A 56,653-nucleotide genomic window follows, 5' to 3' on the forward strand; every position below is an offset into this window, starting at 1 on the left:
GTGTTCTGGCAGGGCGACCGCCTCACCGTGCTCATCGACGACACCGTCGCCGCCAGCCTTACCCTCGACCGCACCATCCGCTACCAGCGGACCACCAACCTGTCTCCGATGCGCTGAGACAGACCTGCGCCAGATGTGCTGAGACACCACAAAGTGCTGGAGCACTTCTTCCTGCTCACCTGTACGCGTGCACCACGGCCGACATGTCCTCGCTGCCGTGGCCGGCGTCGGAGGCCACGCCGAGACGGTCGCGCACGGCGGTCGCGAGCGTGGCGTCCACGCCGGCCTCGCGCAGGGCCTCGTGGATGAGGTCGGTGTCCTTGATGACGCCGTCGAGCTCGAACGAGGGCGTGTAGTCGCCGTCGATCATCGCCTTGCCCTTGAGCTGCACGTACGGCGCGTCGAGCGCCCCGCCACCGACGGCGTCGAGGAACTGCTGCGGGTCGAGGCCCAGTCCGCGGGCCAGCGCGATCGACTGCGCCACGCCGTTGACCACCACGCCGATCCAGGCGTTGACGGCGAGCTTCAACCGGCTGGAGTCGCCGATCGTCTCGCCGACCCACTGCGTGCGTGATCCGATGGCGTCGAACACCGGCTGCACCTTCTCGCGCAGCGACGACGGCCCCGACGCGAGCACCACGAGCTGACCGTTCTCGGCGGGCGCCTTGGTGCCGAGCACCGGGACGTCGAGGTAGTCGACGCCCGCGTCGCGGGCCAGGGCGGCGAGGCGGTCGGTGCCCTCGATGCCCACCGTGCTGGTCTGCACCCACACCGCGCCGTCGCGCATCCGGCCGAGCACCGGCTCCATGGTCTGCGCCACCGCGTCGGTGTCGAAGAGCATGGTGATGACGACGTCCGCGTCCGCGACGGCCTCGGCGGCGGTGTCGGCGACGCGTGCGCCGGCGTCGGCGAGGGGCTTCGCCTTCTCGGTGCTGCGGTTCCAGACCGTGACGTCGTGGCCCTCGCGGAGCAGGCTGCGCGCCATCCCCGCGCCCATGATCCCGGTGCCGAGGACTGCTGTGGAGGTCATGTCGCGGCCTACCCCCGCGCCTCGCGGCCCATGCCGAAGAACTCCGCGTTGGGCTTGAGCGCGGTGAGGTGGGCGAGGCGGTTGGACATGGCGAACAGGGCGGTGATCGCCCCGACGTCCCAGATCTCCTCGTCGGTCAGGCCGGCGTCGCGGGCGGCGTCGAGGTCGTCCTCGGACAGCGACGCCGAGTCCAGCGCGAGGGCGAGCGCGAGGTCGACGACGGCGCGCCGGCGCGGATCGAGCTCCGCGCCGTAGGGGTTGATCCCGACGTGGTCGGCGAGCTCGGGCTCCTTGCTGCGGATGCGCAGGATCGCGCCGTGGGCGACGACGCAGTAGGTGCAGTGGTTGGCGCCGGAGGTCGCGACGATGACGAGCTCGCGCTCGGCCTTCGACAGCGGTGACTCCCGCTCCATGAGCGCGTCGTGGTAGTCGAGGAACGCGCGCAGCTCGGCGGGCCGGTGGCCGAGCGCGCGGAAGATGTTGGGCACGAACCCCGAGCGCTCGGCGATCGCGCCGACGCGCTCACGCAGGTCGTCGGGGAGGTCGTCGAGCTCGACGACGGGGAAGCGGCTCACGGGGTCGGTCGTCACCCGCCGCACGCTAGGACCGGGCGGTCGACGCGGCCAGGGGTGGTGGCCCGAGGAGCGAGGGACGCCCCCGGCGCATCGGACGCAGGGAGGGACGCCCTCGCTCCCCCACGCGCGCTCAGCCCGGCGGGCGGAAGGTGATGCCGCAGCGCTGCTGCGTGACCTCCTGGATGCGCGCGACCGCGGGCCCCGCCTCGCGCTGCAGGCGCTCGAGCTCGGCGCGGTCGATGCGCGTGGGGTCGCCGCCGGTCCCGGCCAGCGAGGCCAGCGCCTGGTCGGTGAGGGCCTGGACGGTGCGCCACTCCGCGGCGATCTCGGGCGGGGCGGTGGCGACGAGGTCCGCGACCTGGCGCCGGGCGGCGTCCGACGACGGCGCCACCCCACCGGCGCCCGCGCCCGGGGCCGCCTGCTCGGTCTGCACGCGCGTGACGGCGTCGCAGTAGGGCTGCACCGCCGGATCGGGCGTGGCCGGCGCGGCGGAGGACGGGGCGACGGCCGCACCCGGCGCGCCCGGGGCCGGGGATCCGCCGCAGGCCGCGACGCCCAGCGCGAGCCCGAGCCCCGCCACCGTGCCGACCACCACGCGGCCCACCCGGGAAACCACTGCCGCCACCGAGCCACCTCTCCTCACGCTGCCCGCCCGCATGCTGGCAGGCGCGCGCGCCCGCCCCCGGACCGGGTGGTGAGCACACCCCGACGGGACGGGCGTGGTGCGGGGCACTCCCGGCCCACGGGGCGCACGTGTCACAGTGAGACCGTGGAGGTCGCCGACGAACACCGCGCGCTCGTGCGCCAGTGGTGTGCCCGCCGCGTGCCCGAGGACCAGCGCGAGCAGATGCGCATCTCCTACACCGAGCGCGCCGGACGCATCACGATCTCGGCCCGTCGCGCGCCGGTGTTCCCCGAGCTCGGCACCGGCTGGACCACCGAGCCCCTCGCTCAGCTGCGCCTGCTGCCCGACGAGGAGCGCTGGATCCTGCTCTGGCCCGACTCCAGCGGACGCTGGCACCGCTACCCCGACGAGTCGAAGGCGAGCTCGCCGGCCCCGCTGCTCGACATCGTCGACGCCGACCCGACGGGCATCTTCTGGGGATGAGCCCCGCCCGATGAGCCCCGCCTCCGCGGACGAGGTCGCCGCGCGCGTGCGCACGCACGACCACGACGACCGCCGTGCCGTCGACCGGCCCGACCTGCGGGCCGCGGCCGTCGCCGTCGTCGTCCTCGACGACCCGGACCGCGGACCCGGCGTGCTGCTCACGCGCCGCACCTCGCGGCTGCGCGACCACCCCGGCCAGTTCGCCCTGCCCGGCGGCTCGGTCGACCCGGGCGAGGACGTCGTCACCGCCGCGCGCCGCGAGCTCGACGAGGAGATCGGCCTGCGCCTCGACCCCGGCACCGTGCTCGGCCTGCTCGACGACTACCCGACGCGCTCGGGCTTCGTGATCACGCCGGTGGTGATGGCCGCCGCCGGGGCCGTCGCCGACCTGCGGCCCTCGCCCGACGAGGTCAGCGAGCTCTTCCACATCACCCTCGATGAGCTCGACGTGGAGCCGCGCTACCTCGCGATCGACGAGTCGCCGCGGCCGGTCGTGCAGATGCCGCTGGTGGGCCACTTCATCCACGCCCCGACGGCCGCGGTGCTCCTGCAGTTCCGCGAGGTGGCGCTCCACGGACGCACCACGCGCGTCGACGGGCTGGAACAGCCGGTGTTCGCCTGGCGTTGAGTGTCGCGCATGTGAGGGATCGTTAAAGAGCGGTGACACAGGCGACGGTTTGGTGCGCGTCCGCGCGTCCGATGGTTGTCTGGAATGTGCTCTACGGCCCGACCGTGGTCCAGTCGAGAACACTGAGGATGTGGGACGCACCGTGTGCGGAATCGTCGCGGCGTACGGAACGATCGATCCTGACAAGTGCGAGCGGATGCTCGCCCGCATCCACCACCGGGGGCCGGACGACACCGGCCGGGTGCAGCTGGAGAACGCGTGGCTCGGTCACCAGCGTCTCTCGATCATGGACGTCACGGGCGGCAAGCAGCCCATCGCCGACGACACCGACTCGGCCTTCGTGGTCGGCAACGGCGAGATCTACAACCACGAGGACATCCGCGACGTCCTCTCCGAGGTCCGCTTCGCGACCGACTCCGACACCGAGTCGGCGTTCCGCCTGGTCCTGCGCGACGGCTCGGCGGCCCTGCACGAGGTGCGCGGCATGTTCGCCCTCGCGATGGCCCACACCGACGGCCGCGGCGCCGTCGCCCGCGACCCGATCGGCATCAAGCCGCTGTACTGGGCGCGCCTCGACGGCGTGACGATCTTCGCCAGCGAGCTGCGGGCGTTCGACCCCGAGGACCAGCCCTTCGTCGAGGCCTTCCCGCCCGGGCACGTCTGGACGCCGGGCGTCGCCGGTGACGTCGCCGAGGGCGCGATGGTCCGCTTCGCCGACGCGGTGCCGGTCGAGGTCCGCCCCGCGCGCCTCGCGCCGGACAAGCAGTGGACCGAGGAGGACCTCGGCCACATCCGCGACGTGCTCTCGGACTCGATCCGCCGCCACATGATGAGCGACGTCCCCGTGGGCGTCTTCCTCTCCGGCGGGCTCGACTCCGCCATCGTCGCCGCCGTGGCGGTCAAGGTCGCCGAGGAGAAGGGCGAGCGGCTCCCGACCTTCGCGGTCGGCACCGAGGGCTCCGCCGACCTGCTCGCCGCCCGCGCGGTCGCCGAGTACCTCGGCACCGACCACCACGAGATCGTGCCGACGGCCGACGACCTCGAGTCCGCGCTCGACGAGGCCGTCACGGTGATCGAGCACTTCGACCCGGCGCTGGTGCGCTCGGCGGTGCCGAACCTGCTGCTCGCCCGCGAGGCGGTCAAGCACGTCAAGGTCGTGCTCACCGGCGAGGGCGCCGACGAGCTGTTCGCCGGCTACGAGTACGTCCACAGCGAGGAGTTCTCGACGCCGGACACGCTGCAGGCCGAGCTCGTGCGCTCGATCGAGATGCTCCACGAGCTGAACCTGCAGCGCTGCGACCGCGCGACGATGAACTACGGGCTCGAGGCGCGGGTGCCGTTCCTCGACGCCACCGTCATGCGCGAGATGCTGGCGCTGCCCGCCGAGTGGAAGCTCAAGATCCACGACCGCGTCGAGAAGCAGCTGCTGCGCGAGGCGTTCGACGGGATGGTGCCCTACGACATCGTCTGGCGCGGCAAGGAGCAGTTCGGCGACGGCTCCGGCGCCAAGGACGTGCTCTCCGCGCTCGTCGAGAAGGAGAAGGCCAAGGAGGGCGCGCAGGACGCGGAGCCCCCGACGGTCGAGCACGGCTGGGCGCTGCGCAGCGACGAGGAGATCGCGTACTACAGGACCTGGCACCGGTCGTTCGCCGGCGTGCGCCCGGACCGCACCCTGGGGGCGTTCGCCACGGCGTAGTCGTGCCGCTCGGTGATGCCCGCTCCGCGCGTCGCGGGGCGGGCATCACCGCCCGTCCGGTGGTTGAGTCCCGGACCACCGGGGGTATCCGCCGTCCATGAGCGATGTCCCCGGTATCGAGCTGAACAACGGCGCGACCATTCCCCAGCTGGGGTTCGGTGTGTTCCAGATCGACCCGTCGGACACGGCGGACACCGTGCAGCAGGCGTTCGACGCCGGCTACCGGCACATCGACACCGCCCAGATGTACGGCAACGAGGCCGAGGTCGGCGAGGCGATCGCGAAGTCGGGTCTGCCGCGCGACGAGCTGTGGATCACGACGAAGTGCAACAACTCGAACCACGGCTACGACGACGCGCAGCGCGCCCTCGACGAGAGCCTGCAGAAGCTGGGCCTCGACCGCGTGGACCTGTACCTCATCCACTGGCCGCTGCCCGGCAAGGACCTCTACGTCGAGACGTGGAAGGGCTTCGAGAAGGCGCACGCCGACGGCAAGGCGCGCACCATCGGCGTCTCGAACTTCCAGCCGCACCACCTCGACCGGCTCCTCGAGGAGACCGACACGGTGCCGGCGATCAACCAGATCGAGCTGCACCCGCACATGCAGCAGGCCGCGCTGCGCTCGTACCACGAGCGCCACGGCATCCGCACCGAGGCGTGGAGCCCGATCGGCCAGGGCAGGGGCTTGCTCGACGCCCCGGAGCTCGGCGAGATCGCCCAGGCGCACGGCAAGAGCCCGGCGCAGGTGGTGCTCCGCTGGCACATCCAGATCGGCAACATCATCTTCCCGAAGTCCGTCACGCCGGAGCGCATCCGGGAGAACATGGCGATCTTCGACTTCGAGCTGACGCACGAGGACATGCAGAAGATCGAGGGGATGGAGAAGGCCGAGCGCCTCGGCCCCGACCCCGACAAGTTCGACCGCTAGAGACGTGTCCCCGGTCGCCACCACCGTGGCCGGGATGCCCCGCGGCCCGGTCATCGGCGGAAGCCCCCGCCCGCCGATGCCCGGGCCGCGCCAATGTGCACGGACCCGTGCCAGCCTGGCGTCCACGCTGGCGTCAGACGCCAGGAAAGCCACCGGCTCGCAGCGGCGCGCGAAGGAGGGACCCATGGGCTTCGCCGACGAGCAGCGCGCGGCGACCGCGCGCACGTGGGACGCGGCCGTCGGCCACCGCTTCGTCGACGAGCTGTGGGCGGGCCGCGTCGACGACGCCGTCCTCGCGCGCTATCTCGCCCAGGACGCCCTGTTCCTCGACCGCTTCGTCGCGCTGCTCGGCGCGGCCGTCGCCTCGGCGGACCGCACGCCGCCGCGCCTGGCGATCGCCCGCCAGCTCGGCCTGGTCGCCGGCGACGAGGACGACTACTTCGGCCGCGCGCTGACCCGCCTCGGCGTGACGGCACCCGTCGACCCGCTGCCGCCGACGCAGGGGTTCCTCGAGCTCATGGACGACGCGCGCCGCTCCGGGTCGTACGCCGAGGTCCTCACCGTGCTCCTCGTCGCCGAGTGGCTCTACCTCGACTGGGCCTCACGCCCCGAGCCGTCGCCCCGCGACTGGCTGCACGCCGAGTGGATCGACCTGCACCGAGGCTCCGCGTTCCGGGCCTGGGTCGAGCTGTTGCGCGCCGAGACCGACCGCGTCGCCGCCGGCGCCGACGACGCCACCCGCGACCGCATGGCCGCGATGTTCAGCCGCGCCGTCGACCTCGAGCTCGCGTTCTTCGACGCGGCGTACCAGGACCAGGACCAGGACCAGGACCAGGACCAGGACCAGGACTAGGCCGCCGCGGGAAACCGCTTGCGCAGGCGTCGCCGCTGGGCGTCGAGGTGCGGGCGCGCCCGGCGCTGCCCGCCGCGCTCGGCGATCGCCGCCGCCAGGGACTCCAGCACCCGCTCGAGCCGCGCGGCGTCAGGCGACCACCCGCGCCGCTCGCACTCCTCGAGCCACTCCACCGCGCCGCGGTGCCCGCGCTCGCCGTTGCACCGGCCGCACGCGGCGACCTCGTTCTCCAGCCACGACGGGCCGCCCTTGACCTTGGGCACGACGTGGTCGGTCGTCGCCCCGACGGCCCCGGTCAGCGGGCGCGCGCACCACAGGCACGTGTCGCCGTCACGCTCCCGCGCGGCGACGAGCCGCTCGCGTCGCCCCGGCTGCCGCATCCCCTCCATGGTGCCACCGGATGCGGCGCCGAGTGGGGCATGTGCCGGGAGGGTGGGTGCCGACGGCGGAGTGTCGCGTCGCCGTTCCGGGCCTAGCGTCGGGCGTGATGACCACCAACGGCACCGTCCCCCGCCCGTCGTCCGTGAGCGGCCCGATCCTGAACGAGGCCGCGCGCCGCATGCTGCCCGTGATCGCCGGCCGGCTGCTGGCCGCGGTCGTCGACCGTGCCGTGGAGAAGGTCGACGACCTCGCCGACCGGCTCGGCGAGCGCAGCGGCACCTCCCCGCAGCGCGACGAGCCGTCCGGGTCGTCGGGCTCCTCGGCGTCGTCGGCGTCGTCCGGGCGTGCCGGCGCGGCCGGCGCGTTCCTCCTCGAGCAGGCCCGCCTCTTCCTCGCCTTCGTGGTGCGGATCGCCATGCAGGCGCTCGAGGCGCTGCGCCGGGCCACCGAGCAGCTGCGCGCCCGCCGCGCGCCGGAGGGCATCGACGAGGCCCCGTCGCCGGAGGAGGTCCTCGAGGACACCGACGAGGACACCGACGAGGACGACCTCGACGACGATGACGACCTCGACGACGAGTACGACGAGTACGACGAAGACGAGGACGAGGACGTCGAGGCGCGCGCCACGGCCGACGCCTGACCCGGCGGCCATCGGGCATCGTGGAGGGTGAGCCGTCCACGATCGATCCAGGAGTCGCCCGGTGGCCGACACGCCCTCCGACACGCCCGAGGACGCGCAGCGCAGCGGAGCCGGACCCGTCCCGTGGTGGCGCGAGGCCGTCATCTACCAGGTCTACATCCGCAGCTTCGCCGACGCCGACGGCGACGGGATCGGGGACATCGCCGGGATCCGCGAGAGGCTGCCCTACCTCGCCGACCTCGGGGTGGACGCGCTGTGGATCAACCCCTGGTACGCGTCGCCCCAGGCCGACGCGGGCTACGACGTCGCCGACTACCGGGCCATCGAGCCGGCCTACGGCACGGTCAGCGACGCCGAGAAGCTGATCGTCGACGCCCACGAACACGGGCTGCGGCTGATCCCGGACATCGTCCCCAACCACACCTCCGACCAGCACGCGTGGTTCCGGGCCGCGCTGGCCGACGAGCCGGGCGCGCGTGACCGCTACGTCTTCCGGGCCGGACGCGGTCCCGACGGCGCCGAGCCGCCCACCAACTGGCGGTCGCACTTCGGCGGGTCCGCGTGGACGCGCGTCGAGGACGGTTCCTGGTACCTGCACCTGTTCGACTCCGGCCAGCCGGACCTGAACTGGGCCAACCCGGAGGTCGCCGCGGAGTTCGAGTCCGTCCTGCGGTTCTGGTTCGACCGCGGCGTCGACGGTTTCCGCATCGACGTGGCGCACGGGCTGGTCAAGGACCCCGACCTGCCCGACCTCACCGACGCCGCCGACCAGCTCGGGCGCACCTACCCGCCCGGCGGGCACCCGTACGTCGACCGCGACGGCGTGCTCGAGATCTACGAGTCGTGGCGGCGCGTGGCCGACGAGTACCCCGGCGACCGCATGTTCGTCGCCGAGGCCTGGACGCCCGCCCCGGAGCGCCTGGCCCGCTACGTGGCCCCGGGCCGCCTGCACACGGCGTTCAACTTCGACTACCTCGTCGCGCCCTGGGACCCCACGGCGCTGCGCGAGACGATCGACACCACCACCGGCCGGCTGCGCGAGGTCGGCGCCTCGGCGACCTGGGTGCTGTCGAACCACGACGTCGTCCGCCACCCCAGCCGTTACGGCCGCCCCACCCTCGAGGCCGAGGAGGTCCCGACGTCCACGGTGGCCCGCGAGGACGACGGCACGGACGTCGCGCTGGGCACGCGCCGCGCCCGGGCCGCGCTGCTGCTCGAGGCCGCGCTGCCGGGCGGGATGTACGTCTACCAGGGCGAGGAGCTGGGGCTGCCCGAGGTCGAGGACATCCCCGAGGACGCCCTGCAGGATCCGACCTGGCGGCGCTCGGGCAACACCGTGCGCGGACGGGACGGCTGCCGCGTGCCGCTGCCGTGGTCGGCGACCGACGGCGCGTCGACCGGCTTCAGCCCCGACGGGGCCGCGCCGCCCTGGCTGCCCCAGCCCGCCGGTTGGGACGCCTACGCGGCCGACCGGCAGCAGGGCGACCCGGACTCGGTGCTCGAGCTCTACCGGACCGTGCTCCGTCTCCGGCACGCGGACCCGGCGCTCGGCGACGGGGAGATGGCGTGGGTGTCGGCACCCGGTGACGTGGTGCTGCACCTGCGCCGCGAGCCGGGCGTCGCGTGCGTCGTCAACCTGGGCAGCGAGGCCGTGGACCTGCCGCCGCACGACGAGGTCCTGCTCACCAGCGTGCCGCTCGAGGACGGGCGGCTGGGTGCGGACGCGGCGGTGTGGCTGCGGGTGTCCTGACCCTCACCACTCCGGGGGCACGTCCGGGACGGCCGGGTCCGCCTCGACGACGGGGATGTCCGAGGCCGTGTCGACGACGACCGAGCGCGCGGCGGAGTCGGCCGGCGCGCGCTCGGCCAGCGCCTCGAGCGCGCGGTCGGTGCCGACGTCGGCGCCGGCCTGCTCGGAGAGCAGCCAGCGGACCTCGAGCAGGTCGCAGTAGGCCTGCACGGCCGTGCCCACGTGGCGGACCGCGGCGTGGGCGCGGCGCATCCCCGGCGTCAGGACGTCGTGGAGCCAGCTCGCGATGGCCTGGTCCTCGGTGATCCGGCGCTCCGGGTGCTCGCGGGCGATGGCGCGCTGGTGGGCGCGCAGGTCGCCGAGCAGGATGCGCGCCTGGCCCTCACCCACCTGCAGGCCCGTGAGCTCCTGCAGGTAGCGGGCGTGGTGGGTGCGCTCGCCGACGGCCACGCGCAGCCGCACGAGCCCGCCCTCGGCGTCCTCGGCGGGCGCCAGGCTCACCTCGTCGACGACGTAGCCGAGGTCGTTGAGCTCGCGCACGGTGCCCTCGACGCGGTAGCGGTCGCCGAACGCGAACTGCGCCTGGCCGTGCAGCACGTCCCACAGCGCCTCGTAGCGCGCCGGGAGCCCCATGGCCTCCTCGATCAGCTGCGGCTCGATCTCGGGCGGGCGGCCCAGGCTCGCGGCCAGGTCGGTCATCCCCGCCGCGACGTTCTCGACGAGGATCTCCAGGTCCATCGCGCGCTGCCCGTCGGACAGCGAGGGGTGGACCTCGCTGGTCTCGGCGTCGACGAGCCACGCCTGGAACAGCTGCCCGTCGCGCGAGAACAGGGTGTTGGCGAGCGAGCAGTCGCCCCAGTAGACGCCGTGGCGGTGCAGCTCGACCAGCAGGCCGACCATGGCGTCGAAGAGCCGCGAGCGCTGTGCGGGGCGGTTCGGCGGCAGGCGCGCGATGAGCCGGCGGTACTGCCAGGAGCCGGTCAGGTAGCGCGTGAGCAGGATCGAGCAGTCGTGGTCGGGCTGGGTGACGAGCCCGGCGGGGCGCACGGCCGGCAGCCCGACGGCCTCGAGGTGGCGCAGGACGTCGAACTCGCGGCGCGCGGTCCGCGGCGGCAGCTCCTTGAGCGCCCACAGCGTCCCGTCGACCTCGACGAACCGCACGAGGTGGCGGCTCGGCCCGACCGGCAGCTCGCGCAGGGGCACGGTGTCGGCGTCCCACGTCGCGAGGGGCCGCTCCCACGGCAGGGCGATGAGGCCGGGTGTGGGGGCGCGCAGGCGCAGGTCGGGTGCGGTCATCGGGGGGCTCCCGGGGGCGAGGTCGTCCCGCGCAGCACGAGACGGGTGGGCAGGAGCTCGGCCGGCGGCAGCCCGTCCGCGAGCTCCCCGCGCAGGGCCGCCACGACCAGCTCGCCGGCGCGGCGGCCCTGGGCGCGGACGGGCTGGGCGACGGTGGTGAGGTCGGTGAGCGCGGCCAGGGGGTGGTCGTCGACGCCGATCACCGACAGGTCCTCGGGCACCCGCAGCCCCGCGCGGCGCAGCGTGCGGATCGCGCCGAGGGCGGTCTCGTCGTCGTGGGCGAACACGGCCGTCGGCGGGGAGCGCAGCCCCAGCAGGCGCGCCATGCCGTCGGCTCCGCCCTCGCCGCCCCAGGGCACGGTGACGACGAGCTCGTCGTCGGGCGCGATCCCGGCGTCGCCGAGGGCGGCGCGCCAGGCGGAGGTCCGCCCGTCGGGTTCCGGGGCGAGGCATCCGACGTCCTTGCCCGACGGTCCGGCTCCGCTGCGCTGCGTGTCCCCCACGGCGATCATGCCGATGCGCCGGTGCCCGAGGTGGACGAGGTGGTCCATCGCCTGCCGGCCGGCGACGTGGTCGTCGATGCCCACCGACGGGTACGACGCGACGCGACCGCCCGCGGCCACGACGTCGACGCCCAGCGACGCCAGACGGGCGTGCTCGAGCTCGTCGACGGCGAACGCGAGCACCACCACGGCGTCCACCTTGCGCCGCGCCGGCAGCCGCGCGAAGAACGCGGCGCGCTCCTCGGGGCCGCCGACGCGGAAGATCACGAGGTCGAGGTCGGCCGCCCGCAGCGCCGCCTCGAGGCCCTCGAGCAGCTCCCCGAAGAACCAGCGCGACGGGTGCGGCACGAGCACCGCGACGCGCCCGGTCGGCCCGCCGGCGAGGCGCGTGGCCTCCGGCGAGGCCACGTAGTCGAGCGCCTCGGCGGCCTCGCGGACCCGGGCGCGGGTGGCCGCGGCGACGTGCGGGTGGTCGCCGAGGGCGCGGGACGCGGTGGCCGTCGAGACGCCGGCGCGGCGGGCGACGTCGTCGAGGGTGACGCGCGGGGGGCCGGGCACGGGCGTGGGCGGCCTCGTCCCCCGCGTGTCCCCGGTCACAGCCGTGCAGCATGGCACCGACCCGCAAGCGCTTCCAGAGTCGTTCGGACGATCAGGGCCGTGGGAGGCAGGCAACTGCCCCAGATGTCCCACAGCGACCTCGCGGTCGCTCTCGGTGCTTGACTTGTGAGACCCGCATCACCACGCTCCCACCGCAAGCGGTTCCAACACGTGTGGGTGCCGGGAGGGGAGACCGATGCGCCACCAACGACGGCGGCTCACGGCCGTGGCCGTCGCGGTCGCGGTGATCGCGGCGCTGGCCGCGGCGTGCAGCTCGGCGCCGCCGGGTCCGCCGGTGCTCACGTGGTACATCAACCCCGACGACGGTGGCCAGGCCGAGATCGCCGCGCGGTGCACCGCGGCCTCCGGCGGGCGCTACAGCATCGTGACGTCGACCCTGCCCCGTCAGGCCTCCGAGCAGCGGCAGCAGCTCGTGCGCCGCCTCGCGGCCAACGACTCGTCGATCGACATCATGAGCATCGACCCGCCCTACGTGCCCGAGTTCGCGCAGGCCGGCTTCCTCGCGCCGATGCCGCCCGCCGTCGAGGCCGCGGCCCGCGAGGACCGCGTCCCGAGCTCGATCGAGGCGTCGACCTGGCAGGGCCGTCTCGTCGTCGTGCCGTTCTGGGCCAACACCCAGCTGCTCTGGTACCGCAAGTCCGCGGTCGCGCAGATGGGCATCGACATGAACGCGCCGGTGACCTGGGACCAGATCATCCAGGCCGCCTCCCGCGCCCGCACCCAGATCGCCGCGCAGGGCGTGCGGGGCGAGTCGCTGACGGTGTGGGTCAACGCCCTCATCGAGTCCAGCGGCGGCTCGATCATCACCAACGTCGGCGAGGAGAACCCGGAGCTCGTCCAGCTCGGCCTGAACGCCCCGCCCGGCCTCGAGGCGGCCCGCGTGCTGCAGACCTACGGCGACGCCGGCGTCGCGCCGCCCGGGTTCCCGACCGCCGACGAGGACACGAACGCCGAGTCGTTCCAGTCGGGCTCGGCCGCGTTCATGGTCAACTACCCGTTCATCTGGGGGAAGGCCAAGTCCGCCGTCGAGGAGGGCACGCTGCCGCAGTCGGTGCCCGACGACTACGGCTGGACGATCTACCCGCGCACCTCGCCCGACCGGCCGAGCGCGCCGCCGCTGGGTGGCATCAACCTCGGCGTGGGCGCCTTCAGCAACCACCCGGACCTCGCCTACGACGCCACCACCTGCATCACGAGCCCGGAGAACTCCGCGTACTACTTCGTCTCCAACGGCAACCCGTCGTCGCGGATCTCGGTGTTCAGCGACCCGGAGGTCGTCGCGGAGTTCCCGATGGCGCCGACCATCCGCGACTCCCTGACCCAGGCCGCACCCCGTCCGCAGACCGCGTACTACGCCGAGGTCTCCGGCGGTATCCAGCGGACCTTCCACCCGCCGGACGCGGTCGTGCCCGGCCCGACCAACGAGGCCGCCACGGCCCTCATCACCGCGGTGCTGAGGAAGGAGGCGCTGCTCTGATGAGCACCACCCTGGATCGGCCCACCAGCGCGGTGGACCCCACCCGCGACGGCGCGCTCAACGAGAAGACGAAGGCCGAACGGCGGCTGGGGTGGTACCTCGCCGGCCCCGCGTTCGTCGTGATGCTGCTGGTCACGGCCTACCCGATCGTCCAGGCCGTCTTCGACTCGCTGTTCGACTACCGCCTCACCGACCCCGAGAACTCCTCGTTCGTCGGGCTCGGCAACTACGGCGTCATCCTCACCGACCCGGTGTGGTGGACCTCGTTCGGTGTCACCGCCTTCATCACCGTCGTGACGGTGGCGGTCGAGCTGGTCCTCGGGTTCGGGCTGGCCCTGGTCATGCTCAACGCGCTGCGTGGGCTGCGCCCGGTCCTGCGCACGGTCATCCTCATCCCCTACGCGGTGATCACCGTGGTCTCCGCGTTCGCGTGGCAGTTCGCGTTCAGCGTCGACTCCGGCTTCGTGAACTCCTGGTTCTCCTGGATCCCGGGCGTCACGGCGGAGACCGACTGGTTGGGCACGCAGGGCCTGTCGCTGTTCGTCATCTGCCTCGCCGAGATCTGGAAGACCACGCCGTTCATCTCGCTGCTGCTGCTCGCGGGCCTCGCGCAGGTCCCCGACGTGCTGCAGGAGGCGGCCAAGGTCGACGGCGCCACGTGGTTCCAGCGCCTGCGGCGGGTGACGCTGCCGAACATGAAGGCGGCGATCATGGTCGCCGTCCTGTTCCGCACCCTCGACGCGTTCCGGGTGTTCGACTCGGTGTTCGTCATGACCGCCGGCGCGAACAGCACCGAGACGGTCTCGTTCCTGGCCTACCGGCAGACGATCGAGCGGGTCGAGATCGGGCTCGGGTCGGCGGTGTCGGTGCTGCTGTTCCTGTCGGTGGTGCTGATCAGCGCCCTGTTCATCAAGGGCTTCAAGGTCGACCTGTCCCAGGCGCGAGGGGAGTAGCCGTGTCCACCCGCGAGAAGGTCGGCTGGGGTATCGGCGGCCTGATCATCATCGTCTACTGCCTCTTCCCGGTGGCGTGGATCATCTCGCTGTCGTTCAAGTCGTCGGACGACATCTCCAACGGGCAGTTCCTGCCCACCGCGTTCTCCGGCGAGAACTACGAGCAGATCCTCGTCGGCGACGCGGCGGGGCTGTTCCTGCCGGCGCTGGTGAACTCGTTCGGCATCTGCCTCATCGCGACGTTCATCTCGTGCCTGCTCTCGATGTTCGCCGCCTACGCGATCGCGCGCCTCGACTTCCCCGGCAAGAAGCTGATCCTGTCCACGGCGCTCGCGGTCGCGATCTTCCCCGTGATCTCGATCGTCACGCCGCTGTTCAACCTCTGGCGCCAGATCGGGCTCTACAACACCTGGCCCGGCCTGATCATCCCGTACCTGTCGCTGACGCTCCCGATCTCGATCTGGACCCTGTCGGCGTTCTTCCGCGAGATCCCGTGGGAGATGGAGCAGGCCGCGCAGGTCGACGGGGCGACGCCGTGGCAGGCGTTCCGCAAGGTGATCGTGCCGCTGGCCGCGCCCGGCGTGTTCACCACGGCGATCATCGCGTTCTTCCTCGCCTGGAACGACTTCGTCTACGGCATCTCGCTGACGTCGACCGAGGCGGCCCGTCCGGTGCCCGCGGCCCTCGGTCTGTTCTCGGGCGCCTCGCAGTTCGAGTCACCGAACGGGCCGATCGCGGCCGCCGCGGTCATCGTGACGATCCCGGTCGTGCTCCTCGTCCTGCTCTTCCAACGGCGCATCGTCGCCGGTCTCACCAACGGCGCCGTGAAGGGATAACCATGGCCTCGATCGAGATGAGCCACATCGTCAAGCAGTACGGCGACGGCTACCCCGCCGTGAACGACGTGAGCCTCGACATCGCCGACGGCGAGTTCATGATCCTCGTCGGACCGTCGGGCTGCGGGAAGTCGACGCTGCTGCGGATGATCGTCGGGCTCGAGGACATCACCTCGGGCGACATGGTCATCGCGGGCGACCGGGTCAACGACAAGGCGCCGCGCGACCGCAACCTGTCGATGGTCTTCCAGAACTACGCGCTCTACCCGCACCTGAGCGTCTTCGAGAACATCGCGTTCCCGCTGCGGCTGGCGAAGGTGTCCGACGACGAGGTCCGCCGGCGCGTCGAGGAGGCCGCCGACATCCTCGAGCTGCGCGAGCACCTGCAGCGCAAGCCCGCCAACCTCTCCGGCGGTCAGCGCCAGCGCGTCGCCATGGGCCGGGCCATCGTGCGCGCCGCGGACGCGTTCCTCTTCGACGAGCCGCTGTCCAACCTCGACGCCAAGCTGCGCGGCCAGATGCGCACCGAGATCGCGCGCCTGCAGCGCCGGCTCGGCATCACCACGGTCTACGTCACGCACGACCAGACCGAGGCGATGACGCTCGGCGACCGCGTCTGCGTGCTGCGCAAGGGCGTCATCCAGCAGGTCGCGTCGCCACGGGAGCTCTACGAGCAGCCGGTCAACCTGTTCGTCGCCGGGTTCATCGGCTCGCCGCCCATGAACTTCCTGCCGGCCACGGTCGACGGCACCGCCCTCTCGACGCCGTTCGGCACGATCGAGCTGGGCCAGGAGCGCGCCGAGAAGATCCAGGGCCGGGACCTGCTGCTCGTCGGCATCCGGCCTGAGTACTTCGAGGACGCCAGCCTCGTCGACGAGGCCAAGAAGCCGTACGGGTCGACGTTCACCGCGCGGGTCGACGTCACCGAGTGGCTCGGCGACGCGCAGTACGCCTACATCCCGTACGAGGCGCCGACCGAGGTCGCCGAGCAGCTCAAGGAGCTCTCCCGCGAGCTGGACTCCGACCAGCTGCGGACCCAGGCGGTGGTGTCGATCGACTCCACCAGCCGCATCCGCGAGGGCCGCGAGGCGGAGTTCTGGCTCGACGCCCGCAAGATCCACGTCTTCGACCCCAAGACCGGCGAGAACCTCACCCGCGACGCCGAGGCCGGGCGCAAGCTGACCGAGATGGCGGCCGAGGACCGCGTCGAGCAGGTGGAGCGGGCGAAGGTCTGAGCGGGCGGCTCAGAGCCGGTGCCAGGCCTGGGCCAGCTGGGAGGCGATCGGCGCGACGACGCGCCGGTCGTTCCAGTAGTAGGGGTGGGCCAGGGGCGTCCAGCCCAACCACCACGGCCCGACGCCGACGCGGCGGTCCTCGGTGATCGCCGCGGCCCAGGCGTCGCTCAGGGGGCGCAGCGGTGAGGCGATGACGTCGTCGGGGTCGTAGACGTTGACCCACTCGCCGCGCTGGCGGGGCAGGCGCTCGGCGAAGTCGGGGTGCGGCACGGTCAGGGGCCGGCCGAAGCCCGGGTGGCGCTGGGCCCACAGGGCCAGGGGGCTGCCGAGCGTGTAGTACCAGCCGAAGGTCTCGCCGCGCTCGATCGGTGTGTCGTCGAGGACGTCCGCAGCCGCGCCGGCGAGCTTGGTGCGCTGCAGGTCGTAGAGGAAGTCGCTGGAGACGACGCTGCCGAGACTGTGTCCGAGCACCGCGAGCGGCGCGTCCGCGCCCGCCTCCTGCGCGAGCTCGTGCAGGGTGCGGGCGAGGATGGCCTGGACGTCCTCGTAGTGCCCGGTGCCGTCGGTGCCGGAGTGATAGGCCACGGCGTCGCCGAGGTAGTGGACGATCAGCCAGCGCAGCGTCGGGAAGTGGGCGTCGCCGAGGCCCGGGAGCCAGCGCAGGCCCGCGGTCGACGCCGCGGCCAGCAGCGCGAGCGTCGACCCCTGGCTCGCCCGGGCGGCCAGGGCGTCGAGGACCTGCAGCAGCCACTGCGCGTTGCGCCCGCCGATGCGGGTGCTGAGCTGTTCCTGGCCCTGCTCGAAGACCGGCGCCCAGAACGCGGGCTTCATCACCAGCGCCTCGGCGGCGGGCACGCCGGCGATGCGCTCGAACTCCTCGCCGATCAGCGCCATGGCGCGGTCGGCGTACTGCTCGCCGGCGCTCTCGACGCCGTGGACGAGCATGACGGCCAGGCGTTGGTTCACTTCTGGCTCACTTCGTGCTCGATCCCGACCCGGCCGTCTCGGTCAGCTCCGCGTAGGGCGTGCGCAGCCCGTCACGGACGAGCCGGACCAGGGCGTGGCGCTGGCGGATGAACAGCACGATCGCCGCGCCGACGTACACGGCGGACAGGATCAGCAGCTCGAGCTCCTGCAGCGGCGCCGGCAGTGTCGCGGCCAGCACGAACTGGGCGACGAAGAGCCCGAGCAGGCTCAGCGCGCCGTAGACCGTGATCGAGAGCGTGATGAGCAGCGCCACCGCGAACAGCGACTGCGCGGCGGTGATGAGCAGCTCCTCGCGCTGCACCGTGTCGACCGGCAGGCCGTTGAGCGACCCCGCCGACAGCGCGAACACGATCGGCAGCGTGCCGACGAGCAACGACCACTGGTTGACCTTGGACGACACCAGCGTTGCCAGCGCGTCGGTGGTCTTGAGCCGCCAGGCGTAGAGGCCGGCGACGAGCAGCTCGGGCGCCTCCGAGGCCAGCGGGGCGAGCCACTGGACGAGGAAGAACTGGCTGATGCCGAGCTCCGTGCCGGTCTGGACGAGGGAGTCGGCGAACGGCTCGGCGCACAGGATGATGATCACGGCCGCGACCACGAAGAACGCGATGTAGCCGGTCCGGCGCTTGCCGGCGTCCATCCGCCCGACCCACGCCGACGGCCCGATGAGGTCGGGGTCCTCGGCCGGCGCCTTGGCCACGCGAATGCTGTAGAGCACGAAGATGCCGACGAGGACGACGGTGTCGACCAGCGTGATGCTGACGCGCAGCGGCAGGGTCAGCGAGTAGACGGTGGCGAGCAGCAGGAAGACCAGCGGCACGGCGTCGGTGCGCTGCAGCGTGACCCGCGTGGCGTGACCCTCGCGGTGCGACGTGCCGGGGCCGCCCTCCTGGCCGGGGTCGGCGCCGCCGCGGCGCAGACGGATCGCGGCGAGCAGCACGACCAGTGCCCACCCGACACCGACCAGGATCCGGTTGGCGCCGGTCATGTTGGCCAGCGCCAGGCCGCAGGGGGACTGTTCCGTCGAGCCCGGTGGCAGACACGTCGGCCCGTACTGGGCGTACGCCTCGCCACCCTGGATCGTGAAGACGAAGTCCACCGCGTACTCGGGCAGCACCGCGACCAGCGCCAGCAGGGCGATCGCCAGCCCCGCGGAGATGTCGACCTGCGCGGCCTCGGCGGCCCAGGACAGCAGGAACGCCGCGCCGATGATCGCGACGCCGTAGAGCAGCGCGTCGACGGGGTGGGACAGCGAGATGCCCACCACGTGCAGGACGAGGCCCGGGACCGCGACGGCCACCGCGAGCCCGACCAGCAGGGGGGAACGGTCACCGCGACGGGCCGTGCCCGCGCTGCTGGACGTCATGTCCGGTTCTCTACCCGTCACCCGACTCCCACACCCGTCCGACGCGCCGATCACACGGATCCCACGCCGCCCGCCCCTGCCGTACCGCCGAGCGGCCCTGGACCGACGCCCGACCGGCCCCGTGCGCACGCGGTTTGCTCCCGCCCCGGGTCCTGCGGCACGGTGGCGCGCCGGCATCCCGTACCCGACGCTCCCCGCTCCCCGAGGTGGTTGCCGTGCCGATCGCTCCTGTCCTGACCTTCGACGGGCTCCTCCACACTGCGGTCACGATCGCCCTCATCGTGCTCGTCGCCGTCGTCGTGCGCTTCGTCGTCAACCGCGTCATCGGCCACGTGGCCGCCGGCGCCGGCGTCCCGGGCCTGCTCTCGCTCCTGCGGCGGCGGCGCGGGGTCTCCGACGCCGACCGCATCCAGGCGTTCGGGTCCGCGCGGCGGGCGCAGCGGGCACGGACCGTCGGTTCGGTGATCCGCAACGCGGCCACGATCCTGATCTTCGGGACCGCGTCCATGATGGTGCTCGGCCAGTTCGGCGTGAACCTCGCGCCGGTGCTCGCCTCGGCGGGCGTGCTCGGGCTCGCCATCGGGTTCGGCGCGCAGAACCTCGTCAAGGACTTCCTGTCCGGCATCTTCATGCTGCTCGAGGACCAGTACGGCGTCGGCGACCACGTCGACCTCGGCGACGCGGTCGGCACCATCGAGCGGGTCGGGCTGCGCACGACGACGGTCCGCGACGTCACCGGCATGGTCTGGTACGTCCGCAACGGCACGATCGAGCGCGTCGGCAACGGCTCGCAGGACCACGCCGTCGCCGTCGTCGACATCCCGCTGGCGATCGACACCGACGTCACCCGCGCCGCCGCGATCGCCGAGGAGGCCGCGGCGGCCGGCATCGCCGAGCACGGGCACGGCGCCGACGTGCTGGACGAGCCGCAGGTGCTCGGCGTCGAGTCGCTGTCCGCGTCCGGTATGACCCTCCGACTGACGGCTCGTACGAAGCCCGGCCGGCAGTGGGTGGTCCAGCGCGCCATGACCGAGCGTGTCGTCGCCGCCCTGCGCGCCGACGAGGTGATGCTCGCGGCGTGATCGCCGATGTGACGTCCGCCGGAGATCGGCCGTCCGTCGCGCGCCGTCCACCTCGGTGGGCGGAAGATCACGGAGTGATCCTCGAGCGCCGGCTCCGCCGTGGTCGCCTCGCCGCCGCGCTCGTCGTCGCGACGCTCGTCGCCGGGTGCTCGGTGGGCGGATCCGCGCCCGCCCCGGCACCCGCGCCCCCGCCGGCCGCGGCCCCCACGACGGCGCCGCCGACCACCACGGCGCCGGCGCCCTCGCGGGCCCAGGCCGCCGTCGACGCGACCGCCTCGGCGGCCGAGGAGCGCAGCGGCGTGACGCTCGGCGTGGCCGTCCTCGACCGCGCGACGGGACAGACCGCCGCCAACGGCGAGGGCGCCACCCCGCTGCGGGCGGCGTCGGTGGCCAAGCTCTTCACGATCGTCGACATCCTGACCCGGCGCGAGGCCGGGCAGCTGACCACGACGCCGGCCGACGAGGAGCGCTTCCGGCGGGCGCTCAGCCTCAGCGACGACGACGCCATGAACGCGCTGTGGTCGACCTACGGCGGCCCGGCGGGCATCGAGCGGGTGGCGTCGATGCTCGGTCTCGCGGAGACCAGCCCGCCCGCGGACACGTCCCAGTGGGGCGAGGTCCGGACGTCGGCGCGGGACGTGGCGGCGCTCTACGCCTTCGTCACCAGCGGCCTGAGGCCCGACGACCGCGACCTCGTGCTGCAGTCGCTCGCGGACGCGCCGTCCACCGCCGCCGACGGGTTCGACCAGGGCTTCGGCCTGCTCGACCCCGCCCGCCGCGGCTCCGCGGTGGCGAAGCAGGGGTGGCTGTGCTGCCTCGGGTCGAGCGTCGACCTGCACTCGGCCGGCTTCCCGGACGCCGACGGGCGCTACGTCGTCGTGCTGCTGTCCAACCAGCCGCGCGGCTACGCCGCCGCCCGCACGCTGCTCGACGACGCGGCGTCGGCGGCCCGTGATGCGCTCGGCGACTGACCCCTAGTCTCGCGCGGGTGGAGAGCCTCGCCCAGATCGACGACTGGCCCGTCGAGCACGCCGCGGCCGGTGTGGTGGCGGCCGACGGGACCGTGCGCGGCACCCGCGGCCCGACCGACCGGCGCTTCCCCCTGGCGTCGGTGACCAAGCCGCTGGTGGCCGTCGGGGCGCTGGTGGCGGTCGAGGAGGAGGCGATCACCCTCGACCAGCCCGCCGGGCCGGAGGGGTCGACGGTGCGCCACCTGCTCGCCCACACCTCGGGGCTCGCGTTCGGGGAGCACCGGGCGGTCGCCGAGCCCGGGACGCGGCGGCTGTACTCGTCGGCCGGGTTCGAGGTGCTGGCGACGACGATCGAGGAGGCCACCGGCATCGGGTTCGCCGACTACCTCCACGAGGCCGTCCTCGCCCCGCTCGGGATGGCGTCGACGACCCTCGACGGCTCGCCGGGCCACGGCGCCACCTCGACCGTCGACGACCTGCTGCGCCTCGCCGCCGAGCTCCAGGCCCCGGCCCTGCTGCACCGGTCGACGCTCGACGAGGCGACGTCCGTGCAGTTCCCGGGCCTCAACGGCACGATCCCGGGCTTCGGGCACCAGAAGCCCAACGACTGGGGGCTGGGCTTCGAGCTGCGCGACGACAAGTCGCCGCACTGGACCGGGGCGACGAACTCGGCGCGGACCTTCGGGCACTTCGGCCAGTCGGGCACGTTCCTGTGGGTGGATCCGGACGCTGGCCTGGCGTGCGTGGCCCTCGCCGACCGCGACTTCGGCGACTGGGCCAAGGCCGCCTGGCCGCCGCTGTCCGACGCGGTCCTCGCCGAGGGCTGAGCAGCCGAGCGGGACCCGCGGGGCGTGTCAGCCTGGCGTCCACGCCGGCGTCCAACGTCAGGAAATCCACCACGATCTCGGTCGGTCCGCGGCCGGGCCACGGGGAACGAGCTGGTGGAGATGCTGGCGTCCAGCGTCAGCGTGGACGCCACGCTGAGACACGCCGTGCCTCGGTCAGCGCGGGACGACCAGGACGAGCGCGCGGTCCGAGGCCTGCTCCACGCGCAGGCCGGCGTCGCGCAGGAGCGCGAGCACCCCGCCCGCGTCCTTGGGGCGTCGCCGTGACGACGCGAGCAGCCGGGCCGCGTGGCCCTTGTGCGACTTGTTCGCGTGGCTGACCACCGTCCGCGAGCCGTCGGCGGCCTCGCTGTGCACGTCCAGCGTCACCGCGCCCTTCGCGGGGCCCAGCGCCATGTACGGCCCGGAGCGCAGGTCGACGACCAGGTCGTCCTGCCCGTCGAGCAGGGGCACGAGCTCCGGGCGCCAGGTCACGCGCAGACTCCGACCCTGGGTCGAGCTCCGCTCGGCGGTATCTCCCGCCCGCCCCGGCAGCGCGCTCCCGCCCGAGAGCCGGTAGGCCGGGATCGGGTCGGTGCCCCCGACCAGCCCGAACAGCGCCGAGCAGATCAGCAGCCGCCGCCGCGCCGCCGGCGTCAGCGACGCGGCGTCCAGGGCGTCGTAGAGCACCCCGGTGTACCGGCGCAGCGCGGGCGTGGTCGGCGAGGTCCACAGCGCGGCGTTGCGGGCGATCTCGTCGTCCTGGCGCTCGGAGACGTCGAGCGCGGCGCGGGAGGCCGGGACGTCGGCGGCCAGGGCCACCAGCTCGTCGACCAGCACCTTGCGCGTCGGGTTCAGCGACGGGAACGACAGCGCGTCGAGGTCGAGCGGGCGCCCGCGGCCGCCGGGGGCCTTGGTCTCCGAGGGCGGCAGGACGACGAGCACACCGGCACGGTAGCCCGGGGCACGATGAGCCCGTGCAGGAGCGCGGGACGCCGGGCTGGCGCGACGAGGTGCTCGCGTGGATCGCCGACGTCACCGGATCGCACCCCACGGGCGAGGTCACGCAACGCCACCGCGCCTGGTCGACGGTGCTGCGCGTGCCGACGGCGGACGGGCCGGTGTGGCTCAAGGAGCCGGTCGCGGGCATGGCGGCCGAGGTCGGGCTGCACGCGCTGCTCGCCCGCGTCGCCCCCGACGCCGTCGCGACCCCGCTCGCCGTCGACGTCGAGCGTCACCGCCTGCTCCTGCCCGACACCGGCCCGAGCGTCCGCGACGACGGCACCGACCCGTCGGCCGCCCTGACCGCGGCCCTGCCGCGCTACGCCGACCTGCAGCGCCGCCTCGTGCCGCACCTCGACGCGATGGCCGCCCTCGGCGTGCCCGACGCCACCCCGCCGGCGCTGCCCGCGCGGTACGCGGAGGCCGTCGCGACGATCGGCGGGCCCGACCGCGCGGCCGAGGTGGCCGCCTGGGCCGACGAGCTCGCCGGCACCGTCCCGTCCAGCGTCGACCACCAGGACCTGCACATCGGCAACGTCCTCGCCGACGGCCGCTTCGCCGACTGGGGCGACGCCGTCCTCGCGCACCCCTTCGCGAGCCTGCTCGTGGCGCTGGGCTCGGTGCGACGCCTGCTGGCGGTCGACACGACGGACCCGGCCCTCACCCGCCCCCGCGACGCCTACCTCGAGGTCTTCACCGACCTGGCGCCCCACCGCGAGCTGGTGCGCCTGACGCGCACGGCCTGCCGCGCCGCCGTCGTCGCCCGCGCCCTGACCTGGACCCGCGGCGCGTCCGCCGACCCGCGCTTCGCCCACGCGCCGGCCGAGACGCTGGCGGCCCTCGGCGACCCCGACTGGCTGGCGGGCACCTGATCCCTGCTCCGTACCCTCGTCCGGGTGCCCGCAGACGATCAGCAGCGCTGGAAGCCCTCCCGCGCCGGCATCCTGAACGTCTACCAGTACCAGGACGAGGTGCTGGAGTTCGGCGACGGACGCCTGCTCCTGCGCGGGGTCAACGGGTCGGGCAAGTCGACGGCGATGAACATGCTGCTGCCGTTCCTGCTCGAGGCGGACGTCCGCAAGATCGACGCGGCGGGCGAGCAGCGCGGGGTCCTGCGCAGCTGGATGCTGTCCGACCACGACGACACCCAGCGCACCGGCTACCTGTGGATCGAGTTCGCCCGCGGCAGCGGTGAACAGGTCGAGTACCGGACGGTCGGCTGCGGTATCCGCGCCAACCGCAGCACCGACCGCGTCGCGGTCTGGTGGTTCTCCACCGACCGCCGGGTGCGCATCGACCTGCGCCTCACCGAGGCCGACGTCCCGTTCTCGGTCGACGTCCTGCGCAGCGAGCTCGGCACGCGCGGGCAGGTGTTCACGTCCACCGCGGAGTACCGCGCCGAGATCGCCCGCCGGTTCTTCGGCGGCGTCGACCCGGGGGCGTACTTCCGGCTGCTGCACCAGGTGCGCAACCCCCGCGTCGGCGACCGCATCGACACCGACCTGCCGCGCACGCTGCGCGAGGCGCTGCCGCCGGTGCCCGAGGACGCGGTGCACGACGCCGCGCAGCCGCTCGAGGACCTCGAGGACCACCGCCGCAACGTCACCGACCTCGCCCGGACCGCGGAGGCGCTCGACGGCGCCGTCGAGGTCTACACCGACTACGCCCGCCGGGTGCTGATGACCGAGGTCGAGGCGGTGGCGTCGGCGCTCGACATCGCCCGCTCGGCCGCGCGTCGTGTCGACCGCGACCGGGCCGGGGTCGAGAAGGCCACCGCCGCGCAGGAGGCGGCGACCCGCGCGAGCGCCGACCTCGCCGACGAGCACGCGGAGGCCACCGCCGAACGGGCCGGGCTCGCGGCGCTGCCGGAGTACACCGCGCACGCCGACCTCGTGCGCCGCCGGGACGAGGTCGCCCGCGCCGACGCGCACGTCGCCACGCTCGACGGCCATCGCGCCCGGGCCCGCGAACGGGTGGTCGCGGCGGCGGGCACCGTGGGTGCCGCGCGGGGCCAGCTGGACTCCGACCTCGCCGGGGTGGCCGAGCACCTGCGCGCGGTGGCCGACGCCGCCCGCGACGCGTCGGCGCCGGGCATCGCGGGGCGGCTGCCCGACCCGCCGGCCCCGGTGACCGAGCCCCGCCGCGACGAGGCCGGTGAGACGACGGTCGAGGTCCCCACGGACGACGACCCCACCGCGGAGCTCGACCTCACGGCCGTCGGCGACGCCCTGCGGACCCACCGGACGACGGTGCGGGCGGTCGCCGAGCACGCCCGCGGCGCCCGGCGCGCCACCGAGGTCGCCGAGGCCGCCGACACCGCCGCCGGCGAGGCCCTCGCCGCGCACGAGGCCGCCGACGAGCAGGCGGCCGCCGCCCGCCGCGCCGCGCGGGCCGCGGCGGACGAGCACGCCGAGGCGGTCGCCGGCTGGACCCGGCGCCTGGCCGAGCACGTGGCCGCCGTGCCCGTGGCCGAGGCCGGGGGTGCGACGGGCTGGCTCGACGTGCCGGCGGTCCCGACCGACGGACCCGACGACGACCTGCGCCGCGCCGCCGAGCACCGTCGGTCGGGCGCCCGCCAGGCCGCCGACGACGTCACGGGCGCGCTGGACCGGGCCCGCACCCGCGCCCGCACGGCCGTGGAGGAGGTGGATGCCGAGCTGGCCGGCCTGCGCGCCGAGCACCAGCAGGTGGGCGCGGCCGGCGAGCTGCCGCTGCCCCGGGCGCCGTGGCGGACCGACGACGACGCCCCCGACGGCGTCCTGCTGGCGTCGCTCGTCGACTTCCGCGAGCACCTCGACGACGCCGAGCGCGCCGGGCTCGAGGCGGCGCTGGAGGCGTCGGGCCTGCTCACCGCGCACGTCGACGGGGACGGGACGCTGCGGGTGGGCGCTCTCGTCGCGGGCGCGTCCGTCCCGACGGAAGGGCCCGCGCTCGACACCCTGCTCGCGCCGGTGGACACGGGGGCGGTGCCGCCCGAGACGGTGGCGTCCGTGCTCGCCGCCGTGGGGACGACCGCGGGCCCCGTGCGGGTGTCGACCGACGGGACCTTCGCCGCCGGCCCGCTGCGGGGCCGGCACACGAAGGCGGCCGCCGAGCACGTCGGCGCCGGCGCGCGGGCCCAGGCCCGGGAATGCCGGCTCGCCGAGCTGGCCGCCACGATCGCCGGCGCGCAGGCCCGTCGCGACGCCGCCGACACCGTCGCCGACGCCCTCGACGCGCACGCGGACACGCTGCGGCGGCTGGTCGCCGAGCTGCCCGCCACGCGCGGGGTCGACGACGCCGTCGCCGCCGCGACCGGCGCGGTCCGCTTCGCCGACGGCGCGCAGGACCGCCACCGCGAGCTCGCCGTCACGGCGGGCGACGCCCGCCGCCGCGCCGACGACGCATGGACGGCCCTCTCGCGCGCCGCGTCCGAGGCCGGCGTGCCGACCGACCCCGACCGCCTCGACGGCCTGCTCGAGGCGGTGTCCGACGCCGAGCGCGCGCTCGCCGCCGTCGATGCCGCCCGCGACCGCGTCGGCCGCACGGCCCGCGCCTGGCGCGAGGCGGTCGCCGCGTGGGAGCGCGACGCCGCCGACCACGCGACCGCCGTCGGCGAGCACCGGGAGGCCGCGGGGCGCGCGGCCTCGGTCCGCACGGAGCTGGCGACGATCGAGGAGTCGCTCGGCGAGGAGCCCGCGAAGGTCGCGGCGCGGGTCGGCGAGCTCGACGAGCGCCTGCGGACGATCGCCGCCCGCCTCGAGGAGGCCCGCGAGGAGCAGACCGCGGCCGCCGTCGCGGTGTCGAAGGCCGAGATGACGCTCGAGGAGACCCGCCGGGGCCTCGACGAGAAGCAGCGCGCGGCGCGGTCGGCGCGGGCGCGGCTCGGGGAGGCCGCGGCGGTGCCCGGGCTGCTGCAGGCGGCGGAGCGGGCCGGGGACGCGGAGGAGACCGACGAGGAGACGTCCCCGGAACCGCTGCCGTCGGTCGCCGACTCCGTCGAGGGCGCCGAGGAGCTGGTCGCGGCCCTGCGCGAGCGCCTGCCCGCCCCGCGCCGCGCGGTCAGCGAGGACGCGCTGGACAAGGCGCTGCGGGCGGCGCGCGACGAGCTCGCCAGCGGCTGGGACGTCGAGAGCCGACGCGCCGCCGACGGGATGCCGCTCGCGGTGCACGTCAGCGGTCCGTCGCGGGCGGTGCTCGCGCAGATGGTGCACCGGGTCGCGGTGCAGCGCCGGCGCGCGACGAGCCTGCTCTCGGCGCAGCAGGACCAGGCGCTGCGCAACCTGCTGCACGGCCGGATCGCCCGCGAGGTCGCCGACGCCCTGTTCGCGGCCCGCGAGCTCGTCGACCGGATGAACCGCATCCTGCGCGGCGTGACCTCCAGCCAGGGCATCGGCGTGCGCCTCGACTGGCGCGCCCGCGGGGACCTCGACCCGGAGACGGCCACCGCGCTCGAGCTGCTCCGCAAGCACCCCGACGTGCGCTCGCCCGAGGAGGACGACCAGGTCCGCGAGGCCGTGAAGACCCTCGTCGAGCAGGCCCGCGCGCGCGACCCGGAGGCGTCGTACCGCAGCGTCATCGGGGAGGTCCTCGACTACCGGACCTGGCACGAGATGCGCCTCTACCTGCGCAGGCCCGGCCGCAGCGACGAGCTGCTGACCCGCCGCACGACGCTGTCGGAGGGCGAGAAGAAGCTGGTCACGGTGCTGCCGATGGCCGCGGCCGCCGCCGCCAGCGCCGCCGCCCACGACCCGCACGGGGTCGGCGCGCCGCGGCTCGTGCTGCTCGACGACGCGTTCGCGAAGGTCTCCGAGGACAACCACGCCAAGCTCTTCGGCCTGCTCGTGGACCTCGACGTCGACTTCGTCGTCACCTCCGAGCGGCTGTGGGGGACGCACCCGACCGTCCCGGCGCTGGCGATCACCGAGGTGCTGCGCGACCCGGAGCTGCGGGCCATCGCGCTCGTGCACTACCGGTGGGACGGGGCCTCGCTGGAGGTCTCGGCGTGACGGGAGACGCGGCGGAGCGGAGCTCGACCCTCCGAGCGGGCGTCCGGACCTCCGTCTTCGCCTACGTCACCGAGTCGCCGGAGTACCGGGCGATCCTCGCGGTGTTCGCGGGGACGTTCTTCGCGGAGCTGACGCCGGCCGACGTGACGGCGCGGCTCGACGGCGATCTCGACGAGGCCACCGTGACCGCGAGGCTGGAGGCGCTGCGGGGCTGGGGCAACCTCGAGGTCTCGGCGTCGGTGGGCCAGGTCGGCACGGTCGAGGACTACTACCGGCGCCGCAACCGCTACCTCATCACGCGGGTCGGGCAGGAGGTGCACGACCTCGTCGAGGGCGTGCTGGCGCAGGTCGACGACGTGCGCGACGTGTCGCTGGGCCGTCTCGACCAGGTGCGGGCGGGGCTCGAGGCCGTCGCCGCGCTCGACCCCGCGACCGCGCCGCCGGACCGTCTCGCCGAGGCCGTGCGCGCGGTGTTCGACCCGCACGTGGCGTTCTCCGCGGAGATCACGCAGTTCTTCGCGGCGATCAACCAGTGGCAGTCGCGGTTCGACCTCGACGAGGACGAGTTCGCGTTCTTCTCCGAGGTGCTCGTCGGCTACGTCGGCGAGCGGCTCGAGGCCCTGCGCCGGCGCGCACGCCCGCTGGCGGCGCTGCTGGAGACGGTGCTGCCGCGGGTCCCGGTGATCGTCGAGCGCGCGGCGGACGGGCTGGCGGCGCGGGTCGCGGCGGCGGGACTCGCGTCGGTGCGGGTGCGCCGCGAGCCGGGGGCGACGGTCGCGGACTGGGAGAACCTCGCGTCGTGGTTCGTCTCCTCGCTCGGCCGTCCGAGCCGGGTCCAGACGCTCGAGCGCGATGCCGTCGACGCCGTCCGCACCCTGACCCAGAACCTCACGCGCCTCTCCCGCACCGGCACCGCCGGGGCCTCGCGCCGCGCCGACTACCTGCGGCTCGCCCTGTTCTTCGACCGCGGCGACCCCGCCGGGGCCCACGAGCTGGCCGCCGCGGCGTTCGGGCTCGCCGGCGCCCGGCACCTCGGTGGGGCGGGCGGCGACGACACCGACCCCGTCGACGCGTCGGTGTCGTGGTGGGAGGCGCCGACCGCGCAGGTGCCGATCAGCCTGCGCGAGCGCGGCGACGCCACCAGCCGCGGGCGCACCAGCCGCGTGCAGGACCGCAGCCAGGAACGTCGCCACCTGCTGGCCCGGCGCGCCGACGCCGAGAAGCGGGCCGCGTCGGCCCGGGCGGAACTGCTGCAGACCGGCGCCGAGGGGTTCACCGCCCGCCTGTCCGAGCCCGCCCTGCGCGAGCTGCAGCGCGTGCTCGCCCGCGCCGTCGCCGACCTCGGGCCCGCCGCGTCGTCGGGCACCGTCGTGCTCGACGGCGTGCGCTGCACCGTGGTCCGCGCGCCCGGGGCGTCCACGATCGTCCCCACCCACGCCGGCGCTCTGCGCGTCCGCGACCTGACCCTGACCGTGGAGCCGGCGCCGTGAGGGCCGGCGTGGTGGTGGCAGCGAACGCGCTGTTCGCTGCTTCTAGGCGCACGAACTCCCCGTTGATCACCGGGCGGTCGCGCGCCGGTGTTGCCGCGAACGTGGCGTTCGCTGCTTCTACGCGCACGAGATACCCGTTCGCTGCGTACACCGGGGCTCGCCGGTGACCGCCGCCCGGAGCGACCCGCAGCGCGAGGGCGAGCTCGTCACCGCGACGCGGGCGCTGCTCGCCCGCCCCTGGCGCACCGTCGAGCAGGACCCCGAGGTCGTCGCGCTCGTCCGGCGGCACGCCGACGCGCTCGACGCGTGGTTCACGCAGGAGCTGAACTACCGGCTGGTCGTCACGGCCGACACGGCGCGGCTGGTCAAGGTCGGGCACGTGCCCGCCGACCGGCCGCTGCGGACGATCGCGACGACGCCGCGCGCGTTCACGCCCGCCGAGTACACCGCGCTCGCGCTGGTGCTGGCGGCGACGACGTCGGGACCCGACCGCACGAGCCTGCGTGACCTCGTCAACGCCGTGCACTCCGCGGCGGCCGAGGCCGGGATCGTCATGGACACCGACACGGCGTCGCGGCGGGCGCTGGTCACGGCGCTGCGGTGGCTGATCGCGCACGGGATGGTCCGCGAGCTCGACCGCGGCGTGGGGCTCTACGAGCACGACGCGGACGCCGACGCGCTGCTCGAGGTGCGCCAGGACCGGATGGCGCTGCTGCCGACCGGCGCGGTCGTCGGGGCCGAGTCGGCCGAGGACCTGCTCGCGCGGGCCCGCGCGCGGGGGTCGGTGTCGACGGCGGCGCGGCGGCGGCTGGTCGAGGACCCGGTGGTGCTCGCCGACGACCTCGAGCCCGCGCGCTTCGCCGAGCTCCGCCGCCACGCCGGCGACGAGGCCCGGCGGATCGAGGCGCGCACGGGGCTCGTCGTCGAGGCGCGCGCCGAGGGCTTCGCCGCGCTCGACGTCGACGGCGGCTGCTCCGACGTCGCGTTCCCCGGCAGCGGCACGGTCGCCCACGCGGCGTTGCTGCTGGTCAGCAAGCTGATCTACCAGTTCCGGCCCGCCGAGGACCCGGAGTCGGTCCCGTGGCCGTCGGTGCGCGAGGTGCTCACCGAGCTGGTCGGCGAGTACGGGCGCTACTGGTCGAAGGCGGCCATCGCCGACGGCGAGCGCTTCGCCGCCGACGTCGTGGGGCTGCTCGAGGCGATGCGGCTGGTCGTCAAGGACGCCGAGGGCTCCCTGCGCGTGCTCCCGGCCGCGGCGCGCTACGCCCCGGCGGTGACCGTGGCCGAGGGCGACGACGAGGACGAGCAGCCGACCCTGCTCTGAGGTCGTGCCAGCGAAGTGCCGTCGCTGACGTTCAGTGTCCGTAGCGGTACTTCGATCACCGAGGTGTAGCTGGACGGTTAATGAAAGCTCTGGTTACATCTCCTCGTGCTCCCGCTCGAGGCCCTCGCCGACCCGGTCCGCCGGGCCATCGTCGAGCGCCTGGCGGACGGCGAGGTCGGGGCGGGCGAGATCGCCGCGGCCTTCCCCGTCAGCCGTCCCGCGATCAGCCGTCACCTGCGCGTGCTGCGCGAGGCGGGGCTCGTGACGTCGCGCGTCGCGGGCCAGCACCGCATCTACGCGCTCGACCGCCGCCCGCTGGCCGAGCTCGACGCGTGGCTGGGGCGGTTCCGCCCGCTGCCGGCGCTCGGCGGCCCCGCGAGCCGGCTCGACGCCCTCGACACCGAGATGCACCGCGGTCGGCGCGCCCGCCGGGCCGCCGACGCCGCACCGACCCGCGACCAGGGAGACACCGATGACCACGCCGCCGGCTGAGGTCCGCACCGACCCCGAGGGCACGACGACGGCGATCTGGCGCCGCGAGTACCCCGACCCCGTCGAGGACGTCTGGGCCGCGATCACCGAGTCCGAGCGGCTCGGGCGCTGGATCGGCACCTGGACCGGCGAGCCCCGTGTCGGCGGCACGGTCGCGTTCACGCTGACCGGTGAGGCCGACGCGGGCGGCGAGGTCGCCGAGCCCGCCGACGTGCGCATCCTCGCCTGCGAGGAGCCCCGCCACCTCGCCGTCGAGTTCCCCGCGCCCGACGACCAGGCGTGGCTCGTCGACCTCACCGTCGAGCCGCACGGGGCGGGCGCCGTGCTCGTCTTCGCGCAGCGCCTCGTCCCCGGGATGTCGGTCGAGGACGTCGACGCCGGCTGGCGCTGGTACCTCGACCGGCTCGGGGCCTCCCTGCGCGGCGCGCCGATGCCCGAGTGGTCCGCCTACGTCTGACTACGCCACAGCGATCGGCTCCCCGCGCAGCTCCCGCGCGAGCAGCGTCGCGGCGGCCGAGGCCGCGGGGATGGCGATGATCGCGACGAACGGGATCGCCGCGAGGAGGTAGGTCGGGATGCCGACGCCCCAGGTCGCGGCCCTCCGCGTCCGCAGGAGCCGACGCCGGGCGCCGAAGTCCAGCCCGCGACGCTGCAGGGCGGGCGCGGTCAGCTCGATCATCAGCAGCCGCCCGCCGACGAGCGCCGCCGCCACCGGCCCGAGCACCGGCCCGACGACCGGCACCAGGCCCAGCAGGAACAACGGGACCGCCGCGAGCAGCGACAGGGCGACGAGCAGCAGCCCGTCGCGCACCCCGCGCACCACCGACCCGGTCCACGACGTCTCCCGGACCGCCGGCACCGGCCCGACCTCGTCGTCGACGATCTCCGCGAGGCGCTCGTAGAAGGGCCCGCCGACCGCGAGCGTCACGGCGACGAAGGTGACGACGGCGACCGCTCCCGCGGCGGCCACGATCGCCGCGCCCGCCGCGATCCGCGTCAGCGACCGCCCGGTCTCCGACCAGCCGTCGGCGAACGGCGTGAGCGTCGCCGCGAGGTCGGGGAGCCACGTGACCAGCGTCACCAGCGCGCCGACGTAGAGCACGGACACGATCAGCGCCGGGATCGCGCCGAGCAGCAGCAGGCGCGGCGTGCGCAGCACCGTCACGGCGCCGCGCACGAACAGCCGGACACCGAGCACGAGGTCCACGGCGCGATTGTCCCGGTCAGGTGATGCCGGCCCGGGCGCGGGCGAGCAGGGCGCGCGCGGCCGGGCTCAGCGGGGTGTCGCGACGGCGGGCGAGGTCGATGGAGGCGCGGGCCTCGGGCACGATCGGCACCGCCCGCACGTCGTCCCGGCCGGTCAGCGCGGGCGCGGGGACGACGGCGACCCCGAGGCCCTGCGCGGCGAGGTCGGCGAGCAGCGGCGGCGAGCCCGCCTCCAGCGCCGGGCGGAGCGCGACGCCGGCGTCGGCGGCGGCCCGGTCCAGCGCCGCCCGCACGCCGGCCCCCACGGGCAGGGCGATGAGGGTGTGCTCGGCGAGCTCGGCGATCGTCACCTCGGCCGGTGCGTCCCCGGACGGGAACGCCGCGACGAGCGGCACGTCGAGCACGACGTCGACGGCGAGATCGGCCGGAGGCTCGCCGTGGCGCCCGACCCAGGCGAGGTCGAGGTCGTGGCGGCGCAGGCCGTCGAGCAGGGCGTCGGTGGCGTCCTCGACCAGCCGGATCGCGACGCCGGGGTGCTCGCGGTGGAACGCGCCGAGCAGGCCGGGCAGGTCGACGACGCCGCCCCCGCGCACCATGCCCACGGCGACCCGGCCGCGGACCAGGCCGGCGAGCTCGTCGGCGGTGTCCCGGACGCCGGTGACCGCCGCGAGTGCTGCGCGCGCGTGGGGCAGCACCGCCTCCCCGGCCGGCGTGAGCCGCACCCCGCGTGCCGACCGGTCGAACAGCACCTGCCCGAGCTCGCGCTCGAGCCGCGCGATCTGCGCGCTGATGCCCGGCTGGGCGACGTGCTCGCGCGCCGCGGCCCGCGTGAACCCGCCCTCCTCGGCGACCGCGACGAGGTAGCGCAGCTGGTGGAGCTCCATAACCCCGAGTTGTAGCAGGGAGTCCGAGCAGCTCTTCGACTTCTGGGTCGTCGCGTCCGAGGCTGGTGCCATGCGCACCCCCGCCGAGACCATGACCGCCTACTTCGACGGCTGGCGCCGCCACGACGCCGAGTCGCTGCGCGAGGTCCTCGCCGAGGACGTCGTCTTCGACGGGCCGATGGGCCACGTCGAGGGCATCGAGGACAACGTCGCGAGCCTGCACGGCCTGCTGTCGATCGTCACCGATGTGCAGGTCCGGCACGTCTTCGTCGACGGCCCCGACGTCCTCACCGTCTATGACCTGCACACGACCGCCACCGACGCCCCGATGCTCACCGTCAACTGGGCCCACGTCGTCGACGGCCGCGCCCGGACCATCCGCGCGGTCTTCGACCCCCGCCCGCTCCTGGGTACGTGAGCACTTTCCACGCCTATAGCCGTGGAAAGTGCTCACATAGGGTCGGGGCGTGCGGATCGCGTCGCTGCTGCCCGCGGCCACGGAGATCGTCGGCGCGCTGGGGCTCGCCGACGACCTGGTCGCCGTGACGTTCGAGTGCGACGAGCCGGCCGGGATCCGCGAGCGGCGGCCGGTCGTCGTCGACACCGCCCTGCCCTCCGGGCTGACGCCCGGCGAGATCGACGCCGTGGTCCGTGAGCGCGCGGCGGCCGGGCTCCCGCAGTACGCGCTCGACCGCGAGGCCCTGCGCGACGTCGCCCCGGACCTCGTGCTCACCCAGGACCTGTGCCGCGTCTGCGCGCTGCCGGAGTCGACGGTCGCCGAGGCGCTCGACGAGCTGGCGATCGACGCCCGGGTCCTCACCGTCGACCCGCACACGCTCGACGAGGTCCTCGACGCCGTCGCGACGGTCGCCGGCGCCGCGGGGGCGGCCGACGCCGGCGACGCGCTGGTCGCGGATCTCCGGCGACGCCTGGACGCCGTGGAGACCGCCCTCGCCGGCCGCCCGCGACCCCGGGTCCTCGCCCTCGAGTGGGTCGACCCGCCGTTCCTGCCCGGGCACTGGGTGCCGGCGATGGTCCGGCGGGCGGGCGGCGAGCCCGTCGCCGGGATCGACGGCGGGCGCAGCGTCGCGACGACCTGGGAGGAGATCGCCGACGACCCGCCCGACCTCGTCCTCGTCGCGCCCTGCGGCTTCGGGCTCGACGACGCGGTCGCCCAGGCCCAGGTCGTGCGCGAGCGGGTCCCCGGGGTCCCGCTCGTGGCCGTCGACTCCGCCTCCTACGTCGTGCGCGCGGGCCCGCGGCTCGTCGACGGGATCGAGGCGATCGCCCACGCCCTGCACCCCGACGCCGTCCCCGCGCCGCCGCCGGGACGGGTGCGGATCCTCTAGCCCACGAGGCGTCGCGGCCCCGGTCCCTCGGCGCTGAGCCGGTCGTGCGGGTTGACCAGCCCGCAGCGGTCGAGCGAGAGGCACCCGCAGCCGATGCAGCCGGTGAAGTCGTCGCGCAGCTGCTGGAGCCGGCGGATGCGGTCGTCGAGCTCGGCGCGCCACTGCGCCGAGAGTGTCTCCCAGTCCTGGCGGGTCGGCGTGCGCCCGTCGGGCAGCGAGTCGAGCGCCGACCGGATCTCCGCCAGCGGGATGCCCACGCGCTGGGCGATGCGGATGAACGACAGCCGCCGCAGCACCTCGCGGCGGAAGCGTCGCTGGTTGCCGGGCGTACGGCGGCTGTGGATGAGGCCCTCGCGCTCGTAGAAGTGCAGCGCGGAGACGGCGACCCCGGAGCGCTCGGCGACCTCGCCGACCGAGAGCTCCTGGCCGGGGTAGGGGCGGGGGTGGGCGTGGTGGTCGGTCACGTCAGACCCCCGCGGCCTGCTCGTCGCGGGCGCGGCGCAGCGTGGGCGCCCACCAGGCGAGGGCGTCGAGCAGCACGGTCGCCGCGGCGTCGGCGGCGTCCTCGCGGGGCCGTCCCGCGGCGTCGAACGCGCCGGCGGCGCCGTGGAAGCTGACGGTGTCGCGCAGCCCGACGGCGTGCAGCTCGGCGAGCACGGGCCGCAGCTGCTCCACCGCCCGCAGCCCGCCGGACAGCCCGCCGTAGGCGACGAACCCGACCGGCTTGGCGCGCCACTCGCCGCCGGTCGCGTCGATGGCGGTCTTCAGCGGACCCGGGAAGCTGTGGTTGTACTCCGGGGTCACGATGACGACGGCGTCCGCGGCGTCGATCCGCTCGGCGAACCCGGTGTCGAGGCCGGTCTCGAGCAGGTCGACGACGTCCACGGAGAACGCGGGCCGCCGTCGCGCCCGCTCGGCGAACCACTGCGCCACGACGGGACCGAAGCGCCCCTCGCGGACGCTGCCGATCACCACCGCGAGCGGGATGGCCTGGTCGGTCTCGGTCATGGCTCCGAACGTAGAACCTCGACCATTGTCCAGGTCAAGCGATCAGATCGCGGACGCGAGCAGGCGGACCGTCGCGACCGCCGCCTCCTCGGTGCGTGCGCCCTCGCGCTCGGCCCACGTGGACACCGTCTCGCCGCGCGCCAGGGCCGCGCCCAGGCCGTCACCGCCCGGCGGCACGCTCACCTCGGCGGTGACCGCGTCGCACGCGGCCAGCACCCGCTCGCGGCGCCGGGCGAGGTGCTCGGCGAGGACGTGGCGCAGCTCGGTGAGCGCGCCCTCGTCGCCACCGGCCAGGTCGGCCGCGGCCCGACGGAGCAGCGCCTGCAGTGACTCCGGCGGTAGCCCCGGGTCCTGGGGCCGCGGGGCCTCCGCGGGCGCGTGACCCCGCTTGGCGTCACGACGCCGCTGTTTGGCGGCGCGTCGCTCGCGATTGCCGGGCACCCGTGCATCCTCTACCCCTGCTGCTCGGCGAGCGCCTCGCGCCCCGGCGTCAGGCTCGCGGCGTCGGCGGCGGCCCGCCCGGCGGCCCAGCCGTCGCCGTTGCCGACGCTGAAGCGCCGCCGGGTCAGGCGCGGGAAGAGCTCGCCGACCGTCCGCTCGACGACCTCCGCCCGCGCCGCGAGCACCGGCAGCAGCCCCTCGCCCAGCTCGGCGCGCGCGTGCGCCTGGGCCTCGTGGGCGGCCGCGGTGAGGCGCTCGCCGATGCGCGTGGCGTAGGCGAGCAGGAAGGCGTGGCGGAACGAGCGCGTCCGCGACCGCGGCACCGACCCGTCGCGCGCCGCGAGCATCGCCCGGTCGGCCTGCACCAGCAGCGAGGTGACCAGCAGCTCCACGGTCGCGAGGTCCGCGGCGTGCCCGACGACCGTGACCATGTCGAGCGCGGGCAGGCTCACCGCCCGGCAGCGGTTGGCCGCCGCCACCTGGTGCACGAGGCTCGACTTGGCGTTCGCGTAGGGCGGGTCGAGCCACAGGCGCCGCGCGGCGGCCCGGGGCGCCGACGTCGCGGGGCCGGCGACCAGCGCCTGCTCGAGGGCGTGGCGGCCCATCAGCTCCTGGGCCTTGGCCGAGAGCGCCTCGGCCTCCTCGGGGTACTCGGTGGACTCCGCCTTCGCCAGCAGCGCCCGCACCCGCGCGAGGACCCGCGCGTCGACCCCCTCGGGCGCGCGCTCCTCCTCGCCGAGCCGGGGCAGGGTCGGCAGCGAGCGCAGGAGCCCCACCAGCGCGACCGCCGCCGCCAGCGCGTCGTCGGGGTCGAGCCCGCGCACCGAGCTCCACTGCCCCACGAGCGGCACGTCCCGCGCGGGCGGCTCGGCGTCCAGCTCGGCGAGGTCGGCCTCCCCGCGTGGTCGCCGCGCCGCGGCGGCGCCCAGGACGTCGACCGCCAGCACCACCCGCCCCGCCGCGAGCCGCCGGCGCACCACCTCGGTGACGTCGCGCGCGCCCCACCCACGGGCGTGCAGCGCGTCGGCGGCGTCGAGCAGCGCCAGCTCCGCGCCCGCCAGCAGCGTGCGGGACGTCCCGTACCGTGCCCGCAGCACGGCCGTGACCTCCTCGCCGCGCCCGCCCGCCGCCGCGAGCCCCGCCACGAACCGCGCGGCCTCCCGCGGATCGTCCGACGTGCCCATCCGCCCTCCCTCCGTGCGCCGCCAGCGTGACGACACCCTGCCGACGACCGTGCCGTCACGGGGTTCGACGCAGCCGGGAGCTGCACGGTTCCATCGCCGGCCGACGCGCCCCGACGGCAGGGCACGCGGCCCGCCACCAGGGCGGGATGCGATTCTGGGCCGTCGGGGGAGCACGACAGGAGGGAGGAGCGGCGTGGTCGTGGGCGTGCCGCAGGAGCCGGCCGGCGCCGCCGCGAGCCCGCAGGACCTCCCCGAGCACGACCCCGCCCTGCGCGACCGCGTCCAGCGCTTCGTCGGCGTCCTGCGGCGGGTGGCGCTCGCGCGGGCGCGCCCGGTGCGCCACACGCGCCACCACGTCGGTGAGCTCCCGCTGGTCGAGGTCGCCGACCAGGCCGCGGTCCGCCGTCCCCGCGAGGCCGGCGACGAGCTCCTCCGCGCACCCGCCGACGGCCCGATGCGGGCGACGTTCGACGCGCTGTTCGACCTCATGCGCGCCGCCGCCGACCAGCCCGAGGCCGTCGAGCTCGTGCTCGCCGGCGGCCTGCTGCACGCCCCCGACCACGACGTGCGCGTGCACCTGCTGACCCGCCCGGTGCGCATCGAGCGCGACGGGGACGCGATGGTCGTGACCCTCGCCGGCGACGCCACGCGCTGGGAGGACGAGGAGCTGCTCGTCGGCACGGGCCTCGTCGACGACACCGCGCCCGCGGAGCAGCAGGCGCCGGCCTCGCCGCTCGACCCCGACCTCGTCGGGATCCTCGCCGGGTGGGCCGACCGGCACCTGCGCGTCGAGCACGTCTGCGGCGACGACTGGATCGGCCCGACCGGCCCCGACATCGCCCTGGTGCCGGCCCCCGCTCTCCTCGCCCGCCGCCGCGGGGCCGCCGCGCTGCGCACCTTCTACGACGCGATGGTCGCCGACCTCGCGGACACAGGAGCGGACGCGGCGCGGCCGCTGCCCGTCGGGCTGGCCCAGCTCGTCGCGGCCATCGAGCCGGTCGACCGCGCCGCCTGGCTCGCGCGCACCGGCCACGACGAGCCTCCGGTGACCGACCCGCTCTTCCCGCTGCCCGTCGGCGCCGCGCAGGGCCGCATCCTCGGACGCTTGGGCCGCGACTCGGGCGTCGTCGTCGAGGGCCCGCCGGGCACCGGCAAGACCCACACCATCGCGAACCTCCTCTGCGCCCTGCTCGTCGAGGGCCGCCGCGTGCTCGTGACCAGCGAGAAGGCGCAGGCGCTGCGGGTGCTGCGCGACAAGCTGCCCCCGGAGATGCGCGACCTCTGCGTCTCGCTGGCCGACGCCGACGAGGACCCGGGGCTCGGTGCGGGCATCGCCGGGCTCGCCACGCGCAGCACCGAGTTCGACCTCGACGAGGCCGACCGCGCCGTCGCGGACCTCGGCGCGCGCCGCGACGCCCTGCTCGCCGAGCGGGAGAGCGCGCTCGACGCCCTCGTCGCCGAGCGCGCCGCCGAGACCGCCGTGCAGCGCGACCTCGGCCCGGGCATGACCGGCACGCGCGCCGAGGTCGTCCGTCGGCTGCGGAGCGCGCGGGAGCGCGACGGGTGGCTCGCCGAGGTCGTCGGCCCCGACGTCGCGCTGCCCGCCACGCCGCCGCTGTCGGGCGACGAGTTCCGGACGCTGCGCGCGCTGCTCGCCACCGAGACCCCGGCGCGGCGCGAACGCGCCCGCCAGGTGCTCCCGCCGCCGGTGGAGCTGCCCCCGGAGGACCACGTCGCCGACCTCGCGGCCACCGTCCTGCGGGGCCTCGACGCGACGTCGGGTGACGTGGGACCGCTCGTGGCCGCGCTCGGCGGGCTGCCCCCGGACGCGGCCGCGCACCTGCCGGCGGTCAGCCGCCGGGTCGCGGACGCGCTGGCCGAGCTCGACGACACCGGCGACGACGCCGCGTGGGCGCACGGGGTGGCCGACGCCGTGCTCTCCGGACGCGCCGGGCACCTGTGGGGGCGCGCGACCGACGGGCTGCGGGCCGTCGACGCCCTGCTCGAGCACGACCGGCGTGCCGGCCCCGCCCAGGTCCGGGTCGAGGAGTCGGTCGACGTCGCCGCCGCGGCGCCGGTGTTCGAGCGCTTCGCCGCGTTCCTCGCCGACGGCGGCACGACGCGGCGCATGTTCAAGCCCGACGAGCAGAAGGCCGTCGAGCCCCACCTCGCGGGCATCCACCTCCACGGCGCGGAGGCGTCGACGGTGTCGGGGGCGTCGGCGATCGCCCACCACCTGCGCATCCTCGAGATCACCGACCGGCTCTCCGAGGGCTTCGGCCCCCTCGGGCGCCCGCTGCGCCGCGCGGAGCACCGGGCGATGCTCGTCGAGCAGGTCCTCACGCTGCGCGCGACGTGCCTGGCCGTCGGCCGGGTGCTGACGGCCGCCGTCGCCGTGCGCCGGCTTCTCGCCGCCCTGCCGCCGGCCGAGCGCCCGCGGGTCGACTCGCTGGCGCGGCTGCGGGCGTTCGCGACGCTGACCCTCGACGTCGACGACCACCGCGCGGCCGAGCTCGCGCGCGCCGAGCTCGACGAGGTGGTCGAGCGCGTCGAGGGCGGGGTTCCGCCCGAGCGGCAGGCGCCCGAGCTCGTCGCGGTCCTCGACGCCCTGCGCCGCCGCGACGCCGACGCGTACACCGACGCGGTGGCCGCGGTCGAGTCCGCGCACGCCGAGGCCCGCGACCAGCGCCGTCTCGACGCCCTCGCCGACCGCCTCGAGAGGGCCGCGCCCGGGGTCGTCGCGCTGCTGCGCGCCCATGCCGCCGAGCCGTGGCCCGAGCGCGAGGAGCGCCTCGAGCACGCCTGGGCCTACGCGCGGGCGGCGGCGCGCACGCGGCAGTGGGCGGCCGCCGAGGACGCGCCCGACCGTCTCGCCGACCTCGACGTCGAGCTCGCGCGCCTCACCGCGAAGCTCGCGGCCGCACGGGCGTGGCGGGCGTGCCTGGGCCGGATCACGGCCGAGCAGATGCGCGCGCTGCAGAGCCACCGGGCCTCGGTCGCCGCGGTGGGACGCGGCACCGGACGCCACGCCGACCACTACCGCGCCGCCGCCCGCGAGGCCGTGGAGGTCGCCCGCGACGCCGTACCGGCGTGGGTGATGCCGATCCGCGAGGTGCTCGCGACCGTCGCGCCGCGCCCGGACGCGTTCGACGTCGTCATCGTGGACGAGGCCAGCCAGGCCGACCTGACCAGCCTGTTCCTGCTCTGGCTCGCGCCCCGGGTGATCGTCGTCGGCGACGACCGGCAGTGCACACCCGCGGACGTCGCCGGCGGGTCGCTCGAGCCCGCGTTCGCGCGTCTGGAGACCGACCTGCCCGAGGTGCCGTTCTACCTGCGCAGCCAGTTCACGCCGCGGGCCAGCGTCTTCTCGGTGTTCCGGGCGACGTTCGGGCCGCCGATCCGGCTGCGCGAGCACTTCCGGTCGATGCCCAAGATCGTGGGGTGGTCGTCGCGGGAGTTCTACGCAGGGCCGGGCGAGGCGGACGCGCCGCTGGTGCCGCTGCGCCAGTTCGGGGCCGACCGCCTGCCGCCGCTGCGCGCGACGTTCGTGCCGGACGCCGCCGTGCGCGGCCAGGGGTCGTCGCTGGCGAACGACGCCGAGGCGGCCGCGCTCGCCGACGCCGTCGCGCGCTGTGCCGCCGACCCCGCCTACGCCGGCGCGACGTTCGGGGTGGTCGTGCTGCAGGGCCACGGGCAGGTCGAGCTCGTCGAGGGCCTGCTGCGCGAGCGGCTCGACGTCGAGACGTGGGAGCGTCGCCGGCTGCGGGTCGGCGTGGCCGCGGACTTCCAGGGCGACGAGCGCGACGTCGTGTGGCTCTCCATGGTGGTCGCGCCCGGCCACCGCTTCGTGGCCCTGACGGCCGAGCGCTACCGGCAGGCGTTCAACGTCGCGGCGTCGCGGGCGCGCGACCAGATGTGGCTGTTCCACTCGGTGCACGCCGAGGACCTCGCCGAGACCGACCTGCGCCGCAAGCTCCTCGAGCACGTCACCGCGAGCGAGCCCGACGGCTCCGCGGGCGCGCCGGAGAACCGGCCCGCGCCCGCCGAGGTGGACCGCGAGCACCGGCACCCGGCGTTCGGCAGCCTGTTCGCGCAGCGGGTGTTCGCCGACCTCTCCGACCTCGGGTTCGCCGTCGTCCCGCAGGTGGAGGTGCACGGGCGGGTGCTCGACCTCGTCGTCACCGGCGCGAGCGGGCGGCTGGCGGTCCTCTGCGACGGCGACGAGACGCGCCGCCCGGCCACCCGCGCCGACGTCGAGGCCGAGCACGACCTGCGCCGCTGCGGCTGGCCCGTGGTCCGCGTGGCCGAGTCCCGCTACCTGGGCGACCCGGAGGGTGCGATCACCCCGGTGCTCGAGGCCGCGGCGGCCGCCGGGATCACGCCCTCGGCGCCGACCGGTCCGCTCGCCGTCGTCGAGTCCGCGCCGGGGGACCACACCGAGTACCGGCCGCGGCGCGGGCGCTCGGGGCGCGCGGTGATCGGTGCCGACGCGTCGGAGGCCCCCGAGTCGCTCGACGACCTCGTCGCCGACCTCGCCGCCCAGGGCTTCCCGCCGCCGCGCCGCGACGCGCGCGTGCACGACCCCCGCGGCGGCGGCGTGCTCACCGACGCCGAGGCCCTGTGGCCGACGGGGATCAGCCGCCGGGCCCTCGCGCCGCCGGTCCTCCTCGCGCCCGAGGTCCGCGACCCGGCCCGCGAGCGCCTCCGCGACCTCGGCTACCAGGTCTTCACGACCGTCGCCGACGTCCGCGCCCACCTCGCCGCCTCCGCCGAGCGCGCCTGACCCGGGGTGCCAGCGAAGTGCCGTCGCTGACGTTGAGTGTCCGTATCGGTACTTCGATCACCGAGGGCGCTCAGGCGGCGAGCATCCCGCGCTCGCGGAGGTAGCGCGCCCGGTAGTGCCGCTCGGCGTCGTCCACCACCCGCGCCAGCAGCCGCGCGCCCAGGTAGGCCCCGAGCGCCGCGTCGAGCACCGGCCCCACGGTCGGCACCAGCCGCACGAGCTCCGTCGGCCCCCGCTGCACCGACAGCCGCATGACGACCAGCGCCGCGAGGTGCCGCCGGTCGCCCTCGGTCGTCCCGCCGAGCGAGGTCGCGACGAGCGCCAGCACCGCGGTCCTCTCGTCCTCCGACCGCGCCGCGAACCCGAAGTGCGCCCCGACGTGCGACACCGCGCGCACGCACGTCGCCGTCGTCAGCAACGAGTCCAGGCCCAGCGCCCCGATCACCCCCACCACCGGCGCCCACCGGCCCGCCCCGAGCAGCCCGGTGACCAACCCGGTCGCGCCCGCCTGCACCGCGCCGACCACCGCGTAGATCCGCGCGAACGGCGGCGCCTCCTCGAGGACGTCGTCAGCCGGCTCGTCGTCGCGCTCGCGCCCGAGGAGCACCCGCGCCGGGTCGAGCGTCGCGTGCCCGAGCCACTCCCCGGCCGCGCCCGCCACGGCGGCGACGTCGCCCGGCGCAGGCAGGGCGCGCACCCAGCCCCGCACCGTCTCGACCACGCCGGCGAGCCGGCTCGGCGGATCTCCCGGAGCCGGACCGACGGGCGCGACGAGGGCGGTCATCCCGCCTGACGCTAGGTCGCCGGGACGGGGCGCGGAGATCCGTGACGTGCCCGACCGGTGGCCGCCGGATGAACGCCCGGTGGACGCTGGGCCGAACGGGCTCAGGCCCCGGCGAAGATCTCGTCGCCCTCGTCGTCCATGTCGTCGCCGCCGTCGTCGGCCTCGCCGTCGACGTAGGGCTGGTAGGTCGCCGGGTCGAACGGCAGGTCGACGCCGAACGGCAGCTCGTACTTGTCGTGCAGGAAGCGCTCGCGGTAGAGGTGCTCGGCGGTGTCGACCACCTTCGCGAGCAGCCGCGCCGACAGCACCGCCCCGACCCCGATCCCCAGCACGGGCACCAGCTGCGCGATCTCCCGCTGCCCGATCTGGCCCAGCAGGCGCTGGTAGACCGCGTGCCCGAGCCGCTTGATCTGCGCCTGCTGCTGCTTGCGCTTCTGGTTCTCCTCGGTCTTCGCGTGGATCAGCTCGGCGAGCTCCTGGTACGCCGCGGGGGAGTCCTCGTCGGAGGACAGCCCGACCGACAGCACCGCGAGCGCGATGATCTGCTCGGACCGCTTCGTGCCGTCGTAGCCGTGGTAGGCCGCGACGTGCGCGACCGCGCGCGTGCAGGACGCCACCGTGAGCAGCGTGTCGCCGGTCAGCGTCGCCACCATGACCGCGATCCCGGGGATGCTGCCGAGCCCCGCGCCGGTGGTGCCGCCGGCTGCGGCCGTCACGCCCGTGCTGGTGAGGAAGCCGGTGACACCGCCCTGGACGCCGGCGAACACGGTGTAGCCGAGGTCGAGGCGCGGCATCACGGTCTCGACGTCGGCGATGTCGAGGCGGCGGATGTGCTTGAAGTCGGTGACGTCGTGGCCGTGCTCGCGGAAGTCGGCGAACACCGCGTCGCGACGCAGCGTGGCCGCGCCCGCCCCGGCACCGGCCGCGGCGAGCTGGTGGAGCACGCCCTGCACGCTCTCGTCGACCTGGGACACGCCCGGCACCCGGCGCAGCAGCGACGTCACCTCGCTGCGGATGCCGGCGATGCCGTGGACGACCGGGCTGAAGAGCCCGGACGGTCTCTGCAGCTCCCGGTCCTTCCACTGCACGACCTCGCGCCAGCGCTCCGCGTCGGCAGGGGAGACGTCCGGCGTGGGGCGGGGGACGTCGTCCGTCGTCGCGCTCACACCCGCGACGGTACCCACAGGGAGCACACACGACCTCATCGGTGACGTGACGTGCGGATGTCGAGCGACCCGTCCGGGTGACGACGGACGATGACGTCCGCGGCGCCCGGCAGCCCCTCGCGCTCCGCGAGCGCCTGCTCGGTGCGGCGCCACGCGTCCCGATGGGGCGCGTAGAGCGGCCAATCCTCGCGGGTGCGCAGCCGCCGTTCCCTCTCCGGCGGGTCGGCGTCGACCCACACCGTCAGGGCGTGGTGATGGCGCAGCGACCGGGCCCCGGCGCCGCAGCCCTCGAGGGCGACGACGCGCGTGGTCACCGGCCGCTCCTGCTCCGGGCCCTCGCGCTCGTGCTCCCAGTCCCACGGCCGCCAGCACGGTGTCCCGCCGCGGCGGAGCGGCGCGACCAGGCCGTCCAGCACTCGACCCGGCGCCGCGGCCAGCCCCTCCCAGCCGAGGTAGAACTCCTCGATCGAGACGACGGTGACGTCCTCGTGCTCGGCCAGTTCCCCTGCCAGCGCGGTCTTGCCGGCGCCGGAGAAGCCGTCGATGCCGACCAGGATCGTGGTGCCGGCCGACGGCGGGAGCGAGGCGAGGTGGTCGGCGAAGGTGCGGGATGTGGTCACTTCTGTGGCGCGGGTGGGAGGTTTGAGAGCACCGTCTCGACGGTGCGGCGCGCAGATTCACACGGGGTGGACCCGGCAGCCCGTCCGAGCGAGTACCAGGTCGTCTCGAAAGCTTGGCCCTGAGCCGCGCCGGCCGTGATGGTGCATGCCGGGGCCGACGGTGCTGACTGCTGATAGACGACTGGCGCTCCCGCGATCTCGTCGGGACGGAATACAGCGAGCTGACGAGTGCGGTAGGTGTCGACGAGCAGGTCTCGTTCCGCCCAGGGGGCCAGGCTCAGCGTCTGTCTCTGCTCCTCGTCGCTCCACGAGCACTGGCGGGTACCGGGCAGGTCAACGATCCGCGCCGTCGTCGGCGCGAGCCCCAGCGCGATGACCTGCTGGTCCGTCAGCATGTTCTCGCACGGATCCTCCGCGGCTCGTCGCAGATCGCGTGATGACGTCGGGAGCGGCGCTCCGAAGCGGCCGTCAGTCGGCGGAGGTGGAACCGTTGGTGCGGTCGAGCACGCGCACAGCGCGGTCAGGATCACGAGGGCGAGGACGAGTCGTCTACTCACGAAGGCCGAGCCGGCTGCGGTTGGCGGCATCGATCTCTTCGTACGAGCGGAAGCCATCGCGAAGCGAGTCGATGAGGTCCTGAATCTGGTCTGCGCCCGCTTCCAGCGCTGCAACCAACGATCCCGGGCCGCCGGACGCGGCGATCCCCAGCATCCGCGCGGCGTCGACGCTCACCTGGTCGGCGGCCGGTGGGTCGACCTTGCCGAGGGCGAAGGCCTCATCGCGGATACTCAACAGCTCGACCTTCGCCTGCTCCAGCTCCCGGATCGCCTCGGGCGCGCGGGCCAGGTCGACGGTGAAGGCACCGCCACCCACCTCCGGCGGCCGGAACCGCGGCACCGTCGTCCCGTCGGGCAGGGACGCCGGGGAGTCGGCCTGCAGCGGCGGCGGCTGGGGCTCGGTCACCTCGCCTCCCTCCCGTCGACCACCGTGTCGACCACCGTGTCGACACGGACGCTAGCGAGATCCCCGTCCACGCAGGGCCGAATCGGGCGAGACCGTCAGAACGGCCGTCGCCGCCCAGCCGGTCCGCCGACCGCCGGGCGCACCTTCTCGCCCCGCGCCCGCTGCCCGGCCATCCGGAACGCCTCGACGACGAGGTCGCTGTTGCCTCGCCCCGTCGCCGCGTCGACCCGCGGGAACACCAGCGGGCTGGGGTGCGGAGCCGTCGCGACCGTCGCGTCCCGCAACGCCCCGGGCAGCCCCGCGCGCACGAGCCGCCGCCACGCGCGAGCGGCGGGCTTGCCCAGGAGCACGACCTCGGACGGGCCCGGGTCGAGCATCTCGAGCAGCTCGACCAGGTACGGCTGGGCCCGCACCGCCTCCTTCTCCAGGGAGCGCACCGGCTTGGCCGGGTTCGCGACCCACCACGGCACCACGTTCCAGTGCAGGGAGATGTCGTAGCCGAGCTTCGCCCGGTCGGCGGCGATGTAGGTGTTGTGCGCGGTGGGGTCGTCGTTGTGGCGACTGACGAACCCCGAGCCCTCCTCCGCCTCGCCCGACGGGTCCTGGAGCAGCACGAGCACGCGCGCCCCCTGTCCGGCGCTCGCCGGGTCGAAGTAGGGGAGGTTCTCGTAGGTGGTGTCCCGGACGTGGTCGACCCAGCGGTTGAGCTCGCCCACCGTGCCGTCGTAGCGCCGCGCCCAACGGTCGGCGTGGACGGCGGGGGCGAGGTCGCGGCTGAGCAGCTCGCCCCGCTTCTGGGCGAGCTCGTTCCACACCGGGCGCGCCATCAGCGTCGCTCGAGCAACACGACCGGGATCGTGCGGTCGGTCTTGGACTCGTAGCCCGCGAAGCCCGGGTAGTCCTGCTTCTGCTTCTCCCAGATCGGTGAGCGCTCGTCGGCGGCGAGGTCGCGGGCGCGGAGCTCGACGGTCTCGGTGCCGATCTCGGCGCTGACGTCGGGGTGGGCGAGCAGGTTGTGGTACCAGTCGGGGTGGGTGTCGGCGCCGGCCTTCGACGCGAAGACCGCGTAGGAGTCGCCGACGGCCTGGTACATCATCGGTGTCACCCGCTCGGTGCCCGACTTCCGCCCGATGTGGTGCAGGAGGAGCAGCGGGGCGCCCTCGAAGTTGCCGCCGACCCGCCCCTCGTTGGCGCGGAACTCGTCGATGATCTGCTGGTTCCAGTCACTCACTCCCGCCATCCTGCCCCTGGTCGCGGGCGTGGTCATGCGCGAGTTCCCACCCCAGGTCCACCGACGGCGCGTCGTCGCTGGCGAGCACGGTCCACGCCGTCGGGCTCCAGCGGAACACGGCGTCCTGTCCCCACGCCGCGCCGAGGGCCCGCGCCGCGTCGTCGTCGAGGCCCTCCACGAGCGCGCCCGCCTCGGCGTGCGACCCGTCCTCGGCGCCCGCGACGACGTGCCGGTGCCGGAGGCCGCGTGCGTCGAGCTCCGCCTCGAGACGGGCCTGCCGAGCGGCGTTCTCCGCCTCACCGAGCCGCGCGGGCCCGGGGTTGTGGGCGGTGACGACGTGGACGGGCGCGTCGAACGGGAAGACGCCCTCGACGTGGCCGGTCGTCCGGGGTCGCAGGAGCAGGGCGCGGCCGTGGAGATCGGGGATGCGCAGCACCGCGCGGGTGTAGTCGTCGGTGCGCGCGTCCCGGTCGTCCATGGCGTCGGGGATGGTGCCGCGAGCTGCGCGAAACCGCACCCGGCGCGGCGTCGCGTTGCCTACCGTCGCCGGTCGTGGCCGACGTGCAGGTGGTGATGCAGGCGCTGCTCGACGCGGCGCACGGCGTCGACGCCGTCATGGCGGAGCTCGCCCGCCACGACGTCGAGGACCTCGTGGACGACCCGAAGGCGTTCGGGCACGACGGCCTGGGGGCGGTTACGGCCGACTTCGCCGTGCGCTGGTCCCACGGGCTGGCGAACCTCACCGACGACGGCAACGCGCTGGCGCAGGGCCTGCAGGAGGCCGCGCGGACCTACGCGGAAGCCGAGGACCTCGCCGTCGAGCAGTTCCGCTGGGGGCGGTGACGCCGACGGTGGCCGAGCTCGGCGAGACGACGGACGCGGCGGCGCTGCTGCCCGGCGACCCGTCCCGCGTCCGTGATGCGGGAGCCGCGATCGCGCGGCTCGGCGCGGCGCTGATCGGAGCCGGCGACGGGCTGCGTCGCATCGAGACCGACGCCTGGCGGGGCGAGGGCGCGGACAGCTACCGCCGGGTGTTCGACCCGGTGCCACCGAACTGGATCGGGACGGGCGAGGCGTTCCTGCAGGCCGCCGACGCGCTGACGGAGTTCGCCGACGTCCTCGAGTGGGCGCGCGCCGAGGCGGTGGCGGCCGTGCAGGGATGGGACGCGGCGGAGTGGCTCAGAGCGCAGCCGCCGGCGCCCGACCAGCCCGATCCCGGCGCCCCTGTGCGAGCAGCCGCGGTCGAACGGCTGCGGATCGCCCGCGAGGCGGTCCACGAGGCAGGCGACCGGGCCGCCGTCGTCGTCGCCCACGCCCGGGACCGCGCGCCACCCGCGCCCTCGGTGGTGCAGCAGGTCGGCGGGTTCCTGGGCGACCTCGCCGGCGGGGCCTGGTCGGAGATCGCCGCGACCGGGCAGTTCCTCTGGCAGGTCAACCCGGCGCGCGTCCTCGTCGAACCCGCCGCTGCCGTCGACGGCTGGCGGGACCTCGGCACCGGCGTCGCCCACGCGGTCACCCACCCCGCCGAGACCATCGAGCAGGCCCTCCGCCCTCGTGAGGCGGCGACCAACCCGACCCGCTGGGCGGGCCAGATGCTCGCGGATCTCGGGCTGTCCGCGGTCGGCGGCGCCGGTGCCGCAGGACGGATCGAGCGCGCCACCCGCGCGGCCGAGGCCCTGCCGTCGGGGTCGCCGCAAATCGACGACGGGTCGCCAACCCTAGGGCGGTACAACGGCCTGACCGCGGCGGAGCACGCCGCGACGAGGGGCGTGCACATCGGGCGGAGGGGGAGCGCCAAGCACAGGAAGCTCCCCGTGCGCGAGGTCGACACCGTTGCTGAGGTCAACGAGATCTACCGTTCGCTGTCGGAGGGCGCGCAGGTGGTCCAGACGTCGGACGCGAGGACGGTCGTCGTCCTCGCCGACGGCACGTACATGACCTATCGCCCGACGTCGTCGTCCCCGCCTCACGACCCGGCGGTCGACATCAACGCCGGGCGCGGCAGCCAGGTCCGGGTGCACACCCCGAGGAGGGAGGACGGGTGAACAACGAGACCCAGATGATGGACGACATCGTCGCGGAGGCCCGGGCGGACTGGATCGACATGGGCCACGCCATCGGGATCGTCAGCCTGGACGAAGGCGGCGACGACGACCTCGCGCTCCTGCGCCGCGCGGCTGGGCTCGTCACGCAGCTGGTGCGCGAAGGGCGACTCATTCCCGGGGACATCGGCACCGAGCCCGGCGCCTTCATCCCGTGGCCCTCCTCGCGTGAGGACTCGGCCCGCTACCTCGAGGAGTACGTCGACCAGGTCGTGGGCGGCGCCAAGCCCTTCGAGCCGTGGCAGCCGTGCATGTTCGCCGCGGGCTAGCAGCTCCGAGTTGTCCACAGGCCGGCGACCGCACGGAACCGATCGGACCTCCCGGCTCTCCAACCCCGTGGAGACCCAGGGAGGCAGACATGGCGAAGCCGGCACGAGCGCGGCGCGGCAAGGACCGGACGGTGGCGGGGCGGCACCACGAGCAGGGCGATGAGTTCGTACGCCGCACGCTCGGACGCAGGGCGCTGCGGGAGGAGAGGTGGGACGGCGAGCTGACCGTCCAGCTCCTCCCGCACCACCTCGCGGCGGGGGAGCTGTCGACGGTCGTGGTCGGTGGCGAGATCGAGGTCGCGCCCGCGATCTACGCCGCCGGGCACCTGCCGGTGCTCTCGGACGGCGAGATGTGGGAGGTCGACGAATTCGGGTGCTTCGACGCCCGTGGCTCGGTGATCGCGGCGCCCGTGGCGGCGTCGATGTGCCCCTGCCGGGTCGACGTGCTCGACGTCGACGGGCGCCTCTTCCCGCTGAACTGGGCCGCCGCGGAGCCGGGCGACGGGCGGCTGTGGGTCGAGGGCGCGCTGTACCTCGACCCGGAGCTCGCCGCGGGCACCGAGCACGGCGAGGCGGTGGCGTTGTGCCGCCGGCGCTACCGCGTGCGCGAGATCCGGCAGTACCGCCGCACCACCTACCGGCCCGCCGACCCGCGGCGCCTCGACACGGTGCCACGGCCGGCGGCCGTCACCGACGAGGCGGTCTACGTCGCCGACCTGCGGCTCGTCGACGACGCCTCGCCGACGTCGCCGGGGAGGGAGGCGGTCGCCCAGCGTCCGGGATAGTGCGGAGCCGGCTCAGCGGCCCCCGCCGCGCGCGGGTCCACCCCGGTCGCCGCCACTGCCGCGCTCGCCACCCCCGCCGCCGCGGTCACCACCACTGGAGCCGTCACCGGAGCCGTCACCGGAGCCGCCCCGGTCGCCGCCACCGGCGCCGCCTCGACCCTCGCGGCCGCCGTCGTCCGCACGGTCGCGATCACCGCCGCCGCCACCCCGTCCGCCGCTCGAGGCGGCGGCCCGTGGCGGCGGGTCGTTCCGGGTCGGCTCGGCCGACGGCGAGCCGCTCGAGGACGCCGGTGGAGAAGCCGGGGCCGACGAGGAGGGCGGCGAGGTCGTGCTCGACGGCGGGTCCGAGGACGACGGCGCCGTCGGCCCGGCACCCGGCGAGGACCCGCCACCCGGCCCAGCAGAACCGCCACCAGCACCGCCACCCGAGCCACCGGCGCCGGCCGGCGCGCCACCACCCGGCGCGCCACGACCCGGCACACCACCGGGCCCGACCGGAGACCCACCCGGACCGCCACCCACACCCGCCGGGACGCCGGCGGGCACCGGGCCGACAGCCGCGGCCAGCGACGGCGTGGGCGCATACGGCGCCACGGGCGACGAGGCCGCGGGGGACGACGGGCCCTCACGCAGGCCGAGGTCGTCGATCGCCCCTGCGGTGGGCGACGCCGGCCCGACGCCGGGCGCCCCGGCGAGCCCGGGCGGCGGGAGGTCGCCGACGGCCGGGCCGGGCGAGCTGTCGCCGAGGGGTCCGCTGGAGTCGAGCCCGTCGGTGGTCGCCGCGACCGCGGCTCCGACCGTCGCGACCGCCGCCGCGGCGAGACACAGGGCGGCGATCGGCACCCGCCGGTCGCGCTCCGCAGGCACGGCGACCGGCGAGGCCGGCCTCGGCGGCAGCGTCGCCCGCGCACCCAGCGCGGCGATCTCCCGGGCCGCGACCGTCTCCGGGCTCGCGGTCCCGGCGGCCACGCCGAGGCGGTGGGCGAAGGCCAGCGCGCCGTGCGCCAGCCGGCGCTCGACCACCTCGAGCGGTACGGCGTCGAGGTCGGCGATCTCGTGGGCGGCCATCCCCTGCGCGTGGCGCAGGACCAGCGCGCGGCGCTGCACGGACGGGAGCGCCTCGAGCGCCTGCTCGGCCGGAGAAGGCAGAGAAGCCGGAGCAGCCGGAGCCGCCGGAGCCGCCGGAGCAGCCGGAGCCGCCGCCCGAGCAGGACGGCCGGCGCGCACCGCGTGCGCCGCGCCGCTCCCGGGACCGACGGGGGCGAAGACGTCGGTGTCGTCCACCGCCGCCGACCGGCGCACCGTCCGCCCGGGCACGACCACCGCGCTGAACCGAGGGGGCGCCGCCCGCCCGGCGGTCACGACGAACCGGCCCCGTCGAGGCGCGCGCCCTGGTCGGCCTGCCCCGGCTGCGCAGCGGTGGCCGCCTGCAGCGCCGCGGGCGCGGCGTGGAGGTGACGCTCGCGTGCCGGGAGCTGCCCGGACAGCGACTCGAGCAGGCGCCCGAGGTCGGTGCGCACCCCGTCGTGCAGGCCCTTGAGGCGCTGCAGCTCGTTCTCCGCCTCGGTGTGCCGGCGGCGGATGATCGCCTCGGTGTCGTCGCGGCGGCGCTGCGCCTCGGCCTCGGCGTCGCGGGTGATCTGCTCGGCGCCCATCCGCGCCTCGGCCAGCGTCTGCTCGGCCTCCTCGCGGGTCGCGGCGGCCTGCTCGTCGAGCTCGCGCTCGCGGCCGTCGAGGTCGCCGCGGCGGCGCGTGGCCTCCTCGTCGAGCGCGGCCCGGCGGGCGGCGAGGTTCTGCTCGACGTCCTGGCGGTGGGCCTCGGCCTCCTTGCGCGTGCGCTCCATCAGGGCCGACGCCTCGCGGGCAGCGGTGGCCCGCGCGTTGGCGGCCTCCTGCTCCGCGACGCGCAGCACGCGTTCGATGCGGTGGCCGAAGCCGCTCTCCACGGCCGAGTCGCCGTCGCCCTGGCGCTCCGGGCGGGTCCGGACTCGCTGGAGCTCCGCCTCGGCGTCCTCGGCGCGCTGCTGCTCCTGCCGGTGGGCGTGCTCGAGCATCTCGACACGTGCGAGGAGGGCCTGCACGTGCCCGTCGACCTGGTTCGGGTTGTAGCCCCGCTTCGTCAGGTCGAACACATTGGTCTGAGTGGCATCCCCCGACTGGGTCACGAGGGCGGACCTTAACTCACCCGAACGCGCGCTATCACCCCCCGTCCGCAACGTTGCGGTGACCCGTCCGTGACCAGAGGTGAACCACCGAGGTGTGATTCGTCGTCAGGCTACTGATCAGTCGCCGGCGATCAGGCCCGCGAGCAGGGCGATCCGTACCGGCAGGTCGGCGACCACGACGTGCTCGTGCTCCGCGTGCGCCCCGCCGCCGCTGGCCCCGAGCCCGTCGAGCACCGGCAGCCCGGCCGCGGCGAGGATGTTGCCGTCGCTGGCCCCGCCCACCTCGCGCGGATCGACCGCGACCCCGAGCGACGCCAGCACGGCCTCCGCCCGCGAGACGAGATCCGGCGCCGGCGCCGACCACGGCGGCCGGTTCCAGCCGCCCGCGACGTCGAGCCGGACACGGGGGTCGACGGGGCCCCACGCCCTCAGCGCCGCCGTCACCCGCTCGGCCTCCGCCTCCGTGCGCGCCCGGACGTCGATCTCCATCCGCGCGTGGTCGGCGACGACGTTGGGCCGCGTGCCCCCGGTGAGCACGCCGACGTTGACCGTCGTGCCGGCGGCGGGGTCGGCGAGCCCGACCAGGTGCCCGGTCAGTGCCGCCAGCGCGTGCACCGCCGATGCACCGGCCTCCGGGTCCAGCCCCGCGTGCGCGGCGATCCCGGTCGCCGTCACCGTCCACAGCCCGACGCCCTTGCGCGCCGTCTTCACGGTGCCCGCGACCCCGCCGGGCTCGAGCACGAGGACGGCATCCGCACCCGCGGCCGCATCGACGAGCAGCGACCGCGACCCCAGGCTCCCGACCTCCTCGTCGGCGTTGACCAGCAACCGCACCGACGGCCGCGGCATCCGGAGCGCGTCCAGCGCGGCTACCGCGTACACGCCCTGGACCAGGCCCGCCTTCATGTCGAACACCCCGGGTCCGCGCGCGACCCCGTCGGTCACGGCGAACGGGCGCGCCTCGACGGTGCCGGCGTCGAACACGGTGTCGAGGTGCCCGAGCAGCACCAGGGTGCCGTCCCGCGACCCCGGCGCGTCCACCTGCAGCACCGCGCCCGGACCCTCGCCGAGCGTCGTCGCCGTCGAGCCCGTCCAGGTCTCCAGCACCCAGCCGGTCAGCACGGCCGCGCCCGCCGCGAGCAGGACCGGATCGGTGCTGGGCGTCTCGGTGTCGACGAGGACGGCGAGGTCGTCGACGACCTCGTCGAGGCGTGCGGCAGCCCAGTCCCGGACAGCCCTCGTTCGACCCCCGACGGCTTCCACCTCGGTCGCCATCGCGTGACCTTGCCCCGAGCGGCCGCCGGGGATCAAGGATGGTTCAGGACCAGACGAGATCCGCCGTCCGCACGACGACCTCGAGCTTGCGCCGCTGGTCGTCCGCGGAGAGCTCGTTGCCCTCCCACGTGCTGGCGAACCCGCACTGCGGGCTCAGGGCGAGCCGCTCCAGGGGCAGGTGGGACGCGGCCTCGTCGATCCGCCGGCGCAGGTCGTCGACCGACTCGAGCGCGGGGTGCTTGGTGGTGACGAGGCCGAGCACCGCGGTCGTGTCGGGGCGCACGTGGCGCAGGGCGGTGAAGCCGCCGGCGCGGGCGTCGTCGTACTCGAGCAGCAGCCGGTCGTAGCGCGCCTCCGAGAACAGGACCTCGCCCATCTCGTCGTAGGGCACCGAGCTCTCGTACATGCTGCGGTAGTTGCCGCGGCAGATGTGGATGCCGGTGACGACGTCGTCGGGCAGGCCGTCGAACACCTTGCGGTCGGTCCGCACGTAGGAGGCCAGCTGCTCCTGCCACCGGTCCGGGTCCGGGAAGAGGCGCCGGTTGTCCAGGAACGTGTACTTCGGGGCGTCGAGCTGCAGGTAGCGCACGCCGGCGTCGGCCAGCGCGAGCGCCTGCCGGTTCATGATCGCCACGAGGTCGTCGAGGAACTCCTGCGGGTCGGGGTACGCGCGGTCGGAGACGCCGGCGGTCCAGTAGCTCAGGAAGTTCGTGGGGACGGGCAGGGTCACCTTCACCGGCCGGTCGGCGTGCGCGAGCAGGAACGCCGCCTCGACGTCGACGAGGCTGCCGCGCGGGGTCAACCGCGAGGCCACGACGGGCGAGGTGTGCGACGCGGCACGCCCGTCCGGGGCGGTCCAGGTGCGCGTGAAGCCCTCGGGGTCGAAGCCGTCGGTGACGTCGAGGACCGGGCCGTGCCAGATGCGCCGGCGCATCTCGCCGTCCCCGACGACGGGCAGGCCGACGGACCGCTGCAGCTCGAGGACGTCGAGCACCGCCTGGTCCTGCAGCGGGCGCAGGTCGGACACCCCGGCGGCCATCGCCTCCCGCAGCGCCGCGGGCCGCAGGAACGACCCGACCGTCTCGGCGCGGATCGTCGGGAGAGGGAGCCTGGGGAGCTCGACCCCGGTCGAGGGCTCAGCCATCGCGACGCACCCTCTCCGCGGCCTGCGCGGCCGCCGTCATCTTGGCGATCGCGAGGTTGCGGGGCACCCGTCGCAGCCCGCAGTCGGTCGAGATCTCCAGCGCCTCGGGGCTGCGGTACTTCAGGCACGTGCGCAGGCGTTCGACGAGGTCGTCGGGGGTCTCGGCGTAGTGCGTCTTGATGTCCACGAGGCCCGCCGACAGGATGCGGCCCGGGTCCCACTGGCCGACGAGGTCGATCTCGGCCATCTCGCGCCCGCCGAACTCCAGGCTGAAGCCGTGGACGTGCGCGTCGAGCAGCGTGGGGAAGAGCCAGCGGTAGGTCCGCTTGGCGTAGGGCAGCCGGCGGAACGAGCCGAAGCAGATGTGCACGGTGAAGGTGCAGCCGGCGAAGCCGTCCACCACCTTGTTGATCACGTCGACCATCGCCTGAGGCGTACGGTCGTCGTCGGCGACGGCCGGGGTGATCGGCTCCTCGAGCTGGATGTAGTCGCAGCCCGCGTCGAGCAGCTCCTGGATGTGCCCGCGCAGCGCCGGGACGAGCGCCTCCGCGCATGCCTTGCGCGAGGGGTAGACGTCGCGGAAGTCCAGCTCCGTGGTCATGCCGTACGGCCCCGGCATGCCGACGCGTGGGCGGCGGTCGGTCGCGGCGCGCAGGAACCGGTACTCGCCGACGAAGTCCCACATCCAGGTCAGGTCGTCGAGCGGCTGGGTGACCTTCCAGACGTCGAGCATGTCGTAGCCCAGCGCGCCGAGGCGGCGCGGCGCGGGCTGCAGCTCGAGGCCGGGCAGCGCGGCGGTGATGTTCTCGATCCAGCCGCGGCGGCGGTGCTCGCCGTCGGTGACGATGTCGAGCCCGCAGCGCTCCTGGTCTCCGATCGCGAGGCGGCAGTAGTCGTCGTAGAGCTCGCGCTCGTCCTCCGGCCCGAAACGCCCCGCGGCCTCGGCCGGCTCCACGACGTCCCACCAGCCCGGACGCGCCCAGCCGCCGGTGGTGGTCACCGCGATCTCGGTGTTGACGGTCATCAGCCCTCCTCGAAGCGCATGCCGGTGGCCGCGACGAGCTCGTCGTGGACCGCGCCGCCGCAGCTGGCGACGATGTCGTGGCGCACCGACCCGTCCCGGACCTGCCCGGCGAAGTCGGTGACGCGCCCGCCGGCCTCCTCGATCAGCAGCCGCCCGCCCGCGACGTCCCACGGCGCCATGTCCCGCTCGACGTAGCCGCCGAGGTGGCCCGCGGCGAGGTGGGCCATGACGAGCGCGGGCGCGCCGGGGAAGCGCACCCCGCCCGACACCGTGAGCATCGCCCGCATGAGCCGGGCGAACTCGGCGATGACGGCCGGGTCGGCCGACTGGGCCTGCACGCAGACGACGACCTCGGCCGCTCGGCTCGCCGGCGACACCTGCAACGGGACCCCGTTGCACGTGGCCCCGCCCCCGCCGACGGCGGCGTAGAGCTCGTCGCGCAGCGGGTCGTGGACGGCGGCGGCGACCGGGTCGCCGTCGAGGGTCGCCGACACCGCGGTGGCGAACCACGGGAAGCCGTCGATGAACGCGCGCGTGCCGTCGAGGGGGTCGACCCACCAGCACAGCCCCGCGACCGGCTCGCTCGTGTCGGGGGCGTCCTCCTCGCCGAGCACGAGGTCGTCGGGCCGCTCCGCCCGGATCGCCGCGACGACGGCCTCCTGCGCGGCCAGGTCGGCCGACGAACTGACGTCGACGCGGGCGTCCTTGAGCGTCACCTCGAGCACCTTGTCGCGGTGGTCGAGGAGCACGGCCCCGCCGGCGCGGGCGGCGCGCTCGGCGACGCCGGCCAGGTCGTGGAGAGTCACCCCAGCACCTCCACCACGCCGCGGTCGCCGTCGATGCGGACGCGGTCGCCGGTGGTGATCGTCGAGGTGGCGACGCCGGTGCCGACGACGCACGGGATCCCGTACTCGCGGGCGATGATCGCGGTGTGGGACAGGGTGCCGCCGGTGTCGGTGACGCACCCCTGGACCAGCCCGAACACCGGCGTCCACTCGGTGGTCGTGCCGCCGCAGACGAGGATGTCGCCGTCGCGGACCTGGTCGATGTCCTGCGCGGCCCGGATGACCCGCGCGGTGCCCACCACCGTCCCGCGGGCGGCCGGGAACCCCGAGAGCGTGGCCGTGGCCCGCTGCGCCTTGATCGTCGCGAAGTAGTCCGGGGTGAGGCCGAACAGTTCGGTCATGATCGGGTCGTTGACCGCGTCGGGGACCGTCCCCACGACGGGCGGCAGCTCGCC

General features: G+C 75.2%; 57 protein-coding genes (1 of these 57 cut by a window edge). 27 read left to right on the top strand and 30 right to left on the bottom strand.

Annotated features, from left to right (window positions below):
* Window positions 1-175: 175 nt before the first annotated feature.
* The 3 genes from PGB27_RS24145 to PGB27_RS24155 form a co-directional block, all read right to left on the bottom strand.
* Window positions 176-1,030 carry an NAD(P)-dependent oxidoreductase gene (locus tag PGB27_RS24145; RefSeq protein ID WP_274202981.1) on the bottom strand — a complete coding sequence of 285 codons (855 nt, stop codon included), beginning with the start codon at window positions 1,028-1,030 and terminating at the stop codon, window positions 176-178.
* Between the two features lie 8 nt (window positions 1,031-1,038).
* Window positions 1,039-1,620 (bottom strand): peroxidase-related enzyme, encoded by a 582-nt coding sequence (locus PGB27_RS24150; RefSeq protein WP_274202982.1) that lies wholly within the window; start codon window positions 1,618-1,620, stop codon window positions 1,039-1,041.
* Between the two features lie 115 nt (window positions 1,621-1,735).
* Window positions 1,736-2,230 carry a hypothetical protein gene (locus tag PGB27_RS24155; RefSeq protein ID WP_274202983.1) on the bottom strand — a complete coding sequence of 165 codons (495 nt, stop codon included), beginning with the start codon at window positions 2,228-2,230 and terminating at the stop codon, window positions 1,736-1,738.
* A gap of 144 nt (window positions 2,231-2,374) precedes the next feature.
* Here PGB27_RS24155 and PGB27_RS24160 point away from each other — a divergent pair, with 144 nt between their 5' ends.
* From PGB27_RS24160 to PGB27_RS24180, 5 genes are all read left to right on the top strand, one after another.
* Window positions 2,375-2,713, top strand: a complete 339-nt coding sequence (locus tag PGB27_RS24160) for a DUF3024 domain-containing protein (protein WP_274202984.1) — start codon at window positions 2,375-2,377, stop codon at window positions 2,711-2,713.
* Between the two features lie 10 nt (window positions 2,714-2,723).
* On the top strand, window positions 2,724-3,341 hold the full coding sequence (locus tag PGB27_RS24165; protein ID WP_274202985.1) for an NUDIX hydrolase: 618 nt from the start codon (window positions 2,724-2,726) through the stop codon (window positions 3,339-3,341).
* 130 nt (window positions 3,342-3,471) lie between these two features.
* Window positions 3,472-5,037 carry an asparagine synthase (glutamine-hydrolyzing) gene (gene asnB, locus PGB27_RS24170; protein ID WP_274202986.1) on the top strand — a complete coding sequence of 522 codons (1,566 nt, stop codon included), beginning with the start codon at window positions 3,472-3,474 and terminating at the stop codon, window positions 5,035-5,037.
* A 97-nt stretch (window positions 5,038-5,134) separates the two neighbouring features.
* Window positions 5,135-5,965, top strand: coding sequence for an aldo/keto reductase (locus tag PGB27_RS24175; protein ID WP_274202987.1), 831 nt, complete (start codon window positions 5,135-5,137; stop codon window positions 5,963-5,965).
* 184 nt (window positions 5,966-6,149) lie between these two features.
* On the top strand, window positions 6,150-6,818 hold the full coding sequence (locus PGB27_RS24180; RefSeq protein WP_274202988.1) for a TenA family protein: 669 nt from the start codon (window positions 6,150-6,152) through the stop codon (window positions 6,816-6,818).
* Here PGB27_RS24180 and PGB27_RS24185 read toward each other — a convergent pair.
* Window positions 6,815-7,198: an HNH endonuclease gene (locus tag PGB27_RS24185; protein ID WP_274202989.1), complete on the bottom strand. Its 384-nt coding sequence runs from the start codon at window positions 7,196-7,198 to the stop codon at window positions 6,815-6,817. The two genes, PGB27_RS24180 and PGB27_RS24185, sit on opposite strands and share 4 nt — an antisense overlap.
* 107 nt (window positions 7,199-7,305) lie before the next feature.
* On the opposite strand from PGB27_RS24185, the gene PGB27_RS24190 reads away from it, so the two are divergent.
* Window positions 7,306-7,839 (top strand): hypothetical protein, encoded by a 534-nt coding sequence (locus PGB27_RS24190; protein ID WP_274202990.1) that lies wholly within the window; start codon window positions 7,306-7,308, stop codon window positions 7,837-7,839.
* Window positions 7,840-7,900: 61 nt separating this feature from the next.
* The gene (locus PGB27_RS24195) at window positions 7,901-9,589 is read left to right on the top strand and encodes a glycoside hydrolase family 13 protein (protein WP_408630116.1); all 1,689 of its coding nucleotides are present in this window, start codon (window positions 7,901-7,903) and stop codon (window positions 9,587-9,589) included.
* Between the two features lie 3 nt (window positions 9,590-9,592).
* On the opposite strand, the gene PGB27_RS24200 is transcribed toward PGB27_RS24195, so the two are convergent.
* A complete protein-coding gene (locus tag PGB27_RS24200; RefSeq protein ID WP_274202991.1) occupies window positions 9,593-10,885 on the bottom strand; it encodes a DUF4032 domain-containing protein in 1,293 nt (430 codons plus the stop codon).
* Entirely contained in the window at window positions 10,882-11,946 is a 1,065-nt protein-coding gene (locus tag PGB27_RS24205; RefSeq protein WP_274202992.1) for a LacI family DNA-binding transcriptional regulator, read from the bottom strand. Before PGB27_RS24205 ends, PGB27_RS24200 begins: the two co-directional genes overlap by 4 nt.
* Window positions 11,947-12,181: 235 nt before the next feature.
* Here PGB27_RS24205 and PGB27_RS24210 point away from each other — a divergent pair, with 235 nt between their 5' ends.
* Genes PGB27_RS24210 through PGB27_RS24225 form a run of 4 tightly spaced genes read left to right on the top strand, consistent with a single transcriptional unit; the run spans window position 12,182 to window position 16,507 of the window.
* Window positions 12,182-13,483, top strand: a complete 1,302-nt coding sequence (locus PGB27_RS24210; protein ID WP_274202993.1) for an extracellular solute-binding protein — start codon at window positions 12,182-12,184, stop codon at window positions 13,481-13,483.
* Window positions 13,483-14,436, top strand: coding sequence for a carbohydrate ABC transporter permease (locus tag PGB27_RS24215; protein ID WP_274202994.1), 954 nt, complete (start codon window positions 13,483-13,485; stop codon window positions 14,434-14,436). Before PGB27_RS24210 ends, PGB27_RS24215 begins: the two co-directional genes overlap by 1 nt.
* Window positions 14,437-14,438: 2 nt before the next feature.
* A complete protein-coding gene (locus tag PGB27_RS24220; protein WP_274202995.1) occupies window positions 14,439-15,272 on the top strand; it encodes a carbohydrate ABC transporter permease in 834 nt (277 codons plus the stop codon).
* 2 nt (window positions 15,273-15,274) lie between these two features.
* Entirely contained in the window at window positions 15,275-16,507 is a 1,233-nt protein-coding gene (locus tag PGB27_RS24225; protein ID WP_274202996.1) for an ABC transporter ATP-binding protein, read from the top strand.
* A gap of 9 nt (window positions 16,508-16,516) precedes the next feature.
* Here PGB27_RS24225 and PGB27_RS24230 read toward each other — a convergent pair whose 3' ends face one another.
* Window positions 16,517-17,473: a hypothetical protein gene (locus tag PGB27_RS24230; protein ID WP_274202997.1), complete on the bottom strand. Its 957-nt coding sequence runs from the start codon at window positions 17,471-17,473 to the stop codon at window positions 16,517-16,519.
* A gap of 7 nt (window positions 17,474-17,480) precedes the next feature.
* A complete protein-coding gene (locus PGB27_RS24235; RefSeq protein ID WP_274202998.1) occupies window positions 17,481-18,857 on the bottom strand; it encodes a sodium:proton exchanger in 1,377 nt (458 codons plus the stop codon).
* Between the two features lie 215 nt (window positions 18,858-19,072).
* Here PGB27_RS24235 and PGB27_RS24240 point away from each other — a divergent pair, with 215 nt between their 5' ends.
* From PGB27_RS24240 to PGB27_RS24250, 3 genes are all read left to right on the top strand, one after another.
* Entirely contained in the window at window positions 19,073-19,939 is an 867-nt protein-coding gene (locus PGB27_RS24240) for a mechanosensitive ion channel family protein (protein WP_274202999.1), read from the top strand.
* A gap of 74 nt (window positions 19,940-20,013) precedes the next feature.
* On the top strand, window positions 20,014-20,910 hold the full coding sequence (locus tag PGB27_RS24245) for a serine hydrolase (RefSeq protein WP_274203000.1): 897 nt from the start codon (window positions 20,014-20,016) through the stop codon (window positions 20,908-20,910).
* A gap of 17 nt (window positions 20,911-20,927) precedes the next feature.
* A complete protein-coding gene (locus tag PGB27_RS24250) occupies window positions 20,928-21,737 on the top strand; it encodes a serine hydrolase domain-containing protein (RefSeq protein WP_274203001.1) in 810 nt (269 codons plus the stop codon).
* Window positions 21,738-21,911: 174 nt separating this feature from the next.
* On the opposite strand, the gene PGB27_RS24255 is transcribed toward PGB27_RS24250, so the two are convergent.
* Complete coding sequence (locus tag PGB27_RS24255; RefSeq protein ID WP_274203002.1) at window positions 21,912-22,679, bottom strand: YaaA family protein; 768 nt, start codon at window positions 22,677-22,679, stop codon at window positions 21,912-21,914.
* A gap of 32 nt (window positions 22,680-22,711) precedes the next feature.
* On the opposite strand from PGB27_RS24255, the gene PGB27_RS24260 reads away from it, so the two are divergent.
* The 6 genes from PGB27_RS24260 to PGB27_RS24285 all read left to right on the top strand — a co-directional run bounded on the left by PGB27_RS24260 (window position 22,712) and on the right by PGB27_RS24285 (window position 31,487).
* A complete protein-coding gene (locus PGB27_RS24260; RefSeq protein WP_274203003.1) occupies window positions 22,712-23,608 on the top strand; it encodes an aminoglycoside phosphotransferase family protein in 897 nt (298 codons plus the stop codon).
* A gap of 24 nt (window positions 23,609-23,632) precedes the next feature.
* Window positions 23,633-27,724, top strand: coding sequence for a TIGR02680 family protein (locus tag PGB27_RS24265; RefSeq protein WP_274203004.1), 4,092 nt, complete (start codon window positions 23,633-23,635; stop codon window positions 27,722-27,724).
* Window positions 27,721-29,214: a TIGR02677 family protein gene (locus PGB27_RS24270; RefSeq protein ID WP_274203005.1), complete on the top strand. Its 1,494-nt coding sequence runs from the start codon at window positions 27,721-27,723 to the stop codon at window positions 29,212-29,214. Before PGB27_RS24265 ends, PGB27_RS24270 begins: the two co-directional genes overlap by 4 nt.
* Window positions 29,215-29,377: 163 nt before the next feature.
* A complete protein-coding gene (locus PGB27_RS24275; protein WP_274203006.1) occupies window positions 29,378-30,538 on the top strand; it encodes a TIGR02678 family protein in 1,161 nt (386 codons plus the stop codon).
* Window positions 30,539-30,643: 105 nt separating this feature from the next.
* Window positions 30,644-31,030, top strand: a complete 387-nt coding sequence (locus PGB27_RS24280) for an ArsR/SmtB family transcription factor (RefSeq protein ID WP_274203007.1) — start codon at window positions 30,644-30,646, stop codon at window positions 31,028-31,030.
* Window positions 31,011-31,487: an SRPBCC domain-containing protein gene (locus PGB27_RS24285; protein WP_274203008.1), complete on the top strand. Its 477-nt coding sequence runs from the start codon at window positions 31,011-31,013 to the stop codon at window positions 31,485-31,487. Before PGB27_RS24280 ends, PGB27_RS24285 begins: the two co-directional genes overlap by 20 nt.
* Here PGB27_RS24285 and PGB27_RS24290 read toward each other — a convergent pair whose 3' ends face one another.
* A complete protein-coding gene (locus PGB27_RS24290; protein WP_274203009.1) occupies window positions 31,488-32,237 on the bottom strand; it encodes an EI24 domain-containing protein in 750 nt (249 codons plus the stop codon).
* 16 nt (window positions 32,238-32,253) lie between these two features.
* On the bottom strand, window positions 32,254-33,120 hold the full coding sequence (locus PGB27_RS24295) for a LysR family transcriptional regulator (RefSeq protein WP_274203010.1): 867 nt from the start codon (window positions 33,118-33,120) through the stop codon (window positions 32,254-32,256).
* 70 nt (window positions 33,121-33,190) lie between these two features.
* Here PGB27_RS24295 and PGB27_RS24300 point away from each other — a divergent pair, with 70 nt between their 5' ends.
* A complete protein-coding gene (locus PGB27_RS24300; protein WP_274203011.1) occupies window positions 33,191-33,538 on the top strand; it encodes a nuclear transport factor 2 family protein in 348 nt (115 codons plus the stop codon).
* 49 nt (window positions 33,539-33,587) lie between these two features.
* Entirely contained in the window at window positions 33,588-34,469 is an 882-nt protein-coding gene (locus tag PGB27_RS24305; RefSeq protein WP_274203012.1) for an ABC transporter substrate-binding protein, read from the top strand.
* On the opposite strand, the gene soxR is transcribed toward PGB27_RS24305, so the two are convergent.
* The 4 genes from soxR to PGB27_RS24325 are packed head-to-tail and all read right to left on the bottom strand — an operon-like array spanning window position 34,466 to window position 37,102.
* The gene (gene soxR / locus PGB27_RS24310; RefSeq protein WP_274203013.1) at window positions 34,466-34,933 is read right to left on the bottom strand and encodes a redox-sensitive transcriptional activator SoxR; all 468 of its coding nucleotides are present in this window, start codon (window positions 34,931-34,933) and stop codon (window positions 34,466-34,468) included. The genes PGB27_RS24305 and soxR overlap by 4 nt on opposite strands.
* Window position 34,934: 1 nt before the next feature.
* Window positions 34,935-35,477, bottom strand: coding sequence for an NADPH-dependent FMN reductase (locus PGB27_RS24315; protein ID WP_274203014.1), 543 nt, complete (start codon window positions 35,475-35,477; stop codon window positions 34,935-34,937).
* 42 nt (window positions 35,478-35,519) lie between these two features.
* Window positions 35,520-35,918, bottom strand: a complete 399-nt coding sequence (locus tag PGB27_RS24320; RefSeq protein WP_274203015.1) for a hypothetical protein — start codon at window positions 35,916-35,918, stop codon at window positions 35,520-35,522.
* Window positions 35,919-35,929: 11 nt separating this feature from the next.
* Window positions 35,930-37,102 carry a DUF2786 domain-containing protein gene (locus tag PGB27_RS24325; protein WP_274203016.1) on the bottom strand — a complete coding sequence of 391 codons (1,173 nt, stop codon included), beginning with the start codon at window positions 37,100-37,102 and terminating at the stop codon, window positions 35,930-35,932.
* A gap of 199 nt (window positions 37,103-37,301) precedes the next feature.
* Here PGB27_RS24325 and PGB27_RS24330 point away from each other — a divergent pair, with 199 nt between their 5' ends.
* Entirely contained in the window at window positions 37,302-41,885 is a 4,584-nt protein-coding gene (locus PGB27_RS24330) for an AAA domain-containing protein (protein WP_274203017.1), read from the top strand.
* 70 nt (window positions 41,886-41,955) lie between these two features.
* Here the strand turns inward: PGB27_RS24330 and PGB27_RS24335 are convergent, their stop codons facing one another.
* From PGB27_RS24335 to PGB27_RS24370, 8 genes are all read right to left on the bottom strand, one after another.
* Entirely contained in the window at window positions 41,956-42,669 is a 714-nt protein-coding gene (locus PGB27_RS24335; RefSeq protein WP_274203018.1) for a hypothetical protein, read from the bottom strand.
* 101 nt (window positions 42,670-42,770) lie between these two features.
* On the bottom strand, window positions 42,771-43,835 hold the full coding sequence (locus tag PGB27_RS24340; RefSeq protein ID WP_274203019.1) for an EcsC family protein: 1,065 nt from the start codon (window positions 43,833-43,835) through the stop codon (window positions 42,771-42,773).
* Between the two features lie 35 nt (window positions 43,836-43,870).
* On the bottom strand, window positions 43,871-44,455 hold the full coding sequence (locus tag PGB27_RS24345) for a nucleoside/nucleotide kinase family protein (protein ID WP_274203020.1): 585 nt from the start codon (window positions 44,453-44,455) through the stop codon (window positions 43,871-43,873).
* On the bottom strand, window positions 44,452-45,069 hold the full coding sequence (locus PGB27_RS24350; protein ID WP_332843873.1) for a DUF3558 domain-containing protein: 618 nt from the start codon (window positions 45,067-45,069) through the stop codon (window positions 44,452-44,454). The genes PGB27_RS24345 and PGB27_RS24350 overlap by 4 nt, the downstream gene beginning before the upstream one ends.
* Window positions 45,005-45,418, bottom strand: a complete 414-nt coding sequence (locus tag PGB27_RS24355; protein ID WP_274203022.1) for a hypothetical protein — start codon at window positions 45,416-45,418, stop codon at window positions 45,005-45,007. The genes PGB27_RS24350 and PGB27_RS24355 overlap by 65 nt, the downstream gene beginning before the upstream one ends.
* Window positions 45,419-45,513: 95 nt before the next feature.
* A complete protein-coding gene (locus tag PGB27_RS24360) occupies window positions 45,514-46,245 on the bottom strand; it encodes a uracil-DNA glycosylase (protein WP_274203023.1) in 732 nt (243 codons plus the stop codon).
* Complete coding sequence (locus PGB27_RS24365) at window positions 46,245-46,649, bottom strand: nitroreductase family deazaflavin-dependent oxidoreductase (RefSeq protein WP_274203024.1); 405 nt, start codon at window positions 46,647-46,649, stop codon at window positions 46,245-46,247. Before PGB27_RS24365 ends, PGB27_RS24360 begins: the two co-directional genes overlap by 1 nt.
* Window positions 46,642-47,127, bottom strand: coding sequence for a DUF3293 domain-containing protein (locus PGB27_RS24370; RefSeq protein WP_274203025.1), 486 nt, complete (start codon window positions 47,125-47,127; stop codon window positions 46,642-46,644). The genes PGB27_RS24365 and PGB27_RS24370 overlap by 8 nt, the downstream gene beginning before the upstream one ends.
* 74 nt (window positions 47,128-47,201) lie before the next feature.
* Between PGB27_RS24370 and PGB27_RS24375 the strand changes: the two genes are divergently transcribed.
* The 4 genes from PGB27_RS24375 (at window position 47,202) to PGB27_RS24390 (ending at window position 49,805) form a co-directional block, all read left to right on the top strand.
* On the top strand, window positions 47,202-47,492 hold the full coding sequence (locus tag PGB27_RS24375) for a hypothetical protein (RefSeq protein WP_274203026.1): 291 nt from the start codon (window positions 47,202-47,204) through the stop codon (window positions 47,490-47,492).
* Window positions 47,489-48,694 carry a putative T7SS-secreted protein gene (locus PGB27_RS24380; protein WP_274203027.1) on the top strand — a complete coding sequence of 402 codons (1,206 nt, stop codon included), beginning with the start codon at window positions 47,489-47,491 and terminating at the stop codon, window positions 48,692-48,694. Before PGB27_RS24375 ends, PGB27_RS24380 begins: the two co-directional genes overlap by 4 nt.
* Window positions 48,691-49,020, top strand: a complete 330-nt coding sequence (locus PGB27_RS24385) for a hypothetical protein (protein ID WP_274203028.1) — start codon at window positions 48,691-48,693, stop codon at window positions 49,018-49,020. The genes PGB27_RS24380 and PGB27_RS24385 overlap by 4 nt, the downstream gene beginning before the upstream one ends.
* A gap of 89 nt (window positions 49,021-49,109) precedes the next feature.
* On the top strand, window positions 49,110-49,805 hold the full coding sequence (locus PGB27_RS24390; protein ID WP_274203029.1) for a hypothetical protein: 696 nt from the start codon (window positions 49,110-49,112) through the stop codon (window positions 49,803-49,805).
* A 12-nt stretch (window positions 49,806-49,817) separates the two neighbouring features.
* On the opposite strand, the gene PGB27_RS24395 is transcribed toward PGB27_RS24390, so the two are convergent.
* The 7 genes from PGB27_RS24395 to PGB27_RS24425 all read right to left on the bottom strand — a co-directional run.
* Window positions 49,818-51,122, bottom strand: coding sequence for an RNA polymerase sigma factor (locus PGB27_RS24395; protein WP_274203030.1), 1,305 nt, complete (start codon window positions 51,120-51,122; stop codon window positions 49,818-49,820).
* Window positions 51,123-51,163: 41 nt separating this feature from the next.
* Window positions 51,164-51,937 carry a coiled-coil domain-containing protein gene (locus tag PGB27_RS24400; protein ID WP_274203031.1) on the bottom strand — a complete coding sequence of 258 codons (774 nt, stop codon included), beginning with the start codon at window positions 51,935-51,937 and terminating at the stop codon, window positions 51,164-51,166.
* Window positions 51,938-52,087: 150 nt separating this feature from the next.
* Window positions 52,088-53,245, bottom strand: coding sequence for a M20/M25/M40 family metallo-hydrolase (locus tag PGB27_RS24405; protein ID WP_274203032.1), 1,158 nt, complete (start codon window positions 53,243-53,245; stop codon window positions 52,088-52,090).
* Window positions 53,246-53,288: 43 nt separating this feature from the next.
* Window positions 53,289-54,389 (bottom strand): cobalamin-independent methionine synthase II family protein, encoded by a 1,101-nt coding sequence (locus PGB27_RS24410; RefSeq protein WP_274203033.1) that lies wholly within the window; start codon window positions 54,387-54,389, stop codon window positions 53,289-53,291.
* Window positions 54,382-55,413 (bottom strand): cobalamin-independent methionine synthase II family protein, encoded by a 1,032-nt coding sequence (locus PGB27_RS24415; protein WP_274203034.1) that lies wholly within the window; start codon window positions 55,411-55,413, stop codon window positions 54,382-54,384. The genes PGB27_RS24410 and PGB27_RS24415 overlap by 8 nt, the downstream gene beginning before the upstream one ends.
* Window positions 55,413-56,219, bottom strand: coding sequence for an inositol monophosphatase family protein (locus PGB27_RS24420; RefSeq protein ID WP_274203035.1), 807 nt, complete (start codon window positions 56,217-56,219; stop codon window positions 55,413-55,415). The genes PGB27_RS24415 and PGB27_RS24420 overlap by 1 nt, the downstream gene beginning before the upstream one ends.
* Window positions 56,216-56,653: the end of a PEP-utilizing enzyme gene (locus PGB27_RS24425; RefSeq protein WP_274203036.1), read on the bottom strand. The gene runs 1,320 nt beyond the window's last position; the window shows 438 of its 1,758 coding nt (coding positions 1,321-1,758); its start codon lies beyond the right edge, outside the window — the gene reads right to left on this strand; its stop codon occupies window positions 56,216-56,218. Before PGB27_RS24425 ends, PGB27_RS24420 begins: the two co-directional genes overlap by 4 nt.

Origin of the sequence: Actinomycetospora lemnae (assembly GCF_028737315.1) — a bacterium.
GTDB lineage: Bacteria > Actinomycetota > Actinomycetes > Mycobacteriales > Pseudonocardiaceae > Actinomycetospora > Actinomycetospora lemnae.

Excerpts from the sequence above, each read along its gene's own strand:
- PGB27_RS24405 (WP_274203032.1), bottom strand. The coding sequence starts at position 53,245 with ATGGCGACCGAGGTGGAAGCCGTCGGGGGTCGAACGAGGGCTGTCCGG.
- PGB27_RS24335 (WP_274203018.1), bottom strand. The coding sequence starts at position 42,669 with ATGACCGCCCTCGTCGCGCCCGTCGGTCCGGCTCCGGGAGATCCGCCG.
- PGB27_RS24295 (WP_274203010.1), bottom strand. The coding sequence starts at position 33,120 with ATGGAGCTCCACCAGCTGCGCTACCTCGTCGCGGTCGCCGAGGAGGGC.
- PGB27_RS24410 (WP_274203033.1), bottom strand. The coding sequence starts at position 54,389 with ATGGCTGAGCCCTCGACCGGGGTCGAGCTCCCCAGGCTCCCTCTCCCG.
- PGB27_RS24185 (WP_274202989.1), bottom strand. The coding sequence starts at position 7,198 with ATGCGGCAGCCGGGGCGACGCGAGCGGCTCGTCGCCGCGCGGGAGCGT.
- PGB27_RS24370 (WP_274203025.1), bottom strand. The coding sequence starts at position 47,127 with ATGGACGACCGGGACGCGCGCACCGACGACTACACCCGCGCGGTGCTG.
- PGB27_RS24415 (WP_274203034.1), bottom strand. The coding sequence starts at position 55,413 with ATGACCGTCAACACCGAGATCGCGGTGACCACCACCGGCGGCTGGGCG.
- PGB27_RS24210 (WP_274202993.1), top strand. The coding sequence starts at position 12,182 with ATGCGCCACCAACGACGGCGGCTCACGGCCGTGGCCGTCGCGGTCGCG.
- PGB27_RS24145 (WP_274202981.1), bottom strand. The coding sequence starts at position 1,030 with ATGACCTCCACAGCAGTCCTCGGCACCGGGATCATGGGCGCGGGGATG.
- PGB27_RS24225 (WP_274202996.1), top strand. The coding sequence starts at position 15,275 with ATGGCCTCGATCGAGATGAGCCACATCGTCAAGCAGTACGGCGACGGC.
- PGB27_RS24165 (WP_274202985.1), top strand. The coding sequence starts at position 2,724 with ATGAGCCCCGCCTCCGCGGACGAGGTCGCCGCGCGCGTGCGCACGCAC.
- PGB27_RS24315 (WP_274203014.1), bottom strand. The coding sequence starts at position 35,477 with ATGACCGAGACCGACCAGGCCATCCCGCTCGCGGTGGTGATCGGCAGC.
- PGB27_RS24350 (WP_332843873.1), bottom strand. The coding sequence starts at position 45,069 with ATGGCTTCCGCTCGTACGAAGAGATCGATGCCGCCAACCGCAGCCGGC.
- PGB27_RS24175 (WP_274202987.1), top strand. The coding sequence starts at position 5,135 with ATGAGCGATGTCCCCGGTATCGAGCTGAACAACGGCGCGACCATTCCC.
- PGB27_RS24215 (WP_274202994.1), top strand. The coding sequence starts at position 13,483 with ATGAGCACCACCCTGGATCGGCCCACCAGCGCGGTGGACCCCACCCGC.
- PGB27_RS24390 (WP_274203029.1), top strand. The coding sequence starts at position 49,110 with ATGGCGAAGCCGGCACGAGCGCGGCGCGGCAAGGACCGGACGGTGGCG.
- PGB27_RS24190 (WP_274202990.1), top strand. The coding sequence starts at position 7,306 with ATGACCACCAACGGCACCGTCCCCCGCCCGTCGTCCGTGAGCGGCCCG.
- PGB27_RS24285 (WP_274203008.1), top strand. The coding sequence starts at position 31,011 with ATGACCACGCCGCCGGCTGAGGTCCGCACCGACCCCGAGGGCACGACG.
- PGB27_RS24235 (WP_274202998.1), bottom strand. The coding sequence starts at position 18,857 with ATGACGTCCAGCAGCGCGGGCACGGCCCGTCGCGGTGACCGTTCCCCC.
- PGB27_RS24360 (WP_274203023.1), bottom strand. The coding sequence starts at position 46,245 with ATGGCGCGCCCGGTGTGGAACGAGCTCGCCCAGAAGCGGGGCGAGCTG.
- PGB27_RS24325 (WP_274203016.1), bottom strand. The coding sequence starts at position 37,102 with ATGGGCACGTCGGACGATCCGCGGGAGGCCGCGCGGTTCGTGGCGGGG.
- PGB27_RS24200 (WP_274202991.1), bottom strand. The coding sequence starts at position 10,885 with ATGACCGCACCCGACCTGCGCCTGCGCGCCCCCACACCCGGCCTCATC.
- PGB27_RS24300 (WP_274203011.1), top strand. The coding sequence starts at position 33,191 with ATGCGCACCCCCGCCGAGACCATGACCGCCTACTTCGACGGCTGGCGC.
- PGB27_RS24180 (WP_274202988.1), top strand. The coding sequence starts at position 6,150 with ATGGGCTTCGCCGACGAGCAGCGCGCGGCGACCGCGCGCACGTGGGAC.